This is a genomic window from Actinomadura sp. NPDC048021 (assembly GCF_040653135.1).
GTDB classification, from domain to species: Bacteria; Actinomycetota; Actinomycetes; order Streptosporangiales; family Streptosporangiaceae; genus Spirillospora; species Spirillospora verrucosospora.
Genome location: NZ_JBEZJQ010000011.1, coordinates 1 through 46763 on the forward strand (window position 1 = coordinate 1; position 46763 = coordinate 46763).

The window sequence follows — 46763 nt, forward strand, 5'->3', positions numbered from 1 at the left end:
GGCGCGCGCATACCCCCCCCGCCCCCGTACAACAGGGTTGGCGCCCGGCGGCACGGCGTCCGGAAGCGGGGGGTGGCCCCCGCCGCCCGCGGCCCCCCCCCCCCCCCCGTCGCGCCCCGCGGCCACCACGCCCCGCCGCCCCGGGGGGCGCCCGCGCGCCGCCCCCAGCCGGTGCGCGAGCCGGTCGGCCCAGGCGCGCAGGCCGGCGGCCGCGGGTCCGGCCGCGTGCGCGGCGAGCCCCTCGACGAAGGCCAGGAGCGGCGGGACGCCCTCGGCGCTGAAGGTCAGGTCCTCCAGCCTGGCCAGAACGCTCCACAGGTCGCCCGGGTCGGCGGCGAGGGCGGGGCCGGAGGGGCCGGCGACCTCCCAGTAGAGCGCGCGGATCGCGGCCGGCTCGACGGCCGCGGAGACGCGGTCGCCCAGGCTCCGCAGGAGGCCGTCGAGTTCCCGGCGCTCCTTCGGGCTGAGCAGCGGTTCGGGAAGCAGCTCCTCGACGAGGTCGCGGAGCTCCCCCATCGGCGTGCTCCCGCGGTGGAACTCCTCGACGATCTCGACCAGCGCGTGGAACGCCCCGGGATAGGGCAGGCACGCGTCCACGAGATGCCAGACATCGGTGATGTCCTTGTCGTCCCGGCTGATCGGGAGGGGATGGCCCAGCCGCCGTTCCAGAAGGGAGACGCAGAGGTCACGGGAGGTGCGCTTGCGCACGGTCTCCAGTTCCCACAGGGCCCGCACGAGGCGGGACTGGTCTTCGAAAGGCAGCGACCATGCCACGTCCGACACTCATCCCCTCCGACACCCAAACCGCACCGGGACCCCCATCGGTGGGGCATATCGTACGCGTTCAGCGAGAAATGATCCCCTGGGGCATTTCCGGCGGTGTGGAATTGTCATAAAGGTCTGTGTCGGAACCGGAGTCCGCGGGCCGGGCCGTGGAGCGGACCCGTCCCGGGACCGCGCGGGCCGCCGCCGCGCACCGGCGGAGCGGCGGCCCGACCACCTCGGCGAGCGCGCCCCTGAGCGTCTGCTGGGAGCCGATGTTCCGCCGTTTCCGCAGCGACCAGAGGCAGCAGCTGCTGACCACGGCGACGCACAGGGTGATCGCGGTGACGACCCCGGTCGCGATCCTCGTGCTCGCCACCAGCGAGAGCAGGTAGCCGGAGAACAGCGACCCCAGGGGGACGGCGCTCTGCGTGACGAGGCTGTTGATGCTGGCCACCCGCGCCAGCATGTCGTCGGGGATCCACGTCGCCTGGTAGACGGTGAGCGCCACGTTCATGTGCGCGCCGATGAAGCTGATCCCGCCCCAGGCGGCGAGCCCGGCCAGCGGGCTGTCGTAGGCCGTCACGATCGCGGTCATCGCGAACCATCCCCAGACGCAGCAGAACAGCAGCCGCATCGGCCGGTTGCCCTGGGCCAGGCGGTAGCGCCGGGAAAGGTGGGACGCCGCGACGGCGCCGAGCGTGCCCCCGAGCCCGGACGCCGCGAAGAGAATGCCGATCATCGAAGTGGAGGAGAACTCCTGGTCCGCCTGCACCACGAGCCTCAGAAAGATGATCTGGAAGGCGAAGTTCGTCACCGCGCACACGGCGATCACCATGCACAGGAATGGGTGGCCCAGGATGAAACGAATGCACTTTCCGAAATCGGTGGGTTCGGGGGCCCGTTGTTCCTCCGGTGCGAAATTCTTCTCCCGCACGCAGTGCAGCGTGAGGGCGGAGAAAAGGGAGGAGAGAGCGTCGGCGGCGAAGGGAAGCGCCCTGTCCAGGCCATACAGGAATCCGCCGAGCGGGCGGCCGAGAAGCAGCGCGATATGGCCCCTTGCCTCGTTTCTCGCCATCGCCTCGGGAAGCTGGTCGGGGCGGACGACGCGCTTGACGACGGCGACCTCGGCCAGGCTGTACAGGCCCGCGAGCGCGCCGTCCGCCGCGGCCGCGCCGACCAGGAGCAGGCCGGGGTGGTAGTGCAGAGCGAGGCCGACGGCCAGCAGTACCGACACGCCGAACCGCGTGTACTGGCAGGTCAGCATGATGCGCCGGCGGTCGAAGCGGTCCGCGAGCATGCCCGCGGGCACGTAGAGGAGGAGCCGGGGGAACGTCCCGGCCGCGGCGACCCAGCCCGCGAAGACCGGCGAGCGGGTCAGCGACAGCGCCAGCAGCGGGATCGCGATGGCCGCGTTCATGGTGCCGAGCTGGGAGGCGGCCGACCCGCTCCACAGGAAGGTGAAATCCCGTGGCATGGACGCTCGTGGTTTCACGTGGACCCGCTCGCGCCGTCGAAAGCGGCCACCTGTTGCATCCTTCCCGGAACCGATGGTGGCCGGTTCGGTCGAGGTGCGACCGGGCGCCGACCAGCGGGCGGCGGCAATGGGTGCGCCGGCCCGAATGGCTTTCCGTCCGACGGCATGAGCGGCGAAAGGAAAACGGTCGAAAAGCTCCGGGCGCGTTCATACCGAGAAGAAAGCCTGCGGCCCCGTAGTGCCGGGGTCGCAGGCAGACTCTAGTGGAGATCGCGGCGAGAAACGGGTCGATTGTCGAAAAACGACTTCCCGCGGGCGAGTCTCGTACGACTCTTGAACGACGGTATGCCGATCGTGGGGATCGGTGCGGGACGCGCTTCCCGCTTCCGCCGCCAGAGGGGCGGCACAGGACGAGCCGCCCGTGGCCCGCGCGGTGCTCCGCACCGGCGGATGCCGGACCAGGGGGTGCGCCGGTCGGCCCCGCGCCGGGAGACGCGGGGGGCCGGCGGCCGCGGGGTCAGCCGAGCTTGCTCTCGAAGCCGGCGGAGGCGATCTCTCCGCGGCTGGGGTCGAGGATCTCGCGCAGGGCCAGTTCGATGGCCGACTCGCCGAGCACGTCGTCGAGTTCGCGGAGCGAGAGTCCGGACACGTCGATCAGGTCGCCGTGGAGAGCGGGTTCCTGCTGCATGGAATCTCCTCGGGCGGGGTCACGCCGCCTGGCGGGTGGGCGGGCGCACAGTACAGGATTGTCCGTGCATGGGCGGCTGACTCCAATGATTACAGAAGAATCCTGCTTTGACCATTGCCGTTCCCGGTCGCCGGTCGACGCTTTTATAGTGCGATCGAAACAGGCGAATTAGCCGGACCGAAAAGAGGGCCCGCAGAAACGGGCGCGGTTCGGATCTGTGACGCGTGACCTATTCCCCCCCTGACTGAATTGGGATAATACGGTAGCTAAGTGCGCATGCCGGCGCAGCGATCCGGCCATGTGGTGATCGGCGGAATGCGAGGTGGACGCGTGTCGTTCCCGGAGACGGCCCCGGCGGTCTGGGGCAAGATCCCGCCGCGGAACAAGAACTTCACCGGACGCGAGGAGCTGCTCACCAAGCTGAAGGCAGGCATCTCCGGCCAGGTCACCGCCGTGCTCCCGCACGCCCTGCACGGGCTCGGCGGCGTGGGCAAGACCCAGATGGCGGTGGAGTTCGCGCACCGGTTCGCCGTGGACTACGACGTGGTGTGGTGGGTTCCGGCCGACCAGCCGTCCCTGGTGCGGCCGGCGCTGGCGTCGCTGGCGCCCAAGCTCGGCCTGACCTCCGCCACGGCCCGGGGCGTCGAGGACGCGGCCAACGACGTCCTCGAAGCGCTGCGCCGCGGGGAGCCGTACCGCCGCTGGCTCCTCATCTTCGACAACGCCGACCAGCCCGAGGACCTCCAGGACCTGCTGCCCCAGGGCCAGGGGCAGGGGCACGTCCTCGTCACCTCGCGCAACCCGCGGTGGGAGGGCGTCGGCCACACCGTCCAGGTCAACGTCTTCAGCCGCGACGAGAGCGTCGCGTTCCTCAACAAGCGCGTCCCGCGCGCGATCGGCGAGGAGGACGCGAACCGCCTCGCCCACGAGCTCGGGGACCTGCCGCTCGCCCTGGAGCAGGCCGGGGCGTTGCAGGCCGAGACGGGCATGTCCGTCACCGAGTACCTGCGGCTGCTCGACGAGTGCACCAGCCAGCTGCTGGCCGAGGGCAAGCCGACCGAGTACCCGGTGTCGATGACGGCGGCGTGGCGGCTGTCGGTGAACAGCCTGGCCGAGAAGGTGCCCGAAGCCGTCGAGCTCCTGCGCTGCTGCGCGTTCTTCGGCCCCGAGCCGATCCCGCGCGAGGTGTTCTCCCGGACCCCGCCCGGGATCAGCCAGCCGCTGGCCGGGCTGCTGCGCAACCCGATCCGCCTCGCGCGGGCCTTCGGGGAGGTCAACCGGTACGCGCTGGCGAAGATCGACGCGCCGAGCCGGACCGTCCAGGTGCACCGGCTGATCCAGGCGCTGCTGCGCGACGAGCTGAGCCCGGCGGAGCAGGCGCGCTTCCGCGGCGAGGTGCACATGCTCCTCGTGGCCGCGACGCCCCCCGAGGACGCGGAGTCGCCGGCGAGCTGGCGGCGCTACTCGGAGCTGATCGGCCACGTGGAGCCCGCCGCCGTCGCCGAGAGCACCGACCCCGAGGTCCGCAAGTTCGCCCTCAACATCGTCCGCTACCTGCGGCTGTCCGGCGACTACGCGTTCGCGCAGCACCTGATCGAACGCCTCCTCGACCAGTGGGCGGCCGACTCCGGGGAGGACGACATCGACCTCCTGGAGGGCAAGCGCCAGTTCGGCAACATCCTGCGGGACCTCGGGGAGTACGGCGCCGCCTACGAGTCGAACCTGAAGGCCATGGAGCGGACGGAGGCGCTGGTCGGCCCCAAGCACCGGATGACCCTGCAACTGCTGAACTCGCTCGGCGCCGACCTGCGGGCGCGCGGGGACTTCTCGGACGCCCGCGACCACGACATGCGCTCCCTGGAACGGCACACGGAGGCGTTCGGCGAGTCGGCGCCCGACACGCTGCGGGTGATGCACAACCTGGCGCTCGACCACGGGCTGAACAGCGACTACGTCAAGTCGAAGGAGCTCCACGAGACCGTCTGCCTGAGGTTCGGGGACGTCGCCCGGGGAACCGCGGTCAACGTCAGCAACGCGCTCGGGGGCCTGGCGCGCGCGGTGCGCCTCTGCGGCGAGTACTCCGAGGCCTGCGATCTGGGTGAGGACGCCTACGCCAAGTGCGTCGACGAACTCGGCGCCGAGCACCCGCTGACGCTGCGCGTGGCCAAGGACCTCTCGATCGCGCTGCGCCGCGCGGGCGAGCTGGACAGGGCCCTGGAGGTGGCGCAGGAGGTCAACGCGCGCTCCGTGCGCCTGTTCGGGCTGGACCACCCCGACACCCTGGCCGCGGCGATGTGCCTGGCCAACGGGCAGCGCTGCACCGGGGACCTGAAGTCGGCCCTGGAACTCGCGGCCGACACGGTCGTCCGCTATCCGAAGGCCTACGGGCCCGAGCACCCCTACAACCACGGCTGCGGCGGGAACCTGGCGCTGCTGCACCGGGTGTGCGGCGACGCGGCGTCCGCGCGGGCGTCCAACGAGAAGGCGCTGGCGGGGCTGGAGGTCAAGCTCGGACGCGACCACCACTACTCGCTCACCGTGGCCACCAACCTGGCCAGCGACCTGCTCGCGCTCGGCGAGGTGGAGTCGGCGTGCAGGCTCGGCCGGGGGACGCTGCGGCGGCTGCGCGCGGCGATCGGGGACGAGCACCCGATGACCCTGGCCTGCGCCGCGAACCTCGCGGTCTCGCTGCGGGAGTCCGGCGACGCGGACGAGGCGGACCGGCTGCACGAGGAGACGATGAACGCCTACTCCAGGACGCTAGGCCTGGAGCATCCGGACGCCGTCGTCGCGGGGGAGTGGCGCAACCTCGACTGCGACTTCGACCCGCCGCCGATCTAGGCGGCGCCGGAGGGCGAGGGATGCCCGGGGTTGCGGCGGCGCCAGGCGGTCAGGTGCCGTCCCGCGGCCTCGCCGCCGCGGCGCAGGGCCTCGGAGGGGACGGGCTCGTCCAGCCAGGCCCGGACGGTCCGGCCCATCTCGCCGACGAACACCTCGCCCTCGGCGGTGAGCCCTCCGCTGGAGGCGAGGGTGCGGATGACGAGGTCCGTGGCGGCGCGCCAGCGCGCGAAGTCGCTCTCGGCCTCAAGGGCGGCCTCGCCCGTCTCGTGCCGGCGCTGGTCCCGCCAGAACCTGGCGATGCCGAGGTGGGCGTAGGCGCCCTGGAGCAGCCCCGCGACGGGCCTCGGATCCTCCCGCCAGGGCGCGTAGTAGGTGGTGCCGTCGTCGGGGCGGGTGAGGTGGACGGCGTCCAGAAGCCCGGTGAGCTTGGTGTGCTGGACCTCGTGGGCCAGCGTGACCGCGAGGAAGCGGGCGTCGGGCGGGCTGGACAGGCCGATGCTGCCGAAAGCGTGCCTGGGCGTCGCGCTGGACTGCCCCTGTGCCGGGGCGACGAGCGGGGTCAGGACGGACACGAAGGCGGCGACGTCCTCCGCGACGCCCGGATGGTGGTCGACCAGGATGCGCCAGGCGCCGTCCAGGACCGTCTGCCAGTGGTCGAGCTCGGCGCCGCTCAGGCGGTGCTGGAGCCGCTCGGCTCCGGGCATGCGGTCCGGGTCGTGGTCGTCGAGCAGGAAGCCGGCGTGCGCGCCGCGGTGTTCGGCGGTCAGCCTCCGCAGGGCCTCCCAGCCGGGCGCGTCCCGGTGGACGTCGGCCGGCAGCCCGATCCGCAGGTTCCCGGCGACGACCTCCGCCCCGCCCGGTCCGGACCGGACGAGCGCGCTCCTCCGGCCGGGGACGAGGGCGCGTCCCAGCCCGGGAAGGACGATCGCCCCCGAGCGCGCCGGCACCTCGATCTCGCAGGGAAGTCGCGCCTTGACCGCCGCCCCGGCGGCGAGGGCGGCGAGGCCGGCCGGGGCGGCGCCGCCTTCCGCGCCGGACGGGCCGGCGAGAGCGCGCCTGGCCCATTCGCCGACGGTCGGATGCCGCAGCACGGCCTCGGCCGCCTGCGGGGCCCTCTGCTGGATGCGTCCGAGCAGGTCGTAGGCCTCCGCGGCCTGGGGGCCGCCCGCGTCGCGCACGCCCCGCAGCAGCAGGAGGCGCTTGCTGTACTGGGCTCTGTGGAGGAGTTCGACCGCGGCCGGGCCGCCCTCGCCCGCGGCGAGCGCCAGGAAGACCTTCTCGGGGATCCGGTGGACGCCCGGGCTCATCCGGTTCCCTCCTGGGACGACACCTTCCTCGTGTACGCCTCGACGTCCTGCGAGACCGCGTCCCGCACGTGGGTGACCAGGCGGAAGAGGTCGCGGCAGTAGACGGACGGGTTGGCGAAGCCGGTGCCGGAGCGGTACCGGTGGGTGTAGAGGCCGCCGCCGCAGACGCGGTGGACGGGGCAGGCCGTACACGCGTCGGCGAGTGCCCGGCGGCCGATCTGGCGCGCGGCCATCGCGGGGAGCATCAGGGCTGCGTCGAAGGTGTCCCTGCCCACGTGCAGTTCGGTGTGCGCGGCGCCCTCGTAGGCGGACTTGAGCGTGTCGACCTGCTCGATGGAGCCGTCGGTCTCCACCACGGCGACCGCGACCGGCGACAGCCCGATCGTCTCGCTGCGCGAGGGGCGGCCGAGCAGCAGCCGGATGATCTCGTCGAACAGCCGGACGCGGGTCTCCCGCACCGGGGTGCGGTACCAGCGTTCGAAGATCGCGACGAGCCAGTCGCCGTACGGTGTCGCGTCGTCGTCGCCGCGGCCCGGAGGCGGGGTGTCCCAGTTGCCGTGCGGGAGCAGGAAGTCGACGGCCGGGGGGCGGTGGGCGAGGAGCGCCTCGTAGGTGGCGACGGGGTCGTTGCGCAGGTCGATCGTGCTCAGCAGGCCGCTGAACAGCCGGCGGTACGCGGGCGTCGTCAGCCGGTGCAGCCCGGTCGTGACCTCCTCGTGGCTTCCCCTGCCGTTGGCGCGGCGGCGGTGGCGGTCGTGGCCGTCCTCGTCGCCGTCCAGGCTGACGCTCGCGTATATGTCGAGTTCGTCGAAGAGATTCAGGTAGACCGAATCGAGGAGGACGCCATTGGTCTGCAAGTGGAAACTCACCGACGTCCGGGAATCCACGGCCGAATTGACCGCCTCGACCGCGTAGCGGATGTGCTCGGGACCGGCGAGCAGCGGTTCTCCGCCGTGCAGGACGACGCCGATCCGGGACAGGTCATTGGAGCGCGCGTGCTCGGCGATGCGGGCGGCCGTGCGGTCCAGGGTGGCGCGCGACATGCGGCGCGGCTGGCGCCGCCAGCTCTGGTCCGCCATCTCGTACATGTAGCAGTAGTCGCAGGCCAGGTTGCATCTGCTGTGGACTTTCAGGACGAACTCGCGGAACGGAGTCGGCCGCCACCCCTGCTCCAGCAGGCTCTGGACGCTCAGGGTGGCCGGCCATTCGTCTTCGGTGGACGTCCGGGCGGCCCCCACGGTCACACCGATCAACTCCCAGCGGGGTTCGCGCAAGTGGATCAAGTTCCCTTTATACATTTATATACGCATTATCATGATCACGGAATCGCGGTCCGGGATTGGTCCCGGCGGCGGATCGGCGCAGGGATCAGCGCAGGGAGCGGCGGGCTATCAGGGCGGCGTTCAGGAGCTGGAGGTCGCCGGGGCGGGCCGGGTCCAGGCCGGTGAGGGCGCTGATGCGGCGAATCCGGTAGGCGACCGTGTTCGGGTGGACGTGCAGGGCCGCGCCGGTCGCGCGGCGGTCCAGGTCGAGCGCCAGGTAGCGCTCCAGCGTGCGCAGCAGGTCGGGCCTGAGGTCCAGGGGCGCCAGCAGTTCGGCGAGCGCGGCGAGCGCGCCGCTCGGACGGCTCAGCTGGTAGTCCAGCAGGACGTCGGCGAGCCGGTACAGGCCGGGCGGGCGGCCCGCCCGGCGGACCAGGTCCATGATCTCGCCGGTCTGGGCGACGGCGCCCGGGACGCCCGCCGGCCCGGTGATCTCCGCGGCGGCCGTCACCTCGATGTCGGCCGCCTTCGCCGCGCCCGCGACCAGGTCGTGCAGGGTCTCCCACCCGGCGGAGTAGGGGAGCAGGGCCGTCCCTCCCGAGGCGTCCAAAGCGGTGAGCGCGGGCTCGTCGGCGACGGCGTCCAGCGCGGTCCGGACGCGGCGGATCTTGCGGCGGGCCGCGATCCGGGCGCGCTGGCCCGACCCGGCCTCGTCCGGATGCGGGCCGAACGCCAGCGCCAGGACGGCGTAGCGGGGCGCCGGGCGGTGCCCCGCGGTGTCCCCCGCCAGCAGCGCGGTCATCAGGGCGTGCCGGCCGCCGTGCTCCTGGCTGTCGAGGATCTGCCTCACCTCCAGGTAGGCGGCGCTGACGGCGGAGGTCAGCAGCCGCTGGAAGTCCAAGAAGTAGCCGAGCGCCTCCTGGAAGGCGGGCAGGTCGTCCGGCTCGGCCCCGGCGGTCAGGTCCTCCCAGGCCATGGCCGCCCCGATCTGGTAGGCGGCGAGGATCGCGTCCAGCGGCACGCCCTCCTCGGCCCGCAGCGCCGCCGAGTCGCGCTGCCGTGCGAAGTCGGCCGCGCGGGCGGGCCGGCGCCGCTCCAGAACGTCCGCGAACTGCCGCAGGCTGTGCTGGACGATCCCGGCGACGTCCCCGGCGACCTCCTCCTGCGGCAGCTCGGCGTAGACGGGCAGCTCGGCGAGCAGCCGCGCCACGACGCGGCGGGTCAGCAGCGGCGCGCGGACCCGCAGATGGGCCGCCACCGGCCGGCCCGCCACGCGCAGCGCCGGCGTCTTGTCCCGCGTCACAACGGCTCCCGGAAGAGTCTGTTTTCGCGCCAATTGAACGGCGTGTCCAGATTCTGGACGATCACGGCGACATCGTCCATGACGCCGGGAGTCAGCTCATGAAGCGTCTGTTCAACGGCCGCCCGTCCACCCCCCGGGCCGTCAGGGGCCGGGCCGCGAGGAGCCGAGTCGCCGGGGGCGCGGTCGGCGCGCTCGTTCTGGCGGGCGCGGCGCTCGGCGGGACGGCCGTTCCCGCGGCGGCCGCCGCGGTGGAGTACGTCGCGCTCGGCGACTCGATGGCGTCCGGCCCGCTCATCCCGGACATCACCGGCCCGGTCGGCTGCGGGCGCTCCACCCGCAACTACGCGCACGTGCTGGCCTCCCGCACGGGCGCCGCCCTCCGGGACGTCACCTGCAGCGGCGCCAAGACCACCCACATGACCCAGTCGCAGAGCACCAGCGTCGGCGGCGTCGACACCGGGACCGTCCCGCCGCAGCTCGACGCGCTCACCGCGTCCACCGCGCTCGTGACCCTCACCATCGGCGGCAACGACGTCGGCCTGGTCGGCATCGCCCAGGACTGCGCCACCCTCGACCCCACCGCCACCCCGTGCAAGGGCGAGTTCGAGGACCAGGTGGCCCAGCGCACCCGCGACTTCGGCCCGAAGCTGTCCGCCCTCCTGGACGGGATCCGCGCCCGCTCCCCGAAGGCCCGGATCGTCGTCACCGGCTATGGCCTCTACGTCAGGCGGAACGGCTGCTGGCCCGTCCAGCCCGTGCTGCCCACGGACGCCAACTTCCTCCAGGGCTCCGTGAACGCCCTGAACGACGTGATCCGCCAGCAGACGACCGCGCACGGCGGGACCTACATCGACCTGGTCACGCCCAGCGCCGGCCACGACGCGTGCCAGTCGGCGTCCCAGCGCTGGGTCGAGGGCTACGTCCCCGTCCACTCCGCCGCGCCCCTGCACCCGAACGCGGCGGGCGAGGCCGCGTACGCCGCCGTCATCGGCGGCGTCCTCGGCGCCTGAGCCCGCTGATGGCCCGTCCCGGCCAGACCTCCGGGCCGGGACGGGCCGTAAGCTTCGTGGCGCCGACGGAGGGGTGATCATGAACGAGCAGATGCGCGCCAACACCGCCGCGTACGAGCAGACGATCCGCTCGACGCTTGCGCTCGCCGGGACGCTGGGCGACGACGACTGGGACCGGCCGACCGAGTGTCCCGGCTGGACGGTCAAGGACCAGTTCTCCCACCTCGCCGGCGTGGAGCGCGACCTGCTCGGCGATCCCGCCCCGCCCGTCGAGCTGCCCGAGTTCGAGCACCTCCGCAACGACTTCGCCCGCTACACCGAGCTGGCGGTGCACGCGCGGCGGCCGGTCCCCGGCCCGCAGGTCGCGGCGGAACTGGCGGACGCGCTCGAACGCCGCCTGGTGCAGCTGGCCGGCGAGGACCCCGACCGCGTCCTGATGTGCCCGGACGGCAGGGAGGGCCCCTACACGCGGTTCATGAAGTTCCGCGCCATGGACTGCTGGACCCACGAGCAGGACGTCCGCCGGGCGGTCGGCCGCCCCGGCAACCTCGACGCCCCCGCGGCGCGGTGCTTCTGGGAACTGCTGAGCCGCCCCCTGCCCCGCATCGTGGCGCGGGCGGCGAAGGGCGCGCCCGGTCGCAGCGCCGTCCTCACGATCTCCGGCCCGCCCGACTTCGAGGTCGCCGTCACGGTCGGCGACGACGGCCGCGGCGCGTGGTCCGACGTCCCGGCGTCCCCGTCGGCGAGGATCGCCATGGACTGGGAGACCTACGTCCGGCTGACCGCCGGACGCTGCGCGGCGGGCGACGTCGCCGTCCGCGCCGAGGGCGACGGGGAGCTGGCCGGCGGGATCCTCGCCACCATGGGCGTCACCCCCTGAGCCGCCGCCCCCGGTCCGCGGGCTCTCAGCGGTGCCGGACGGCGTCCGGGAAGTGGGAGGCGAGCAGGTCGGGGGACTCCTCGCGGCCGTCGAGGACGCGGTTGACGCGGGTCACGGCGCGCCAGCCGGACGGGGTGCGGCGCAGCCGCCAGTGGTTGGCGGTGGCGCGGCGCAGCACGAAGCCGTCCGGCCGCTTGACGATCATGAGGGTGTAGCCGACGGCGGTGGCCTCGTCGCCGGAGAGCGTGACGTGCGGCGGGCCGACGACGTGCGCGCAGCCGCCGGAGATCCACCGCTGGTGGTTCGCCGAGCGGACCATCGCCTCGATCTCCGGGTGCCCGGTCATCATCAGCTCGTCCACGTCGTAGACGCCGTCCGGCTCCCAGAGCCCGGCGACCTCGGCCGCGGAGCCGCTGTCGACCAGCGGCCCGTAGGACAGGATCAGCCGGGTGATCTCCCGCTCGTCCTCCAGGGCGCGCAGCCGCTCCTCGAGGGCGGCCAGCCGGGCTTCGACGCTCACCGCTCCTCCCCGAAGACCAGGCCGTAGCCGACGGCCAGCCCGCGCAGGGCGGCGAGCTGCTCGCAGTAGTGCTCCGCCGACTCCGACTCCATCCGGACGCCGGCGATCGTGGCGCCCGCCTCGCGCAGCCGGGCGAGCGCCGTCCCGGCCGCCTCCGGGGCGCCGATCGGGTCCAGCGGGCGGGACGGCGCGAGGACCACGTCGAAGCCGGGCGGCACGTCGGCGTCCGCGAGCATCTCCGCGAGCGTGCGCAGCGGCAGGCCGAACGGCACCCAGCCGTCGGCGTCCAGCGCGCGGCGCAGCGAGCGGCCCGAGCGGCCGCCGATCCACAGCGGGACGCGGTCCTGGACGGCGTGCGGCTCCACGACGAGCCCGGAGTAGGCGTAGTGCTCGCCGCGGTACTCCGGCGTGCGCCGCGACAGGGAGGCGCGCAGCGCCGCCAGCGCGTCGTCGGCGCGGGAGCCGCGGCCGGCGAACGGCGCGCCGAGCAGGTCGAACTCCTCCTCCAGGCTGCCGACGCCGAGGCCGAGCGTGAGCCGCCCGCCGCTGACCCGGTCGAGCGTGCCGTAGCGCTTGGCGATGGCGAGCGGGTGGTGGTAGCCGAGCACGAGCACCTGCGTGGCGAGCCGGATCCGGGACGTGCGGGCGGCGAGGTGCCCGAAGGTCGCGAGCGGGTCCCAGTAGACGCCGCCGCGCTGCTCGGCGGCCTCGGCCGGGACGGCGACGTGCTCGCTGCACGTCAGGTGGTGGTAGCCGAGCCGGTCGGCGGCCCCGGCGATCAGGGCGATCTCCTCGATGCCCGCGCCGCGCTCCCAGGCGGCATGGCCGGGCGGCTGCGCCACCACCGGCGTGACGATCCCGACACGCATCGCTGCTCCCCTCGTTGGTGGAAAAACGTTCTATCACGGTGGCCGGTCCGACCTGGGGCGCGGTCCCGATGCCGAAGCCTCTGGCTGACCTGGTCTTACTTCTCCTCTTCCGCTGCTAGCAAGCGGTTGCTACATTCCAGGTAACAAGAATTCATTTCAGTCATGTTCTGGGAGGTGCGATGACCGAGGCCACGATGCCGGAGGCAGCCACGCCGGAGGCCATGACCAGGCCGGGGGCCCTGACCGCGCCGGAGGTCATGTCGACCGCGCGCCGGGAGTCGCCGCCGTCGATGATCGAGCGGATGACGCTGATCCTCGACGCGTTCAACGGGCCGACCGCCCGGCTGACCCTGGAGGACGTCGCCCGCCGCACCCGGCTGCCGCGCTCCACCGCGCACCGCATCCTGGACCAGCTCGTCCGGCAGCGCTGGCTCGCGCACCACTCGTTCGGCTACGGGCTCGGCCAGCGCGCCCTCGGCCTCGGCGGGCAGGACGGCGGGCACGGCAAGATCCGCGAGGCCGCCGCGCCGCTGCTGCACGAGCTGCAGGTCACCACCGGGCTCGTCGCGCACCTGGCCGTCCTGGACGGCGCCGAGATCTTCTACCTGGACAAGCTCGGCGGGCGGCTCGCCACCTCCGTCCCCTCACGGGTCGGCGGCCGCGCCCCGGCGCACTGCACCGCCCTCGGCAAGGCGATGCTGGCGTGGCTGGAGCCCGAGCAGGTGGACGCGCTGCTCGGCTCGGGCATCAGCCGCTTCACCAGCCGCACGATCGGCGAGCTCGGCACGCTCCACCAGGAGCTGCACCGCATCCGGCAGCGCCGCGGCCTGGCGTTCGAGCGCGGCGAGTCCTACCCCGGCATCGCCTGCGTCGCCGCGGCGATCCGCGGCGCGGAGGGGCCGGTCGCGGGGATCTCCCTGGTCGGCGACATCCGCGCGCCGCTGGAGAACGTCGCGCCGCTGGTGGTCACCGCCGCCCGCGAGGCGTCGCAGATCCTGTTCCCCGGCTCGGCCCCCGGCGCCCGCGCGGGACGCCCCGGCGGGCGCACCCGGCGCGCCGTGCGGACCGGCGAGGAGACCAGCTGGTCGCCGGAGACGATGAACCGGCTGCTCGCCGTCGACGGGCGCGGCGACTGGATGTGACGGGCGGCCCGAGGTGACGTCAACCCCAGCCCCACCGGTCGCCGACGCCCCACGGGTCGGGCGCGATCGGCGCGTCGGGCTCCCCGACGCCGAACCGGCTGCGGAAGAACACCATCGGGCGCCGCCACGCGCCGTCCACCACCTCGTGCCGGTCCACCGCCAGGACCCGCCCGATCACCACCTCGTGGTCGCCGGCCTCGTGCACGTCGTGCACGACGCAGTGGACCGCGAGCAGGACGTCCGGCAGGGCGGGGGCGCCCCACCGCGACTCCTCCCAGTCCAGCCCCTCGAACTTGGCGCCCCGGCTCGACCCGAAGCGCTCGCACAGCTCGCGCTGCTCCTCGCCGAGGACGTTCACGCAGAACCGTCCCGCCGAGCGGATCCGGGGCCACGACCGCCCGCGCTTGTCCGCGCAGAACAGGATGAGCGGCGGGTCCAGCGACACGGACGCGAACGACTGGCAGGCGAAGCCGACGGGCTCGCCGCCGTCGAGGGCGGTGACCACGGTGACGCCCGTCGCGAACTCCGCCATGGCCTTGCGGAAGTCCGCCGGCTCCGGCGCGGCCGCGTCGGCGTCGTGCAGGGGCGTGAGCGCTGGCTCGGCTGGCATGTGTTCACCTCGGGGCTGCGAGCGGGCGGGCGTTCGAATCCACTATGCGACATTTCTACTAACGGGTACTCACCCGGCACCGGTCAAGGGGCCGCCGGTGAGCCCGAAGGTAGGCACGCCCCTGCGCGCCCACCCGCCCCGATCCCGATGAGTGGAAGCGGGCCGCGGGACAGGCCCGCCGAGCCGCCCTGGGACCCGCGTCCCGCTGATCGGGATCCACCGCCGGACCCCGCCGTCCCGCCGATTACGTTCCGGACAAGCCACCGTCGAAGGACTGGGAGATCATGCCTGCGGAGCTGACCTACGAGTCGACGTTGCGCGAGCTCGCCACCGACCAGGGCGTCCTGCGCTACCACGAGGCCGGTGAGGGCCCGCCGCTGCTGCTGCTGCACGGCTCCGGTCCCGGCGTCACCGGCTGGCGCAACTACCGCGGCAACCTCGCCCGGTTCGCCGAGCACTTCCGCTGCCTGGTCCTGGAGTTCCCCGGCTTCGGCGTCAGCGACCCGACCGACGAGCACCCGATGATGGCCGCCGGCGGCGCCGTCGTCCGCTTCCTGGACGGCCTCGGCCTCGGCCAGGTCGACGTCATCGGCAACTCCATGGGCGGCATCGTGGCGACGCAGGTGGCGCTGCGGCACCCCGAGCGCGTCCGGCGGCTGGTCACCATCGGCGGGATCGGCCGCAACGTCTTCAGCCCCGCGCCCGGCGAGGGGATCAGGCTGCTGGCCGAGTTCACCGACGACCCGACCCGCGAGGGCCTCGTCCGGTGGCTGAACTCGATGGTGTACGACCCGCGGATCGTCACCGAGGAGATGATCGAGGAGCGCTGGAAGCAGGCCACCGACCCCGACACCCTCGCCAGCGCGCGCCGCATGTACGGGTCGAAGGCGATGGCGGCCCGCGCGAAGGCGATGGCGGCCTCCGACGAGCCGCCGTACTGGGCGATGCTCCACAGGCTCAAGGCCGAGACCCTGATCACCTGGGGCCGCGACGACCGGGTCAGCCCCGTCGACATGGTGCTCGTGCCGATGCGCACGATCCCAAACGTGCAGGTGAACATCTTCCCGAACTGCGGGCACTGGGTGATGATCGAGCAGAAGTCCGCCTGGGAGAGCGCCGTGCTGGCGTTCCTGACCCGGAAGGACGAGCGGTGAGCGAGCGGGAGCGTCCGAGCGGCTGGGACCACGAGTACGACCTCGTCATCGTCGGCAGCGGCGGCGGGGGGATGGCCGCGGCGCTGACCGCGCACGACGCCGGGATCTCCGCGCTGATCGTGGAGAAGGGCAAGAAGTTCGGCGGCTCCACCGCGATCTCCGGCGGCGGCATCTGGATCCCCAACAACCCGACGCTGAAGGCGCGCGGCCACGACGACAGCCGCGAGTCGATCCGGCGCTACCTGGACCACCTCACCGAGGGCCGCGTCCCGGCGGCGCGGCTGGACGCGTTCGTCGACCACGGGCCCGCCGCCATGGAGCTGCTCTGCCGGAGCAGGTGGATGCGGTTCTTCTGGACGAAGGGCTACGCCGACTACCACCCCGAGTACGAGGGCGGGCGCCCGCTCGGCCGGTCCATCGAGGCCAAGCCGTTCGACACCCGCAAGCTCGGCGACGACGAGCGGTACCAGCGGCCGAACAGCATGAAGGGCCCCCTCGGCCTGTGGATCACCGCGAAGGACTACCACGACCTCGCGATGGCCAAGCGCACCTGGACGGGCCGGCGCGCGTCCCTGGTCGCGGCGTGGCGCGTGTCGTCCAACATGGTCCGCCGCCGCCACATGGCGACCGGCGGCCGGGCGCTCGCCGCGCGGATGCGGATGGCGCTGAAGGACGCCGGGATCCCGCTCTGGCTGAAGACCCCCATGACCGAGCTCGTCGTCGAGGACGGCCGCGTCACCGGCGTCGTCGTCGAGCGCGACGGCGCGGCGCTGCGCGTCCGCGGGCGCCGGGGCGTCCTGCTCGCGACGGGCGGCTTCGACCACAACCAGCAGATGCGCGACAAGTACCTCCCGAAGGGCGGCCAGGAGGACTTCGCGATGGGCGCCCGCGAGAACACCGGCGACGGCATCCGCGCCGGCGAGAGCGTCGGCGCCGCGCTCGACCTGATGGACGACGCGTGGTGGATGCCCGCCGTCCGGCACCCGGCGGGGGCGACGATCCCGCTGCTGTCGGAGCGGTGCATCCCCCGGTCGGTGATCGTGGGGCAGGACGGCAAGCGGTTCACCAACGAGTCGGCCCCGTACGTCAACTTCGTCCACGACCAGCTGGAGGGCGGGCACGTCCCCTGCTGGTTCGTGATGGACGCCAAGGCCCGCGCCCGGTACCCGTTCGCGCAGATCCTGCCGGGCGCGCCGATCCCCAAGGCGTTCTACGAGGCGGGCATCGCGTTCAAGGCGGACACGCTCGCCGAGCTGGCCGGCGAGATCGGCGTCCCGGCGGACGCGCTGGGCGAGACCGTCGAGGCGTTCAACCGGTACGCGCGCGAGGGCAAGGACCCCGAGTTCGGCCGCGGCGACTCCGCCTACGACCGCTACTACGGCGACCCGAACCTGAAGAACCCCAACCTGGACGTCATCGAGGGCGGCCCGTACCACGCGTTCCGGATGGAGGTCGGCGACCTCGGCACCAAGGGCGGCCTCGTCTCCGACGAGCACGCCCGCGTCCTGCGCGAGGACGGGTCGGTCATCGAGGGCCTGTACGTGACGGGCAACTCCTCGGCGTCGGTGATGGGCAACGAGTACGCGGGCCCGGGCGCCACCATCGGCCCGGCCATCGTGTTCGGCTACATCGCCGCCCGGCACGCCGCCGGGAGCGGAGGGTCCGCCGGGAAGGCCGCGGGACGCTCATGACGGCACTGAAGGCGCGGGTGGTGGAGGTCGTCCGGGAGACGGCCGACGCGCACTCGCTCGTCCTCGAACCCGTCGAGGGCGACCGGGAGCGGTTCGCCTACCGGCCCGGGCAGTTCCTCACCGTCCGGGTCCCGGCGGAGGGCGGCTGGGCCGCGCGCTGCTACTCGCTGTGCAGCTCGCCGCTCACCGGCGACCGCCCGAAGGTGACGGTGAAGCGGGTCGCGGGCGGTCTCGGGTCCAACTGGATCTGCGACAACGTCACGGCGGGCGACGTCCTGGAGGTGCTGCGCCCGGCGGGCACGTTCACACCGCCGTCGCTGGACGAGGACCTGCTGCTCGTCGCGGGCGGCAGCGGCATCACCCCGGTCATGTCGATCCTCAAGTCGTGCCTGGCGGCCGGCTCGGCGAGGGTGGCGCTGCTGTACGCCAACCGGGACGAGCGGTCGGTCATCTTCGCCGACGAGCTGAGGGAGCTGACCGAGCGGCACCCGGACCGGCTCACCGTCGTCCACCTGCTGGAGTCGGTGCAGGGCCTGCCGACGGCCGCCGCCGTCCGCTCCCTGGCGGGCCCCTACGCGGGCCGTCCCGCGTACGTGTGCGGCCCCGAGATCTTCATGGACCTGGTCTCCGAGACGCTCACCGGCCTCGGCGCGAAGGTGCACGCCGAGCGGTTCTTCTCGCTGGAGGGCGACCCGTTCGAGAGGCCCGACGACGCGCCGGAGCAGGCGGAGGCGGAGGACGGCGACGCCGGGGAGATCGAGGTCGAGATGGACGGCGAGACCCGCACGGTGCCGTGGCGCGCGTCCGAGCGGCTTCTCGACGCGCTGCTGCGCGCCGGCGTCGACGCCCCGTTCTCCTGCCGGGAGGGGTCCTGCTCGGCCTGCGCCTGCGTGGCGCTGGAGGGCGAGGTCACCCTGGACGCCAACACGGTCCTCGACGAGCAGGATCTCGCCGACGGCCTCATCCTCGCCTGCCAGGCGAGGCCGGTCACCGACCGGCTGAAGATCACCTACGACGGCTGACGAAACATACTGGGAGACAGGCGATGGCTGACCGCGTGCTTGACACGATCATGGAGAGGGCGGAGCAGATCCGCGAGCTCGGCCCGGCCAACGAGGCGCTCGGCAGGCTCGACGACAAGGCGGCGCAGATCCTCAAGGACGCGGGCGCGATCCGGCTGCTCCAGCCGAAGGAGCACGGCGGCCTGGAGGTCCACCCGCGCGAGTTCGCCGAGACGGTGATGGGGATCGCCTCCCTGGACGGCTCCACCGGCTGGGTCGCCGGCATCGTCGGCGTCCACCCGTGGGAGATGGCCTACGCCGACCCGAAGGTGCGCGAGGAGATCTGGGGCGAGGACCCCGACACCTGGATCGCGTCCCCGTACGCACCGATGGGCATCGCCCGGCCCGTGGACGGCGGCTACGTGTTCAACGGCCGCTGGCAGTTCTCCTCCGGCACCGACCACTGCGACTGGATCTTCCTCGGCGCGATGCTGGGCGACGAGGACGGCAAGATGGCGCAGCCGCCGCGGTCCCTGCACATGATCCTGCCGCGCGCGGACTACGAGATCGTCGAGGACTCGTGGGACGTCGCCGGGCTGAAGGGCACCGGCAGCAAGGACGTCATCGTCAGGGACGCGTTCGTCCCGGCGTACCGGACGCTGGAGTACTCCAAGGTCGTGGACGGTTCGGCGCCGCGCGAGGCGGGGCTGACCAACCCCTCCTACCTGATGCCGTTCTCCTGCGTGTTCCCGCTCGGCATCTCCTCCGCGGTCATCGGCATCGCCGAGGGCGCGCTGCACCACCACCTGGCCTACCAGCGCAACCGCGTCCAGATCACCGGCACGAAGATCAAGGACGACCCGTACGTGCTGTACGCGATCAGCGAGGCGGCCGAGGAGATCAGGACGTCCCGCACGGCGCTGCTGGACAACTGCTCGCGCATGTACGACATGGTCGCCGCCGGGCACGTGCCGACGTTCGCCGAGCGCGCCGCCGGGCGCCGCACCCAGGTCCGGGCGGCGTGGCGGGCGGTGCAGGCGATGAACGAGATCGTCGTCCGGTCGGGCGGCAACGCGATGCGGAACGACAACCCGATCCAGCGGTTCTGGCGGGACGCGCACGTCGGCCTCGCCCACGCCATCCACGTCCCCGGCTCGGTCTACCACGTCTCCGCCCTGACGGACCTGGACATCGAGCCGCCCCAGGGCCCGATGCGGTCGATGATCTGAGCCCGCCGACCCGCGGCGTGCCGGGAGCGTGGGCGCCTCCACCGCCCGGCACGCCGCGCCACACGGGGCCCTAGCCGAGCAGGCCGCGGTCGGCGACGAGCCTGGGGGTCCAGACGACCCGGCCGAGGTACTCGTCCGCGGCCGGGTCGGTGACCAGCCAGACCACGGCCGCCGCCGGCGCCTCCTCCGGCGTCGGCTCGAAGCCCTCGTCCTTCAGGCGGTCGAGGCCGCCGCGCGCCGCGCCCGCCTCGGTGACGACGAACCCGGGGTCGAGGTTGAACGCGCGGACGCCGGCGCCCCGGTACTCGGCGTTGATCGCGCCGGCGAGGCGCCCGAACGCCGCCTTGGACGCCGCGTACGCCACGCCCCAGCCGCCCTCGCCGGGCGGTCCCGGCGGGTCGGTGGTCGCCGACCCCGAGCACAGGTCGACGATCGTCCCGCCGCCGCGCGCCAGCATCGCGGGCAGGACGGCCTGGAGCAGGACGATCTGGTTCAGGTAGTTGCCCGTGACGGTCCGCGCCGCCACCTCCGGGTCGAGGTCGAGGAACCGCTCGTGGGTCCCGGCGACGTGCGCGACCGCGTTGTTGACCAGGACGTCCACGCGGCCCCACGCGTCGAGGACCGTCGCGGCGGCGGCCGTCACGCTCGCCCTGTCGAGCAGGTCCATCCGCACCGGCAGGGCCCGCGCGCCGAGCGCCTCGATCTCCGCCGTGGTGCGTTCCAGGCTCCCCGGGACGGGGATCGGCTCCGCGCGCCCGTGACGCGGCGGTATCCGGCCGCGGCCCTCCTCCACCGTGCGCGCGGTGAACGCGACGTCGTACCCGGCGGCGGCCAGCGCGAGCGCCGTCCGCCTGCCGATGCCCCGGCTCGCCCCGGTCACCATCGCGACCGGCCTGCCCGTCGTCGTCATGAGACCTCCCCCTCCAGATGAGAGCCGCCGCCGTCCGCCCGGCGCACGAAGACTCTCACTCAGCGGGAAGGGCCCGGCGGCCCGCCCCCGGATTTGGAAGGTTGAGGCTCGACGGCCGCCGCGCGGGCCGCTATCCAGAAGGGACCGAGGACAGTGACGCAGATCCGAGGGCTGGGATATCTGAAGGTCCAGACCCGGCACATCGACCGCTGGCGCGAGTTCGCCCTGGAAGGGCTCGGCTTCGCCGAGGGGAGCGGACCGGACCCTGACGGCCTCTACCTGCGCATGGACGAGCGCCGCTCGCGCCTCCGGGTGCTGCCCGGCGACACCGACCGGGTGCTGGCCGTCGGGTGGGAGGTCCGCGACCAGTACGCGCTGGCCGCCGTCCGCGAGGCCGTGGAGAAGTCCGGGACGGCCGTGACGACGCTGACGTCCAAGGAGGCGGCGGAGCGCGACGCGGAGGAGGCCATCGCGTTCACCGACCCGGGCGGGACCCCCGTCGAGGTGTTCTGGGGCCCGGTCCTGGACCACAGCCCCCTGCGCACCGGCTTCGCGCAGAAGTTCGTGACCGGCCCCATGGGCATGGGCCACGTCGTGCTGCCCACCCCCAGGTTCGTCGAGACCGTCGCGTTCTACGCCGAGGTCCTCGGGTTCCTGCCGCGCGGCGCGATGAGGGTCGGCGGCGGCGCCGCGAAGGTCAGGTTCATGGGCGTCAACCAGCGCCACCACAGCATCGCGATCTGCCCGGCGCCGTTCGACGGCGACCCGGGCCTCGTCCACCTCATGGTGGAGGTCGACACGCTCGACGCGGTCGGCATCGCGCTCGACGCCATCACGGAGAAGGGCTTCTCGATCTCCTCCACGCTGGGCCGCCACACCAACGACAAGATGGTGTCGTTCTACGTGCGCGCCCCCGGCGGCTGGGACGTCGAGTACGGCTGCGAGGGCATGCTCGTGGACGAGGCGTACTACACCGCCGAGGAGATCACCAGGGACAGCTACTGGGGCCACGACTGGTCCGGGTCCGAGCCGCTGGCCGCCTTCGTCCCGCCGCGGAAGGGCTGACGCCGATGCCGAAGCCCTCGGTGGAACCGGTCGGCGCCGCGGAGGTGGAGTTCGACCACGAGTGCGACGTGCTGGTGGTCGGGTTCGGCGCCGCGGGCGCCGCCGCCGCGTACGAGGCCGCGGCGGCGGGCGCGGACGTGCTCGTCCTGGAACGGTCGAGCGGCCCCGGCGGGACGTCCGCCCAGTCGGGCGGGGAGCTGTACCTCGGCGGCGGCACGCGGGTGCAGAAGGCGTGCGGCTTCGACGACACGCCCGACGCCATGTTCGCCTTCCTCACGGCGGCGCTCGGCCCGCACGCCGACGGGGAGAAGCTGCGGCTGTACTGCGACGGGAGCGTGGAGCACTTCGAGTGGTTCCGCGCGCGCGGCGTCCCGTTCAAGGAGAGCCTCTTCGACGCGCCGGGCTGGATGCCGTACACCGAGGACGGCCTGATGTGGCTCGGCGAGAACGCCTGGCCGTACAACGAGATCGCCCGGCCCGCGCCGCGCGGCCACCGCCCGGAGACGCCGATGTTCGCCGGCGGCGTCCTCATGGAGAAGCTGATCGCGGCCGCCGCCGAGGCGGGCGCCGTCGCCCACCAGGACACCTACGCGACGAACCTCGTCGTGGACGGCGCCGGCCGCGTCGCCGGCGTCGTGGCGCGCCGGTTCGCCGACCGGGTGGTCTACCGGGCACGCAGAGGCGTGATTCTGACCTCCGGCGGGTTCGTCGACAACGAGGAGATGCTCGCCGACCACGCCCCGGTGCTGCTCGGGCACGACAAGGTCAGCGACGGCACCAGCGACGGGTCCGGCATCCGGATGGCGACCGCGCTCGGCGCCGCGACCCGCCGCATGGCGTCGGTGGAGATCGCGCTCACCGCCAACCCCGCCGTCATCTGCCGGGGCATGCTCGTCGACGGCCTCGGCCGCCGGTTCATCAACGAGGACGTCTACCCGGGCCTGTTCAGCCACCGGGCCGTCCAGCACCAGCCCGCCCCCTACTGGGCGATCATCGACGAGGCCGGGCACGACGAGATCCCCGAGGCCGACATGTGGGGCGTCCGACCCAAGCACGCGGCGGAGACGGTCGCGGAGCTGGAGGAGTCGCTCGGCCTGCCGCCCGGTTCGCTGGAGGCGACCGTCGAGACCTACAACCGGTTCGCGGAGCGGGGCGAGGACCCCTACTTCCACAAGGACCCCAAGTGGCTGCGCCCCCTGAAGGGGCCGTTCGCGGCGATCGACCCGGCCGACGGGTTCTTCGGCGCCGGTAGGCACGGCGCCGGGACGGGCGCCGGCGGGTTCACCCTCGGCGGTCTCGACACCACCGTGGACGGCGAGGTCCGCAACAACTCCGGTGAGCCGATCCCCGGCCTGTACGCCGCCGGGCGCACCGCCTCCGGCATCCACGGCGAGGGCTACATCAGCGGGACGTCCCTCGGCGACGGCACGTTCTTCGGCCGCCGCGCCGGGCGCGCCGCCGCCGCATCCGAGAACTGAGAGGTCTGTGCATGAAGTACGCCGTCCTTCTCCCCGTGGCGGCGGGCGTGACCGCCGATCCCGCGTGGATCGGCCAGTACGCCCGGCACGCGGAGGCCTGCGGCTTCGAGTCGGTCGGCGCGGTCGAGCACGCGGTGGTGGCGAGCGGCTACTCCAGCGTCTACCCCTACGACAGCTCGGGGCGGATGGAACTGGCCGACGACCTGGACATCCCCGATCCGCTGGAACTCCTGGCGTTCCTGGCGGGGCGGACGTCGCGGATCGGGCTCGCCACCGGCGTGCTCGTCCTGCCGAACCACCACCCGGTGGTGCTGGCCAAGCGGCTCGCCACGGTCGACGCGCTGTCGGGCGGGCGGCTGCGGCTCGTCGTCGGCATGGGCTGGATGCGCGAGGAGATCGAGGCCTGCGGCGCCGACTTCGAGACCCGGGGCCGGCGGGGCGACGAGCAGCTCCGGGTGCTGCGCGAGCTGTGGGCCGACACCGCGCCCGGGGGCGCCTCCCACGACGGGGAGTTCTTCCGCTTCGAGGGCGCGATGAGCTACCCGAAGCCGGTCCAGGAGGGCGGGATCCCCATCCACATCGGCGGCCACTCCAAGGCCGCCGCGCGCCGCGCGGGCCGCTACGGCGACGGCCTCCAACCGCTCGGCGTCGCGGGGGACGAGCTGCGCGGGCTCGTGACGCTGATGCGGGAGGAGGCCGAGAAGAACGGCCGCGACCCGGACGCCCTCGAACTCACCCTCGGCCACTCGCTGGCGGCCGTGACGCCGGAGAAGGCGGAGAGGCTGGCCGCCCTCGGCGCGGACCGGCTCGTCCTGCGCGGGGCCGTGACGACGGACCTCGGCGAGGCCGAGGACGAGCTGTCCGCCTGCGCCGAGCGGCTGGGCCTGTCGGGATCATGACGCTCGACACCGCCGACCGGATCGCGCTCGGCGACCTCGTCGCCCGGTACGCGCTGCACGCCGACCGCCGCGAGGTCGACGCCATGGCCGGCCTGTTCGCCGAGGACGCCGTCCTCGTCCTGCCCGACGCCCCCGGCGAGCTGGACCCGGTGCGGACCTTCACCGGGCGCGCCGAGATCGCCGCGACGCTGTCGGCGCTGCACGGCGTCCCGGTCACGTTCCACGCGCTCGCCGGAGAGGTGTTCGGCGCGGGGCCCGAGCCCGGCACCGCCACTGGCGAGGTCGCCTGCGTCGCCCACCACCTGAGCGACCGCGAGGACGGCGCCGTGCGGGACCTCGTCTGGCACTGCCGCTACACCGACGCCTACCGGCTCGACGGCGGCGCCTGGCGGTTCGCGCGGCGCGAGCAGCGGATCGACTCGATCGAGACCCGTCCCGTCCGGAGGCGGCGCCATGGCTGAGCGGGCGCGGGTCAGCGTCGTGACCGGCGGCGCGCTCGGCATCGGGGGAGCGATCACCCGGCGCCTCGCCGCGGGCGGCGACCTGGTGGTCCTCAACGACATCGACGCGGACGCCGCCGGACGGGCCCGCGCCGCCGTCGAGGCCGCCGGGGGCCGCTGCGTCACGGTCGTCGGCGACATCACCGAGGACGCGACCGTCGCGGACATCGCGGCGGCCGCGCTCGACCACGGCGGCGCCGACGTCCTGGTCAACAACGTCGGCGACTTCCGCCCGGCCGCCGCGTCGTTCCAGGACAGCACGCCCGGCCAGTGGCAGCGCCTCTACGAGCTGAACCTCCTGCACGTCTTCGCGCTGACCCACGCGCTGCTGCCCGCGATGATCGACCGGGGCGCGGGGAGCATCGTCAACAACTCGACGGTCGAGGCGTTCCGCGGCATCCCGCAGCACCCGGTGTACTCGGCGTTCAACGCGGGCGTGTCGGCGTTCACGCGCAGCCTCGCGGTCGCGGTCGGCCGGCACGGCGTCCGCGTCAACGCGATCGCCCCCGACCTCGCCGACACCGAGCAGACCCCGGCGGCCTGGATGCGGCGCGGCTACGACGAGGGCTTGGAGCACACCTGGGTCCCGCTCGCCCGCTTCGGCGACCCCGACGACTACGCCGCCGTCGTCGCGTTCCTCGCCTCCGACGACGCCCGGTTCGTCACCGGCCACACCATCCCGGTCGACGGCGGCACGCTCGCCGCGTCCGGTTGGTTCGTCCGCGCCGACGACCAGGGCTGGACGAACCGCCCGCACCGCGCCTAGGGGCGCATCGAGACGAGAGGAGCCGTGTCGCATGCAGGACGGGAAGACCCGGAGCGCGGTGCCGAAGGAGAGCGCGGTGCTGGGGGACGACCGTCCCGCCCGCGAGACCGCGTTCGCCGACCTGGTCGCGGCCCGCGGCGGCGACGACCGGACGGGCCTGTGCTTCGAGGACCGCTCCTGGACCTGGCGGGAGGTCGTCGCGGAGTCCCTGCGGCGGGCCTCGCTCGCCCGGGACGTGCCCGGCCACGTCGGCCTGTTCCTGGAGAACGGGCCCGAGCACCTGTTCTGGCTGCTCGGCGCGGCGCTCGCCGGTGTCCCGGTCGTGGAGCTGAACCCGACGCGGCGGGGCGCCGAGCTGGCCCGCGACATCACCCACACCGACTGCGCGCTGCTGGTCACCGAGACGTCCCGCGCGCCGCTGCTCGACGGGCTCACGCGGGTCCCGGCCCTGACGGTCGACACGCCCGCGTACGCCGAACGGCTGGCCTCCGCCCGCCTCGCCGCCCCCGCCCCGGTGGACCCCGACGCGATCTTCTCGCTGGTGTTCACGTCCGGGACGACGTCCGCGCCCAAGGCGGTGATCTGCACGCAGCGCCGGCTGGGCCGGATCGCCGTGCAGCAGCGCGACCGGCGCGGCCTCACCGGCGACGACGTGTTCTACGTGGTCATGCCGATGTTCCACTCCAACGCGCTGATGGCCGGGATCGCGCCCGCCGTCGCCGCGGGAGGCCGCATCGTCCTGCGCCGCAGATTCTCGGCCTCGGGCTTCCTCCCGGACGTGCGCCGCCACGGCGTCACGTTCTTCAACTACGTCGGCAAGCCCCTCAGCTACATCCTGGCCGTCCCGGAGAAGCCGGACGACGCCGACAACACGCTCCGCATCGCGTTCGGCAACGAGGCGGCGCAGCGCGACATCGACGCGTTCGCCCGCCGGTTCGGCTGCGCCGTCATCGACTCCTACGGGTCGAGCGAGGGCGAGATCCGCCTCACCCGCGTCCCCGGCACGCCGCCCGGCTCGCTGGGCGTCGCCGAGGCGGGCACCGTCGTGATGGACCCCGCGACCCTGCGGGAATGCCCGCGCGCCGAGTTCGACGCGAACGGGGTGCTCCTCAACGCCGAGGAGGCCATCGGCGAGATCGTCGACACGATGGGCGCCGCCAAGTTCGAGGGCTACTACAACAACCCCGAGGCGACGGCGCGGCGCGTCCGCAACGGCTGGACCTGGTCGGGCGACCTCGCCTACCGCGACGCCGACGGCTACTGGTACTTCGCCGGCCGCGACGACGACTGGCTGCGCGTGGACGGCGAGAACTTCGCCGCCGCCCCCGTCGAACGCCTCCTGGCCCGCTTCGAGCCCTTCACCGACGTCGCCGTCTACGCCGTCCCGGACGACCGGGTGGGCGACCAGGTGATGGCCGCCGTCACCCTGGCCCCGGGGCACGCCTTCGACCCGTCCGCCTTCACGGCCTTCCTGGCCGCCCAGCCGGACCTCGGCACCAAGTGGACCCCGCGCTACGTCCGCCTGGTCGAGGCCCTGCCCCGCACCCCGACCAACAAGGTCATCAAGCGCGTCCTCCGCACCGAAGGCCGCGACACCGCCGACCCCGTCTACGAGCACCGCGACGGCGCCTACGTCCTGCGCGGCTCAGCCTGAGGTCCCCTCGGCGAAACACCTGACGCCCGGAGCGGGTCAGGACGGCTCCGGAAGCATGCGCTTCATCGCGGCGTGCGCCCCGGCGACGAGCTTCTCGCGGGGGAAGCCGGCGCGTTTGCGGGCCATGTCGTAGTTGCCGCCCGCGACCCAGACCGGGCCGTCCGCCAGGTGTTCGAGGCCCTCGCGGGCGACGTCGTCGGGCTCGGCGACGTTCAGGCCCGGCATGTCCATGTTGAGGCCGGCGCGTTCCATCGCCGGGGTGCGGGTCACGCCGAGCACGAGTTCCAGGACGTCCACCCCGTGCTCGCGCATCTCCAGCCACAGCCCCTCGGCGAAGACGCGGCCGAACGCCTTCACCGCCGAGTAGATGCTGATCTGCGGCTGGCCCATGTAGCCGGCGAGGGAGCCGACCAGCAGGATGCCGCCGCGTCCCCGCTCCTTCATCAGCGCGCCGAAGTGGTGCGTGAGCGCGAGCTGGGCGGTGATGTTCAGGTCGATGACGCCCTGGAAGCGGTCCAGGTCGCCGGTGACGAACTCGTGGCCGTAGCTGTTGGCGCCCGCGTTGAAGACGAGCAGCCCGACGTCCAGGCCGTCGGTCACCTCGCGGACCGCCTTGAGCGGGTCCGGGGCGACCAGGTCCAGTTCGAGGGTGCGCACCTCGACGCCCTTCGCGCGAACGGCCTCGGCCGTCTCCGCCAGCGGCCCCGGCTTGCGGGCGATCAGCACGAGGTTCAGGCCCGCGTCGGCGAGGCGGTGCGCGAAGGCCGAGCCGACGCCCTCCGAGCCGCCCGCGATCACGGCCCACGGGCCGTATCGGTCGATCATTGCTCTCCGTCCAGGTCCGGCGTCCACGCGACGCCGTTGATGTGCGAGCCGCCGTCCGCGAACAGGGTGTTCCCGGTCAGGTAGCGGGCGTCCTCGGACGCCAGGAACACCGCCACGGGGGCGATGTCGGTCTCCGGGTCGCCGAGGCGGCCCATCGGGTTGGCGCGGTCGGCGGCCGCCTCGATCTCCGGGTGCGCGGCCGCCATCCGGCGGAACGCCGCGCTCTTGGCGCCCGGGCAGACCGCGTTGACGACGACGCCGGTGGGCGCCCACTCGCGGGCGGCCGTGCGGGTCAGCGTCCGCAGGGCCTCCTTGGCCGAGTTGTACTCCAGGGTCCCCATGTGGGCGTTGACGCCGTTCAGCGAGCACATGTTGACGACGCGCCCCCACCCGCGGGCCTTCATGTGCGCGAAGGCGGCCTGCATCGCCCACAGCGGGCCGTAGTACCCCATCGCGAACCCGCGGGCGATCTGCTCGTCGGTCTTGGCCTCCACCCGGCTCACCGTCCCGGCGCCCCAGGCGTTGTTGACCAGCACGTCCACCGAGCCCCACGTCTCGACCGCCGCGTCCACCATCGCGCGGACCTGCGCCTTGTCGGTGACGTCCGTCCGGACGAACCGGGCGGCCGCCCCGATCTCCGCGGCGACCCGCTCGCCGGACTCCGGGTCGAGCTCCGCGACCAGCACGCGGGCCCCCTCCGCGGCGAAGCGGAGGGCGATGCCGCGCCCGATCCCGTCGCCCGCGCCGGTCACGACCGCGACCCGCCCGGCGAGCCGTCCGCCCGTCACTCGACCACCGTGATCGCGCCGTTCAGCGCGGCCTCCTGGATGGCCGAGCGGAGCGCCGGGCAGGTCGCGTGCGGGTCGTCCAGGCCCACGCACGCCTCCCTGGCCTCGGCGTTCCACTGGATGCTCGTCTGCTCCCAGCTCGACTTGCGCACCATCACCTCGGCGGCACAGCGGCGGCAGCGGACCGGCAGCAGCGGCCCGTCCAGGAGGCGCTCGTCCTGGCGGGTCGTCACGCCGACGCCCCTTCGGACTCCCGGCGGGCCATGTTCGCGTCGACCTCCTTCTGCCAGGACTCCACCGGCCGGGTCGTGTCGATCTCGTACTCGAACCGGTCGGTCATCTCCGGCGTGACGTCGGCGACGTCCACGTAGAACTGCTCGTACCAGCGGCGCAGCTGGTAGACGGGCCCGTCCTCCTCGCACAGCAGCGGGTTGTCGATGCGGGTCTTGTTCCGCCAGATCTCGATGTCCTGCTCGAAGCCCGTCAGGATGAAGTCCGACAGCTTCTGCGCGGTCGCCTCCGCGGCATCGGCCGGCAGCGCGTCGCTGTGCTGGACGATGATGCCCGAGTGCAGCGAGAACGAGTTCTCGTCGATCGGGTAGTGGCAGTTGATCAGGACGGAGTGCAGGTCGTACCCCTCGTAGTGGTACGTCAGCTCGTCGATCATGAAGGAGGGGCCGTGGTAGGACGCCACGGAGGTGTTGCCGAGCATCTTCGGCCCGCCGCTCCCGCCCTCCCGGCGCGCGTCCTCCCGCGTCCGGCCCTTCATGATCTGCGTGGCCACCTGGCCCTCGAAGATGTTCTTGAAGTACGTCGGGAACGACTTGTGGATGTAGAAGAAGTGCGCCATGTCCACGACGTTGTCGATGACCTCGCGCGCGTTGGTGTGGACGACCGTCTCCGTCCAGCGCCAGTCGGTCCAGTCGTCGCGGGTGGCGCCCTCGATCACCGGGATCGTCACGTCCTCCGGCGGCTTCTTGCCCTCCGGGTCGTTCCAGACGAACAGCAGCCCGTCCTGCTCCATCGTCGGCCACGCGGCCGTCCGGGCCCGCAGCGGGACGCGGCGCGCGTAGGGGATCTGCTTGCAGCGGCCGTCGCCGCCCCAGCGCCAGTCGTGGAACGGGCACGCGATCGCGTTGCCCTTGACGGTGCCCTGGGACAGGTCGCCGCCCATGTGGCGGCAGTAGGCGTCCAGGACGTTCGTCGTGCCGTCCTCACCGGTGAAGACGACGAGCTTCTGCCCGAACGCGGTCACGGTGTGGGGCTTGCCGTCCCGGAACTTCTCGGCCAGCCCGAGGCAGTGCCATCCCCGGGCGAAACGGCGGGTGATCGCCTCCGCCTCGATGGCGCGGACGGCGTCCGACTCGGTTGCGGTCACGTGGATCATCCCTTCGGCGATGGACGGGTGATTCGAACGTTAGGTCGCAGGTCACCGTCCCGACCGCCGAGTCCCATTGGCCGGGACGCCCGGTCCCGCGCCGGCACGGGACCATGGTCTCCTGCAATGGCCGTACTAGGGAAGGAGCGGGGATGAGCAACGAGGTCCTGGACGCGGTGCGCGGACTGCTGCCCGGCATCGCCGAGCGGGCCCGGTCCGTGGACGAGAAGGGACGCATCCCCGCGGAGACGATCCGGGAGCTGACCGCCGCCGGGGTGTTCCGGATGCTCCAGCCCACCCGGTACGGCGGCGCCGAGGACGACCCCGTCGCCTTCTACGAGGTGATCCGCGCGGTCTCCGGAGCCTGCGGCTCGACCGGCTGGGTCGCCGCGGTCCTCGGCGTCCACTCCTGGCACCTCGGCCTGTTCGCCGACGAGGCGCAGCGCGAGGTGTGGGGCGCGGGCCCGGACACCCTCATCGCCTCCTCCTACGCCCCGATCGGCCGCCTCACCCCCGTCGACGGCGGCTACGAGGTGACGGGGCGCTGGTCGTTCTCGTCCGGCTGCGAGTTCGCCTCCTGGGCGCTGCTCGGCGCGCTCGTCGTCGGCGCCGAGGGCCGCCCGGTCGACTTCATGACCGTCCTCGTGCCCCGGCGCGACTACGAGATCGCCGAGGTCTGGGACTCGATGGGCCTGCGCGGCACCGCCAGCGACGACATCGTCGTGGAGAAGGCGTTCGTCCCGGCCCACCGCGCGATGCGCAACTTCGAGCAGGCCCAGCTCCGCAATCCCGGCCGCAAGGTCAACACGGGCCCGCTCTACCGCATGCCCTTCGGGACGATCTTCACCAGCACCGTCGCCGCCAGCGTGATCGGCATGGCGGCCGGCTGCCACGACCTCTACGTGACCCGCATGCGCGACCGGATCCGCCTCAGCCTCGGCGGCGGCCGCTTCGTCGAGGACCAGTTCGCCCAGGTCGCCGTCGCCCGTGCCGCCTCCGAGATCGACGCCGCGGTCCTGCAGACCGACCGCAACGTCCGCGAGATCCACGAGTACGCCGTCCGCAACGAGAAGATCCCGATGGAGCTGCGCCTGCGCGCCCGCCGCGACCAGGTGCGCGGCACCGAACGCGCCATCGAGGCCATCGACATCCTCTTCAAGACGGCCGGCGGCAACTCCCTGCACCGCGGCAACGTCATCGAACGCGCCTGGCGCGACGCCCACGCCGGCAGCGTCCACGTCGCCAACGACGTCGAGCACGCCCTGTCCATGTACGGCCGGGGCGAGTTCGGTCTCAAGGTGGAGGACAACCTCGTCTGACCACCGGACCGGCTCGTCCGGCTCGATGGGTGACACGTCGACGAAGGACACCGGACAGAGAGGTGGCGGCCGCCCCCCGAACTGGTCGGGGAACAGCCGCTTTATGCGGGTGCCAGCCCACTACTCAGTGGGCTGACCTTGTTGAGTCAGCTCTGCTCCAGGTTTCCGCAGTTGCCGCAGAACCACATGGAGCCCCCCTGGTCGCCCGGCTTCGACATCTGGGCACCGCACTTGGGGCAGGTCATGGAAACCAACTCCCTTTGCTTTCCGCCGAGGTCCGAGACCTCGACGTGTTGTTTGGTGGCCGTCGGGAAGGCTTCCCTCCCAACGTTCGACAGCAATTGCTCCTGCCGACGGACAGGAACTGTACGCCATTTCGAGCGTTTGACAACTCAGTGTGCTCTAGGGCACATAAGTAGTTGGTTATTAAATGCTGATTGCGATCAGTGATCACTCGATCACATATTTGTGGTGGGTCGTAAATACGCGGTCAGGGCCGGGGGTCGCCGCCGTCCGGCGCTACAGCCTCTGTACACGGGGCGATGAGGGCGACACCGCGGGTTGTCATGATCTGCGCCACAAGATCATCGTCCTGCCGCGAATCCGGCCCGTCGGTCGTCCGCGGGCCGGTACTCTGCCGCCAGGCGGCCAGTGGCGAATGGGGATTCGCCGTGTCGAAGGCCGCCGCACGGGGATGGCAGGGATGGTGGCGAAGTGGTTCGAATGTGAGTGCCGACTGAAGTAGTGCTTCCTGCGGCGCACGGAGCCCGGCCTTTACCGCGTACCTTCGCGTACGTCGGTTTCTTCGGAGTGCCCGACAAACGATCGGGCCCGGGGGCGGTCTCGGGGTGCGCGGTAAACAAAGGCGTGGCCTTCACGCCATTTCGGCATGCCTTTGTACGAGTGCTGGGGGCGGTCGCATAATGAATGGCGCATGCCCTGGCCGCGCCTGAACGCGGTCGGCGTCGGAGGCGGGGCCCCGTAAACGTCCGGCCCGGCTCTCGGTGAGAGCCGGGCCGTTCGCGGCGGCTCCGGGCAAGGAGCGCGTGATGGCGTGGGGTCAGGAATCGGCGCGCGCCATGTGGTGGTGGCAAAGGCGCTTGAGTGCGTGCTCGAAGGCGCGGGCGTGGGCGGCCTCGTCGCCGGCGATCTCGGTGAAGAGGCGCGCGGCCTTGTAGGCGTGCTCGGCCCGGGCGGTGCGGGCGAAGCTCGGGTACATCTGCGTGGCCTCGTAGGTCTCACCGGCGATGCTCTTGCGCAGGTTCTCCTTGGTGCGGTGGACGAAGCCGGCGAGGTCGGCCTCTCCGGCGAAGTGCTCGGTCAGCTCGACCGCGGCGGTGCGCTCGAACAGCCGGGCCAGCTTCGGGCTGCGGGCCTTGGCGTGCTCGCCGTAGAGCGTGTACTTGGCGTTCGCGAACGCCTCGCCGTGCATCGCGGTCTCCAGGTTGCGGAGCGTCCTCGCCGAGTGCACCTTGGGCTTGCCCGCGACGACCTTGACGGGGTCGGGGGTGGGCCCCTCGGGGATCTCTCCGCGGTGGTGCTCGATGGCGTACAGCGCCTTCGCGAAGTAGCGGGCGTGCGTCAGCTCGTCCGCCGCGATCTCGGTGAAGAGGCGGGCGGCGTTGTCGTCCTTGTCCTCCCGCGCCTCCCTGGCGAACCGCGGGTACATCCGCGTGCCCTCCTCGATCTCGCCCTTGATGCTCTCGCGCAGGTTGGACGCGTCGTCGCGGACGAAGTGGATGAGCTGCGCCTCCTTGGTGAAGTGGTCGTGGAGCTCGGTGTCCGCGGTCTTCATGAACAGGGCGCGCACCTTGGGCAGATGCTCGTACCCGGCCTGCTCGCCGTAGAAGTGGTAGCTCGCGTGCGCCAAGGCCTCACCGTGCATCGCGGTGAGGGTGTTCTCGTAGGTCTTGTGGTGCACTACCGCCGGGGTGGCGGCCTGCGTGGGGAGCGCGGTCCCGACCACCATCGCCGCTCCGGCGAGGGCGGCGCAGGTCCTGGTGAGCCCTGACGTGGTCATTTCTTCCCTTTCGGATGCTCGGTCGCTTTATGTAGCTGATCAGTTACTACATGTAGCGATCGTGGGTCGTCGGCACCACCCGAAAGGGGCACGGAAAGGGTCAAATCGATACCACGGGTGTGGTCCCGTCCACCCGCGGACGGGACCACACGGGCCGGGTCAGCAGCTCGCGGCCGGGGTCTCGCCTCGGCGGACGGCCTGGGCGAACGCCAGCGCCGTCTCGAAGGACGCGCCGATGCCGCCCCGGTGGTCGGCGCCCTCGAACGTCCAGTACGCGATGGTTCCGTAGCGCTTGCACAGGTCGTTGACGATGTTCTGCGTCGCGGCGGGGGAGACCTCGCGGTCGGCGGTGCCCTGGGCGACCAGCGTCGGGACCTGCAGGGTCAGCCCGAGCGCCTCCTGCGAGTCGTAGTAGGCCTCGAACCGCGTCAGGTCGGCGTCCGGGCGGAACACCTTGTCCAGCGGCAGGTCCTTGCTGAGCTGCTTGAGCTGGAGAAGGCACGCGTTCGTCCGGCCCGCCCTGGCGACGGCGGCGGCGTCGTCGGTCAGCAGGTCCTCCGGGACGAACGCCGGGTCGGCCGCCTGCGCGCCGTTGAGCAGCACGAACAGGAATGGCAGCGCCACCTCGGCGCCCGGGTACTGTGCCTTCACGTACTGCGCGGTCTGGCTCATGTTCGAGCCGGGCGCGATCGCCACGGCGCCCCTGAGGCGGATGTCGCGGGGCTTCTGCTTCGCCGCCGCCGTGTAGAGCGTCGCCTGGCCGCCCTGGCTGTGGCCGGCGACGAACCAGTCGCGCCCGATGCGGGGGTCCGTCCTGCGGGCGGCCCGGACGATGTCGGTGACGGTGTTGGCCTCGCTGGCCCCGTTCATGTACGGGTGCCCGCCGGGCGTGCCGAGTCCCTCGTAGTCGGTCTGGACGACCGCGAAGCCGTTCGCGACCCACTTGTCCAGGTACGCCTCGGTGAGCGACAGGTAGTCGCGCACCGGGCCGCCCGGGGCGTCCGCGGACGGAGCGCAGGCGTCGGCGGTCCCGGTGGTGCCGTGCGCCCAGCTCAGCACCGGCCAGCCGCCGGGCGGCGGGGTGCCCTTCGGGACGGCGACGGTGCCCGTGACCGTGATCCGCTTCCCGCCCACGCCCTCGGAGGCGTAGGTGACGAACCGGTTCTTCGCCGCGCTCGGCAGCGCCGCCAGGTTCGTCAGCGGCCGGCTTTCGAGCAGCTTCCCGCGCTGCGCCGGGGCGGCCTGCGCGGGGGCCGCGCCGATCCCGGCCAGCACGGCGCATGCGGCCGCCGCGACGGCGCCCCTTCCCGTCGATCTCACGTGTGGTTCCTCCTGATGTCCTGGACGGCGCGGTAGGCGAAGGCCATGGCCGACCCGATCGGCACGCCGGGCCCCGGGTAGACGGGGCCCGTGAACGAGGCGCTGGTGTTGCCGGCGGCGTAGAGCCCGGGGACGGGACGGCCCGAGCCGTCCAGGACGCGGGCGTCGGCGTCGGTGCGCAGCCCGCCCTTCGTCCCGAGGTCGCTCAGGACGACCCGCGCGGCGAGGTAGGGCGGCCGGTCGACGGGCACGACGCACGGCCCGCCGCCGGAGAAGTACAGGTCGTAGGGGTCCTCGCCGCGGTGGAACTCCTCGTCCGCGCCCTTGGCGGCGAAGCCGTTGAACCGCTCGACCGTGGCGGCGAGCGCATCCGCCGGGAGCCCGATCACTCCGGCCAGCTCCGGCAGGGTGCCCGCCTGGACCCAGGCGCCCGAGGCGAGCTGCTCGTCCGCCCGCAGCGGCGGGACGGAGATCGCGGGCAGGCCGCCCGCCCGCGCGTCCCAGATCAGATGGAACGGTCCCTCCGCGACGGCCATCCGGCGTCCCATCCGGTCGTAGGGGAGGGACTCGTTGGCGAACCGGCGGCCCGAGCCGTCCACGATCAGCCCGCCGCGGAACCCGAGGGTGAACGCGGGCCGTCCGTCGGGGGCGAGCAGGCCGGGGCAGAACCACGCCTGGTCCAGCAGTCCGGTGGACGCGCCGATCCGGACGGCGGCCTCGATCGCGTCGCCGGTGTTCGCGTCGCCGGGGGCCATCGTCAGGCCGGCGCCGCCCGGCACGCCGCGCTCGGCCCGCAGCGCGGCGGACGACTCGAAACCGCCCGCCGCCAGCAGGACGCCGCGCCGGGCCCGCAGCCGCACCGGGCCGTCCGCGGTCATCGCCGCGACCCCGGTCACCCGGCCGTCCTCGACGACCAGGTCGGTCAGCGCGGTCCGCGTGCGGATCTCCCCGGACCCGGTCGCGGTGACCGCCAGCAGCAGCCGGCCGATCAGCGCCCGCCCCTGCGCCAGCGGCTTGGACGCCGAGTGCCCCCGGCCCGCCCGGTCCCGGTCGACCGGCGGGCGGACGAGCGCGGCGAGCTCCCCGAGCCGCTCGGCCGGAAGTTCGACCGGGACGAACGACCGCCCCATGTCCAGGCGCCCGGGCGCGTCGAAGTAGTCGGGGAACGCCTGGAAACGGAACTCGATCGCCGGGTCCCTCTCCAGGAACTCCACCAGCTCAGGGGCTGTCTCCAGGAACGCCTCGCGGCGCTCGGCCTCGGCGTCGCCGAGCAGCGCCCGCAGGTAGGTCCGCGCGCCCTCGGTCGAGTCGCCGAGCCCGGCGCGCTCCTGGACCCGCGTCCCCGGCAGCCAGATCGCCGCACCGGAGTACGCGGACGTCCCGCCGAGCAGGCCCGTCTTCTCCAGGACGGCGGTCCGCAGGCCGCCCGAGGCGGCGGCGAGCGCGCCCGCCATCGCCCCGGCCCCGGAGCCGGCGACCACCACGTCGTACTCGTCGTCCCAGCCGGCTCGTCCCATGTGGCATGCCCTCCGACCTCGGGTTCTCAGCGCGGGCACACCGTAGGGCGCGGTCCGGGCGGGGAGGGGCGGCCCGTCCCACTGACCGGTACGGACGTTCGCGGGGACGGTCCGGAGCCCGGATATTGTTCCCTGGCAGGACGGGAAGGATCGCAGGACGGAAAGGACCGGGGGAGGACCGTGGCGAGGATCGCAGCGGGCAGGCTGTCCGCCGAGCCGAGCTCGCCGGAGCAGCACGACCGGCGCGAGCGCATCCTGCGCGCCGCGTCGCGCATCGGCGCCGAGAAGTCCCTCGAACGCGTCCAGATGCACGAGGTCGCGAAGGCCGCCGGGGTCGCGATCGGCACCCTGTACCGGTACTTCCCGTCCAAGGTCCACCTGTTCACCGCGGTCATGGCCAAGCAGGTCGACCGGCTCCGCGACCAGGTCACCGAGCCCGCGCCCGGCACGAGCCCCGAGGACGCGGTCGCCGACCTGCTGGTGCAGGCCAGCCGGCACCTCATGGCGCAGCCGGTCCTGTCGACGTCGATGCTGCACGCGTCCAACACCGCCCACGTCGCGACCGTCGCCGACACCGTCCACATCGACAGCACGTTCCGGGAGATCCTGCTGCGGGCGGTGGGGATCGAGGTGCCGACCGCGCAGGACGTCACCCTCGTCCGGCTGCTGATGCAGTGCTGGTACGGCGTCCTCCAGTCGAGCCTGAACGGCCGCGCGTCGATGGCCGACGTCGAGAGCGACATCCGCCTCGCCTGCCGGCTGCTGCTCGCGCCCCGCTCGAACGCTCCGGGAGGCGGCGCCGCGCGCCCCGCGCCGAACGCCTCCCAGTGATCGGGACGGCCCCGGCGGACGTCCCGCGGCCGGGCTAGCGTGCCGCCATGAATCGCTTTGACGGCGTGAAAGTGCTGCTCACCGGGGCCGCGTCGGGCATCGGACGGGCCACCGCGATCCGCCTGGCCGCCGAGGGCGCCGCGGTGTACGCCGTGGACCTCTCGGAGGAGGGCCTCGCCGGGACGGCGGCCGCGGCGGGCGGTCCCGGCACCGTCGCCACCCGGGTGGCGGACGTCACCGACGAGGCCGCCGTGATCGCGACCGTGGCGGACGCGGCGGCGGCGCTCGGCGGCATCGACGTGCTCGTCAACGTCGCGGGCGTCCACAAGACCACCCCGATCGAGACCCTGACGGTGGACGACCTCCACCGGATGTTCTCCGTCAACCTCGTCGGCACCGCCCTGTTCTGCCGCGAGGCGCTCAGGCACCTCCCCGACCGCACCGGCGTGATCGTCAACACCGCCTCGCTGTCGGCGACGCAGGGCAACCCGTTCATGACGGCGTACTCGGCGTCCAAGGGCGCCGTGCTGGCGTTCTCGCTGAGCCTCGCCGCCGAGCTGGCCGCCCGCCGCATCCGCGTCGTGCCGATCTCCCCGGGGGCCGTCGACACCCCGCTGACCCGGGCGCCGGACATGTTCCCGGACGGCCTGGACCTCACCTACTTCTCCAAGATCCGCTCCTACTACGGCGCGGCCGAGCCCGAGCACATCGCGGCCGCGATCGCGTTCGCCGCCTCGTCCGACGCCGCCTACTTCACCGGCGCCGACCTCCGCGTGGACGGCGGCGCCCACACCTGAGAGGGACCACCATGGCACGCACCATCGCCGTCAGCGGGACGGCGTCCGGCATCGGGAAGACGCTCGCCGGGCTGCTGCGCGAGCAGGGGGACACGGTCGTCGGGGTCGACCTGCGCGACGCCGACGTGTGCGCCGACCTCGGCGGCGCCGAGGGACGGTCGCGGGCGGTCGCCGAGGTGCTGGACCTGTGCGGCGGCACCCTGGACGCCGTCGTCGCCTGCGCCGGCGTCTCCGACTTCACCGAGCTGCCCGTCAAGGTCAACTACTTCGGCGTCGTCGCGCTGATGGAGGGCCTGCGCCCCGCGCTGGCCAGGGCGGAGGCCCCGCGCGCGGCCGTCGTCGGGTCGATCGCCGGCACGCACCCGGTGGACGAGGAGACCGTGCGGGCCTGCCTGGCCGGGGACGAGCCCGCCGCGCTGGAGGCGGCGGCGAAGGTCGTCGCGGCCGGCGCGGGCAACCGGACGTACCCGTCGTCGAAGGCGGCGCTGGCGCGGTGGATGCGCCGCGCGAGCGTCACCCCCGAGTGGGCCGGCGAGGGAATCCCCCTCAACGCGATCGCGCCGGGCGTGGTCAGGACGCCGATGAGCGCGCCGCTGTTCGAGGACGAGGCGATGCTCAAGGTGATGAACGAGGCCGTCCCCATGCCGCTGAACGGCTACGCCGGTCCCGAGGTGATCGCGGAGGCCCTGCGCTGGCTGGTGTCGCCCGCCAACACCCACATGACCGGCCAGGTCATCTACGTGGACGGCGGCGCCGAGGCGACCCTGCGCGGCCCGGACGTCTTCTGAACGGCCGCCGGCCCGCCCCGCGCGTCGCGCGGGGCGGGCCGGCGTCGCGCCTCAGTGCCTGCTGGTGCCGGTGTCGTCGAGCGCGGCGACGCTGTAGGCGGCGTAGGTCCGGTGCGGCTCGCGCCCCTCGAAGTACGGGGTGATCTGCTCGCCGAGCTCCTCGACGGAGAAGACGCCGTCCGCGGCGGTGAACTTGTGCTCCACGGTCGGTGCGGCCATCAGCGCGACCATGTCGCCGTACACCACGAACACCTGCCCGCTGATCTTCTCCGCCGCCGGGGACGCGAGGTAGCCGACGAACGTCCCGACCCGCTCGGGCGCCATGGAGTCCAGCCCGCCGGGGGAGGTGCCCTCGGCGAACGTCGCCTCGGTCATCGCCGTCCGGGCGCGGGGGCAGATCGCGTTGGCGCGCACCCCGTATCGGCCGAGGCCCGCCGCCGTCGACAGCGTCAGCGCGACGATGCCGGCCTTCGCCGCCGAGTAGTTCGGCTGGCCCGCCGACCCGAACAGGAACGCCTCCGACGCGGTGTTGACCACCCGCCCGTAGACCGGGCCGCCCGCGGCCTTGCTGGCGGCCCGCCAGTGCACGGCTGCGGACCGCGACACCGCCGCGTGCCCCTTCAGGTGGACGCGGACGACGTCGTCCCAGTCCGACTCCGACAGGTTGAACAGCATCTTGTCGCGCAGCACGCCCGCGTTGTTGACCAGGACGTCCAGCGAGCCGAACGTGTCGACGGCGGCCGACACCAGCGTGTCGCCCATCGACCAGTCGCCGACGTCCCCCGTCACCGCGACGGCCTGGCCGCCCGCCTGCTTGATCTCGGCGACGACCTCCTCGGCGGCCGGTCCCATGTCGTTGACGACGACGTTGGCGCCCCGCGCGGCCAGGGCGAGGGCCTCGCAGCGGCCCAGCCCCGCGCCCGCGCCGGTGACGACGGCGGTGCGGCCCGCCAGGGAGAGGTCGGCGTTCATCTGAGCCTCCGGGTCGGTGTGGGGAACGTCCGCCGGGAGGCTAGTACGTATTCTAGTTCCGCCACCGGAGACGTCCCGCTGAGCGGGCCCGCGGCGGCCGTTCGACCGGCGCGGACCGGTGAGTGGGACAGCCGTTGCCCGCGAATGAGAATGAATTCTAGTCTCGCGCCATGACGCTGAACCTGGCGACCCTCTTCGAGGCGGTGGCCGCGGCCGTGCCCGGCCGTCCCGCCCTCGTCTGCGGCGACCGCAGGGCGACGTTCGCCGAACTGGACCGGCGGGCGGACGCCGTGGCGCACCGGCTGCGAGCGGCGGGCGTCGCCCCCGGAGAGCACGTCGGCGTCCACATGCCGAACAGCGCCGAGTACGTCGAGACGCTGCTCGGCTGCCTGAAGGCCCGCGCCGTCCCGGTCAACGTCAACTACCGGTACACCGACCGCGAACTGCGGCACATCTACACCGACGCCGAGCTGGCGGGCCTGGTCGGGGCCAGACGCGTTCTCACCGGCGAGCCCACGGCCTGACCTGCCGCCCGATGAACGCCGCCGCGTGTTCCGGGGCGGCGTACCGATCCGCTTGTTCGTAGTGAAGGAGTGTCCGTCATGCCCGAGGCCGTCATCGTCGATGCCGTCCGAACCCCGGTCGGCAAGCGGTACGGGGCCCTGTCGGGGCTCCACCCGGCGCAGTTGCTCGGGGCGGTGCAGCGCGGGCTGCTCGAACGCGCCGGCGTCGACGCCGCGACCGTGGGGCAGGTCGTCGGCGGCTGCGTGACGCAGGCGGGCGAGCAGTCCAACAACGTCACCCGCAACGCCTGGCTGTACGCGGGCCTGCCGTACCAGACGGCATGCACGACGATCGACTGCGCGTGCGGGTCGTCCCAGCAGGCCGTGCACCTCGTGGCGGGGCTGATCGCGTCCGGGGCGGTGCACACCGGGATCGGCTGCGGCGTCGAGGCGATGAGCCGGGTCTTCCTCGGCCAGGCGCTCACGCCGGAGACCGGCAGCCCGGCGCCGGACGGCTGGGAGCTGGACATGCCCGACCAGTTCACCGCGGCCGAGCGCATCGCGAAGAAGCGCGGCATCACCCGGGAGGACGCGGACGCGTTCGGGCTGGCGTCGCAGGTCAAGGCGAACGCGGCGTGGACGCGGGACCGCTTCGCGGGCCAGATCCTGGAGATCGAGGCGCCGGTCATGACCAGGGAGGGCCCCACGGGGGAGACCGCCGTCGTGACCCGCGACCAGGGTCTGCGCGACACGACCGCCGAGGCGCTCGCCGGGCTGAAGCCGGTCCTCCCGGACGGCGTCCACACCGCGGGCAACTCGTCGCAGATCAGCGACGGCGCCGCCGCGGTGCTGCTGATGGCGGTGGACCGGGCCGCCGAGCTGGGGCTGCGCCCCCGGGCCCGGATCGTCGCGTCCGGGATGGTGGGCTCCGACCCGTACTACCACCTGGACGGGCCGATCGAGGCGACGCGGCACGTGCTGGACCGGGCCCGGATGACGCTGTCCGACATCGACCTCGTGGAGATCAACGAGGCGTTCGCGTCGGTCGTGCTGTCGTGGGCCTCGGTGCACGGCGCGGACATGGACCGCGTCAACGTCAACGGCGGCGCCATCGCCCTCGGCCACGCGGTCGGCTCCACCGGCGCCCGCCTCATCACCCAGGCCGTGAACGAGCTGGAGCGGTCCGACAGGTCGACCGCCCTCGTCACGATGTGCGCGGGCGGCGCGCACTCCACGGCCACCATCATCGAACGGATCTGAGGAGCACATGACCATCGGGCTGACCGAGGAGCACCGCGACCTCCGCGACGCCGTGCGCGCGTTCACCTCCCGGCAGGTGACCCCCGCGGCCGTCCGCGCCGCCGTGGACGCCGAGCGGGAGAAGGCTCCCGCGTTCTGGGACGACCTCGCCGCGCAGGGCCTGCTCGGCCTGCACCTCCCCGAGGACGCGGGCGGCGCGGGCTACGGGATGGTCGAACTGGCCGTCGTCCTGGAGGAGCTCGGACGGGCCGTCACCCCCGGCCCCTTCCTTCCGACGGTGCTCGCGAGCGCCGTGCTGCACCGCGCGGGACATGCCGAGCACCTGCCGTCCCTCGCCGACGGGCGCGCGGTCGGCGCCGTCGGGCTCGACGCGGGAAGCCTGGCGATCTCCCGCTCGGGCGGCGAGATCACGGTGACCGGCACGTCAGGGCCCGTCCTGGGCGCCCCCCTGGCTGATCTTTTCGTCCTCCCGGCGAAGGACGGCGACGCGACGGCCTGGATCCTGCTGCCCCGGGACGCCGTGAGGGTGGACGAACTGCCCAGCCACGACCTGACCCGGCGACTGGGCAGGGTCGGACCGGAGAACCGGACCGTCCCCGAGGGGGCGGTCCTGGAGATCGGCTCGCAGGCCGTGCGGGACCTCGCGGCGGCGCTGTTCGCCGCCGAGGCGTCCGGCCTGGCGGACCGCGCGACGACCACCGCCGCCGAGTACGCCAAGGTCCGCGAGCAGTTCGGCCGCCCCATCGGGCAGTTCCAGGGGGTCAAGCACCGCTGCGCGCGGATGCTCGCGCACGCCGAACAGGCCCGCGCCTGCGCCTGGGACGCCGCCCGCGCCCACGACGAGGGGCGCGAGCGGGAGGCGTCGCTGGCGGCGGCGGTCGCCGGGGCCACCAGCGTCCAGGCCGCGTTCCAGACGGCGAAGGACTGCGTGCAGACCCTCGGCGGCATCGGCTTCACCTGGGAGCACGACGCGAGCCTCTACCTGCGCCGCGCCCAGACCCTCCGCGTCCTGCTCGGCTCCGCCGCGTCCTGGCGCCGCCGCGTCGCCCGCCTCACCCTCGACGGCGTCCGCCGCGAACTCCGCGTCGAACTCCCCCCGGAGGCCGAGCGGATCCGCGCCGAGGTCCGCGCCGAGCTGGAGCCCGCGAAGGCCCTGGACGGCAAGGATCGCCTCGCCTACCTCGCCGCCCGCGGCTACACCTCGCCCCACCTGCCCCGGCCCTGGGGCAAGGGCGCCGACGCGGTGTCCCAGCTCGTCATCGCCGAGGAGATGCGCGCCGCCGGCCTGCGCGCCCACGACATGATCATCGGCAACTGGGTGGTGCCGACGCTGATCGCGCACGGTTCGGCCGCCCAGCACGAGCGCTTCCTGCCCGCCTCGCTGCACGGCGACATCCGCTGGTGCCAGCTGTTCTCCGAGCCCGGGGCCGGCTCCGACCTCGCCGCCCTCGGCACCCGCGCGGAGAAGGTCGAGGGCGGCTGGAAGATCACCGGGCAGAAGGTGTGGACGTCCATGGCCCGCGAGGCCGACTGGGGCATCCTGCTCGCGCGCACCGACCCGTCCGTCCCGAAGCACAAGGGCCTGTCGTACTTCCTGCTCGACATGAGGTCGCCCGGCATCGACATCCGGCCGCTGCGCGAGCTGACCGGCGACACCCTGTTCAACGAGGTGTTCCTGGACGGCGTCTTCATCCCCGACGACCTCCTCGTCGCCGCGCCGGGCGACGGCTGGAAGCTCGCCCGCACGACCCTCGCCAACGAACGCGTCTCGCTCTCGAACGACTCGTCCCTCGGCAGCGGAGGCGAGGCCCTCCTCAAACTGGCGACGGACGCGGACGACGAGCGCCTGACCACGCTCGGCGGCATCCTCTGCGACGCGCAGTCGAGCAGCCTGTTCGGCCTGCGCACGACGCTGCGCTCGCTCGCGGGCGGCCAGCCCGGCGCCGAGTCGAGCATCGGCAAGCTGATCGGCGTCGAGCACATCCAGCAGGTGTGGGAGACGGCCGTGGAGTGGATCGGCCCCGAAGCCCTCTCCGGTGAGGGAGAGGGCGGGATGGGCGACCCGACCTGGATGTTCCTGAACTCCCGCAACATGTCGATCGCCGGTGGCACCACCGACGTCCAGCTGAACATCATCGGCGAGCGCCTGCTCGGCCTTCCGCGCGACCCGCAGGCGGCGTCGTGACCCTCGACCTCCAGGCCGAGCACCAGGCGACCGGCGTGGACGCGGCGGCCGCCGCGGCCCGCCGCGTCGTCGACGCGCTGGTCCGCTCCGGCGACCTCTCGGGCGCCGACATGTCCGACGTGGCCGACCGCCTGAACGCCGTGGCCGACGACCTGGAGGCGGCGGCCCCGCCGCTGCGCGACCGCCTGGTCGACATGTGGCGCGGCGACGGCAACACCCGCCACGACCCGGTCACCGGCCCCGAGAACCCGATCGCCCCGCCGCTCGCATACACCGCCGCGGACTCCCGCACCATCGAGGCCGCCACGACCTTGGGCCTGCCCTACCAGGGCCCGCCGGCCAGCGTCCACGGCGGGATCTCCGCCCTCCTCCTCGACCACACCCTCGGCGTGGCGAACGGATGGGCGGGCAAGTCGGGCATGACGGCGGAACTCACCCTCCGCTACCACCGCCTGACCCCCCTCTTCGAGCCCCTGACGATCAGCGCCCGCCAGGTCTCCGTGGACGGCCGCAAGATCCGCACGGTGGGAGCGATCCAGGCCGGGGGCGAGGACTGCGTGACCGCCGAGGGCCTCTTCATCGCCAAGTACCCGCCCCGCCCCCGCTGACCGTCACCCCGTCTGATCGAGCCGCATGGAGACGTAGTCGGTGAACCCCGCACGCCGGGCGAACCTGACGGGGCGCCGCCGGTACTCGGTGAACCCGAGCTTGGCGTAGAGGCCGAGCGCCGGGGCGTTGGTGTCCTTGATGTCGCGGAGCACGAACTCGTCGTACTCGGGAAGGGCGAGGATGTGCCGCATGAGCGCGGTCGCGACCCCGCGTCCCTGGCTGCCGGGCTCGGTCGTGACGAAGCCGATCTCTGCCAGGCCCGCCCGGGTCTCGTCCGCCGCGCCGAGAAACTGGGAGCGAAGGACGAGGTGGCTGATCGTGCCGTGCACCGCGCCCAGGTGGCGGCGGATCTCGGACCAGCGGGGCGCGAAGCACTCCTGCGCACCTGTGGTGACAGAGGCGACGGCCGCGGGTTCGCCCTCCAGGAGGGCGACGTAGAACCGGTTCAGCAGGATCATGTGCTCGAACGCATCGGCGAGCTTCTCCGGATCGGAGGAGAAGAACGCGAAGTCCTCGGCGAAGCCGTGGACCAGCACCGCGGTGATCCGCCGCCGGTAGTCCTCGCCCAGGTCATCGCCGCGCCTGACCTCGATCATCCGGACACTCCTTCCGTGAGTACCCTCAGCACGATGTGGACGTCCGGGACGGCGAGCTCGGCACCGAGGGCGAGCCGCATGGTCGTCAGACCGCCGAGGGTGGCGAAGTAGCATGCCGTGATCTCTGCCGGATCGCCGCCGCCGAACTCGCCCGCGGCCTGGCCGCGCCGCACGCACTCCGCGAAGGCGTGCCACATCGAGCGCTGCGCCCCGACGATTCGCTCGACCGTGCCGGGTGGTGTGTCGGTGGTGACCCCGTGGTTGACGACGACGACGAACTCGGCGGCGCCGTCGTCGGCCGTGACGTCGGCCAGAAAGCGGGCGGTGAACGCGCGGATCAGGTCCACCGGCCGCCCCTCTCCCGAAATCTCGGCCGTGAGCGCGACGAGGCCGGCGACAGCCTGGTCGAGCAGGGCCAGGTACAGCTCGTCCTTCGTGGCGTAGTGGCGGTAGATCGACCCGATGCTCACGTCCGCTTCTCGCGCGATGTCGCGGACGGTCGACGCCGCGAACCCTCGGCGGGCGAAGACGCGCACGGCGGCCGTCTGGATGACCTCGAGCGTTGCCGCGCGCAGCGCGGCGTTCTGCTCGGCAGTGCGCGGCATGGAACCCCGAAATGAAATGAACTTTCGTTCACTCTACGGCAACGCGGCGACCACCGCCTGCACGATCGGCAGGCCCCGCCCCCGCGTCCCGGCGTCGTGCCCCGCTTCGAGTGCCCCGATCTCGAAGGGGCCTCGGGTGACGACGTCGGGCGCGTTCTGGACGGAGCCCAGGTCGTGTTCGTCGCCGGCGGGTACCCCATTTTCCTGCTTGAGCATGTTCGTCGTAGCGGGTTCGATCGCCTTGCTGCGCCCGCCGTCGCCGACGGGGCCTTGGCCTACGTGGGGATCTCGGCCGGGGCGGCTCTCGCCGGGCCGGATCTGCGGCCGCTGCAAAGTTCCGACGATCCTGGGGCCGTGGTTTCCACCGCCGGGCTCGGCCTGGTCCCGTTCGTCGTGCTGCCGCACCGGAACCGGGGGCGGGCCGCGCGGCACGACCGGCTGACCGGCGACCCCGCCCGGACGTGGCCCGTGATCTCGATCAACGACGACCAGGCCGTCAGCGTCGTCGGCGACATCTTCGAGGTTCTGGATTCTCGGTAGGGAGCGCAGGGAGGCGCGTTCGGCTGACGGCTTCCTGCTGCGGCGGTGCTGTTGCCATGGACGGTGGTGGGTGACACCCGCGCACGAGGCGCGTGTGTCACGCAACCGAAACGTCTACACCACTCAAGGAGCACGACATGCGTCGTCTTCTCAGCCAGCGCCTTCTGACCATGCCGTCCGACCGCCGTCCCATGATCGTGGGCGGTTCGGCTCCGGTGACCGTCGTCGCCGAGGACCGTCAGGACATCCAGGTCGTCCTGGAGGGCGTCAACCTCAAGAGGATCGCCGAGCGGGCCATCCTGGAGCCCGTCGACGACAGGCACGTGATCATCAGGTGTGAGCGCCTGTGGAAGAGGGGCGGGTACCTCACGGCGGTCATCGTGCGTGTCCCGCGCGGCTCCGACTACGTCCGCGTAGACACGTGGGGCCGTATCACCGTGACCGGCCCGCTCCGGGTCGCACACCTGCACTCCGCCAAGCGCATCGAGGTCGAGGAGATTCCCTTGGACTCCTCGTTCCAGGTGAGGACCACGCGCCGCTTCGGCCAGCCCATCACGGTCGGGAGGACCAGCGGTGACCTCACGGCGTGGACCAAGGGAGGATCCGTGCAGATCATGGCGGACCACCCCCAGAGCCTCCGCATCAGCACCATCGGAGGCGACATCGATCTCCGCGGCCTCTGGGACGACGAAGCCCTGAAGATCTTCGGCGACAGGGGGCGCGTGACCTATCGGAGGGGCATCTGACCCTTCACGGGTAACGGCCACTGGCCGTCACCTGCCACAAAGGCTTCGGCGCCAGCCGAAGCCCCCCAGAAGGGCCCGGCGCGAGCCGGGCCCGTCTGTTCGCCCATCGTTGGTTGGCGACCGGACGCCCCACCGGTAACTCGGAC

Annotated in this window: 45 protein-coding genes; 24 read left to right on the forward strand and 21 right to left on the reverse strand. The window is 72.9% G+C overall.

Annotation, left to right across the window (positions count from 1 at the left end; genetic code table 11):
* The 3 genes from AB0C87_RS19480 to AB0C87_RS19490 form a co-directional block, all read right to left on the reverse strand.
* The coding region (locus AB0C87_RS19480; protein ID WP_360578772.1) for a hypothetical protein at positions 1 to 783 on the reverse strand (783 nt) is incomplete at its 3' end.
* 61 nt (positions 784 to 844) lie between these two features.
* Complete coding sequence (locus AB0C87_RS19485; RefSeq protein WP_360578774.1) at positions 845 to 2239, reverse strand: MFS transporter; 1395 nt, start codon at positions 2237 to 2239, stop codon at positions 845 to 847.
* Positions 2240 to 2756: 517 nt separating this feature from the next.
* Entirely contained in the window at positions 2757 to 2927 is a 171-nt protein-coding gene (locus AB0C87_RS19490; protein ID WP_345179226.1) for an FXSXX-COOH protein, read from the reverse strand.
* Positions 2928 to 3257: 330 nt separating this feature from the next.
* Here AB0C87_RS19490 and fxsT point away from each other — a divergent pair, with 330 nt between their 5' ends.
* Positions 3258 to 5768: an FxSxx-COOH system tetratricopeptide repeat protein gene (fxsT, locus tag AB0C87_RS19495; protein ID WP_360578776.1), complete on the forward strand. Its 2511-nt coding sequence runs from the start codon at positions 3258 to 3260 to the stop codon at positions 5766 to 5768.
* Here fxsT and AB0C87_RS19500 read toward each other — a convergent pair.
* From AB0C87_RS19500 to AB0C87_RS19510, 3 genes are all read right to left on the reverse strand, one after another.
* Positions 5765 to 7075: an HEXXH motif domain-containing protein gene (locus AB0C87_RS19500; RefSeq protein ID WP_360578778.1), complete on the reverse strand. Its 1311-nt coding sequence runs from the start codon at positions 7073 to 7075 to the stop codon at positions 5765 to 5767. The genes fxsT and AB0C87_RS19500 overlap by 4 nt on opposite strands.
* Positions 7072 to 8358, reverse strand: a complete 1287-nt coding sequence (locus tag AB0C87_RS19505) for an FxsB family cyclophane-forming radical SAM/SPASM peptide maturase (protein WP_360578780.1) — start codon at positions 8356 to 8358, stop codon at positions 7072 to 7074. The genes AB0C87_RS19500 and AB0C87_RS19505 overlap by 4 nt, the downstream gene beginning before the upstream one ends.
* Before the next feature lie 85 nt (positions 8359 to 8443).
* Positions 8444 to 9640: a helix-turn-helix domain-containing protein gene (locus tag AB0C87_RS19510; RefSeq protein ID WP_360351864.1), complete on the reverse strand. Its 1197-nt coding sequence runs from the start codon at positions 9638 to 9640 to the stop codon at positions 8444 to 8446.
* Positions 9641 to 9738: 98 nt separating this feature from the next.
* Here AB0C87_RS19510 and AB0C87_RS19515 point away from each other — a divergent pair, with 98 nt between their 5' ends.
* Together AB0C87_RS19515 and AB0C87_RS19520 are read left to right on the forward strand one after the other, a co-directional pair.
* Positions 9739 to 10650, forward strand: a complete 912-nt coding sequence (locus tag AB0C87_RS19515; protein ID WP_360578782.1) for an SGNH/GDSL hydrolase family protein — start codon at positions 9739 to 9741, stop codon at positions 10648 to 10650.
* Positions 10651 to 10729: 79 nt separating this feature from the next.
* Positions 10730 to 11530, forward strand: a complete 801-nt coding sequence (locus tag AB0C87_RS19520) for a maleylpyruvate isomerase family mycothiol-dependent enzyme (protein WP_345179239.1) — start codon at positions 10730 to 10732, stop codon at positions 11528 to 11530.
* 25 nt (positions 11531 to 11555) lie between these two features.
* On the opposite strand, the gene AB0C87_RS19525 is transcribed toward AB0C87_RS19520, so the two are convergent.
* Both AB0C87_RS19525 and AB0C87_RS19530 read right to left on the reverse strand, forming a co-directional pair.
* The gene (locus AB0C87_RS19525; RefSeq protein ID WP_345179241.1) at positions 11556 to 12050 is read right to left on the reverse strand and encodes a nuclear transport factor 2 family protein; all 495 of its coding nucleotides are present in this window, start codon (positions 12048 to 12050) and stop codon (positions 11556 to 11558) included.
* Positions 12047 to 12919, reverse strand: coding sequence for a TIGR03619 family F420-dependent LLM class oxidoreductase (locus AB0C87_RS19530; RefSeq protein ID WP_360578784.1), 873 nt, complete (start codon positions 12917 to 12919; stop codon positions 12047 to 12049). The genes AB0C87_RS19525 and AB0C87_RS19530 overlap by 4 nt, the downstream gene beginning before the upstream one ends.
* A gap of 179 nt (positions 12920 to 13098) precedes the next feature.
* Here AB0C87_RS19530 and AB0C87_RS19535 point away from each other — a divergent pair, with 179 nt between their 5' ends.
* Positions 13099 to 14061, forward strand: a complete 963-nt coding sequence (locus tag AB0C87_RS19535; protein WP_345179244.1) for an IclR family transcriptional regulator — start codon at positions 13099 to 13101, stop codon at positions 14059 to 14061.
* Between the two features lie 19 nt (positions 14062 to 14080).
* Here the strand turns inward: AB0C87_RS19535 and AB0C87_RS19540 are convergent, their stop codons facing one another.
* Complete coding sequence (locus AB0C87_RS19540; RefSeq protein WP_345179246.1) at positions 14081 to 14671, reverse strand: flavin reductase family protein; 591 nt, start codon at positions 14669 to 14671, stop codon at positions 14081 to 14083.
* 284 nt (positions 14672 to 14955) lie between these two features.
* Here AB0C87_RS19540 and AB0C87_RS19545 point away from each other — a divergent pair, with 284 nt between their 5' ends.
* From AB0C87_RS19545 to AB0C87_RS19560, 4 genes are read left to right on the forward strand one after another with little or no spacing between them, the layout of a single operon-like run.
* Positions 14956 to 15825 carry an alpha/beta fold hydrolase gene (locus AB0C87_RS19545; RefSeq protein WP_345179247.1) on the forward strand — a complete coding sequence of 290 codons (870 nt, stop codon included), beginning with the start codon at positions 14956 to 14958 and terminating at the stop codon, positions 15823 to 15825.
* Positions 15822 to 17516 carry an FAD-binding protein gene (locus AB0C87_RS19550; RefSeq protein WP_360578786.1) on the forward strand — a complete coding sequence of 565 codons (1695 nt, stop codon included), beginning with the start codon at positions 15822 to 15824 and terminating at the stop codon, positions 17514 to 17516. Before AB0C87_RS19545 ends, AB0C87_RS19550 begins: the two co-directional genes overlap by 4 nt.
* Positions 17513 to 18538: a 2Fe-2S iron-sulfur cluster-binding protein gene (locus AB0C87_RS19555; protein WP_353832220.1), complete on the forward strand. Its 1026-nt coding sequence runs from the start codon at positions 17513 to 17515 to the stop codon at positions 18536 to 18538. Before AB0C87_RS19550 ends, AB0C87_RS19555 begins: the two co-directional genes overlap by 4 nt.
* A 23-nt stretch (positions 18539 to 18561) precedes the next feature.
* On the forward strand, positions 18562 to 19746 hold the full coding sequence (locus tag AB0C87_RS19560) for an acyl-CoA dehydrogenase family protein (protein ID WP_360578788.1): 1185 nt from the start codon (positions 18562 to 18564) through the stop codon (positions 19744 to 19746).
* A gap of 70 nt (positions 19747 to 19816) precedes the next feature.
* On the opposite strand, the gene AB0C87_RS19565 is transcribed toward AB0C87_RS19560, so the two are convergent.
* Positions 19817 to 20656, reverse strand: a complete 840-nt coding sequence (locus AB0C87_RS19565) for an SDR family oxidoreductase (protein ID WP_345179254.1) — start codon at positions 20654 to 20656, stop codon at positions 19817 to 19819.
* A gap of 153 nt (positions 20657 to 20809) precedes the next feature.
* Between AB0C87_RS19565 and AB0C87_RS19570 the strand changes: the two genes are divergently transcribed.
* The 6 genes from AB0C87_RS19570 to AB0C87_RS19595 are packed head-to-tail and all read left to right on the forward strand — an operon-like array spanning position 20810 to position 27018.
* Positions 20810 to 21721, forward strand: a complete 912-nt coding sequence (locus AB0C87_RS19570) for a VOC family protein (RefSeq protein ID WP_345179257.1) — start codon at positions 20810 to 20812, stop codon at positions 21719 to 21721.
* Between the two features lie 5 nt (positions 21722 to 21726).
* A complete protein-coding gene (locus AB0C87_RS19575) occupies positions 21727 to 23199 on the forward strand; it encodes an FAD-dependent oxidoreductase (RefSeq protein WP_360578791.1) in 1473 nt (490 codons plus the stop codon).
* Positions 23200 to 23210: 11 nt separating this feature from the next.
* Complete coding sequence (locus AB0C87_RS19580; protein ID WP_360578793.1) at positions 23211 to 24098, forward strand: LLM class F420-dependent oxidoreductase; 888 nt, start codon at positions 23211 to 23213, stop codon at positions 24096 to 24098.
* Positions 24095 to 24559 carry a nuclear transport factor 2 family protein gene (locus tag AB0C87_RS19585; RefSeq protein ID WP_345179261.1) on the forward strand — a complete coding sequence of 155 codons (465 nt, stop codon included), beginning with the start codon at positions 24095 to 24097 and terminating at the stop codon, positions 24557 to 24559. The genes AB0C87_RS19580 and AB0C87_RS19585 overlap by 4 nt, the downstream gene beginning before the upstream one ends.
* Positions 24552 to 25364 carry an SDR family oxidoreductase gene (locus AB0C87_RS19590; RefSeq protein ID WP_360578795.1) on the forward strand — a complete coding sequence of 271 codons (813 nt, stop codon included), beginning with the start codon at positions 24552 to 24554 and terminating at the stop codon, positions 25362 to 25364. Before AB0C87_RS19585 ends, AB0C87_RS19590 begins: the two co-directional genes overlap by 8 nt.
* A 31-nt stretch (positions 25365 to 25395) precedes the next feature.
* Complete coding sequence (locus AB0C87_RS19595; protein WP_360578797.1) at positions 25396 to 27018, forward strand: AMP-binding protein; 1623 nt, start codon at positions 25396 to 25398, stop codon at positions 27016 to 27018.
* 36 nt (positions 27019 to 27054) lie between these two features.
* On the opposite strand, the gene AB0C87_RS19600 is transcribed toward AB0C87_RS19595, so the two are convergent.
* The 4 genes from AB0C87_RS19600 to AB0C87_RS19615 are packed head-to-tail and all read right to left on the reverse strand — an operon-like array spanning position 27055 to position 30018.
* Entirely contained in the window at positions 27055 to 27843 is a 789-nt protein-coding gene (locus tag AB0C87_RS19600) for an SDR family NAD(P)-dependent oxidoreductase (protein ID WP_345179267.1), read from the reverse strand.
* Positions 27840 to 28631 (reverse strand): glucose 1-dehydrogenase, encoded by a 792-nt coding sequence (locus AB0C87_RS19605; RefSeq protein ID WP_360578799.1) that lies wholly within the window; start codon positions 28629 to 28631, stop codon positions 27840 to 27842. The genes AB0C87_RS19600 and AB0C87_RS19605 overlap by 4 nt, the downstream gene beginning before the upstream one ends.
* Entirely contained in the window at positions 28628 to 28864 is a 237-nt protein-coding gene (locus tag AB0C87_RS19610) for a ferredoxin (protein ID WP_345179272.1), read from the reverse strand. Before AB0C87_RS19610 ends, AB0C87_RS19605 begins: the two co-directional genes overlap by 4 nt.
* Complete coding sequence (locus tag AB0C87_RS19615; RefSeq protein WP_345179273.1) at positions 28861 to 30018, reverse strand: Rieske 2Fe-2S domain-containing protein; 1158 nt, start codon at positions 30016 to 30018, stop codon at positions 28861 to 28863. Before AB0C87_RS19615 ends, AB0C87_RS19610 begins: the two co-directional genes overlap by 4 nt.
* A 143-nt stretch (positions 30019 to 30161) precedes the next feature.
* On the opposite strand from AB0C87_RS19615, the gene hsaA reads away from it, so the two are divergent.
* Entirely contained in the window at positions 30162 to 31328 is a 1167-nt protein-coding gene (hsaA, locus tag AB0C87_RS19620; RefSeq protein WP_345179275.1) for a 3-hydroxy-9,10-secoandrosta-1,3,5(10)-triene-9,17-dione monooxygenase oxygenase subunit, read from the forward strand.
* Between the two features lie 1060 nt (positions 31329 to 32388).
* Here hsaA and AB0C87_RS19625 read toward each other — a convergent pair.
* The 3 genes from AB0C87_RS19625 to AB0C87_RS19635 all read right to left on the reverse strand — a co-directional run bounded on the left by AB0C87_RS19625 (position 32389) and on the right by AB0C87_RS19635 (position 36185).
* Positions 32389 to 33348 (reverse strand): ferritin family protein, encoded by a 960-nt coding sequence (locus tag AB0C87_RS19625; protein ID WP_360578800.1) that lies wholly within the window; start codon positions 33346 to 33348, stop codon positions 32389 to 32391.
* 159 nt (positions 33349 to 33507) lie between these two features.
* Positions 33508 to 34668 carry an alpha/beta hydrolase gene (locus AB0C87_RS19630; RefSeq protein WP_360578802.1) on the reverse strand — a complete coding sequence of 387 codons (1161 nt, stop codon included), beginning with the start codon at positions 34666 to 34668 and terminating at the stop codon, positions 33508 to 33510.
* Positions 34665 to 36185 (reverse strand): FAD-dependent oxidoreductase, encoded by a 1521-nt coding sequence (locus AB0C87_RS19635; RefSeq protein ID WP_360578803.1) that lies wholly within the window; start codon positions 36183 to 36185, stop codon positions 34665 to 34667. The genes AB0C87_RS19630 and AB0C87_RS19635 overlap by 4 nt, the downstream gene beginning before the upstream one ends.
* A gap of 180 nt (positions 36186 to 36365) precedes the next feature.
* Here AB0C87_RS19635 and AB0C87_RS19640 point away from each other — a divergent pair, with 180 nt between their 5' ends.
* From AB0C87_RS19640 to AB0C87_RS19650, 3 genes are read left to right on the forward strand one after another with little or no spacing between them, the layout of a single operon-like run.
* A complete protein-coding gene (locus tag AB0C87_RS19640; protein ID WP_360578804.1) occupies positions 36366 to 37016 on the forward strand; it encodes a TetR family transcriptional regulator in 651 nt (216 codons plus the stop codon).
* Positions 37017 to 37063: 47 nt separating this feature from the next.
* Entirely contained in the window at positions 37064 to 37813 is a 750-nt protein-coding gene (locus tag AB0C87_RS19645; RefSeq protein WP_360578806.1) for an SDR family oxidoreductase, read from the forward strand.
* A gap of 11 nt (positions 37814 to 37824) precedes the next feature.
* Positions 37825 to 38601, forward strand: coding sequence for an SDR family oxidoreductase (locus tag AB0C87_RS19650; protein ID WP_345179286.1), 777 nt, complete (start codon positions 37825 to 37827; stop codon positions 38599 to 38601).
* A 51-nt stretch (positions 38602 to 38652) separates the two neighbouring features.
* Here the strand turns inward: AB0C87_RS19650 and AB0C87_RS19655 are convergent, their stop codons facing one another.
* Positions 38653 to 39573, reverse strand: coding sequence for a 3-oxoacyl-ACP reductase (locus tag AB0C87_RS19655; RefSeq protein ID WP_360578808.1), 921 nt, complete (start codon positions 39571 to 39573; stop codon positions 38653 to 38655).
* Positions 39574 to 39743: 170 nt separating this feature from the next.
* Between AB0C87_RS19655 and AB0C87_RS19660 the strand changes: the two genes are divergently transcribed.
* The 4 genes from AB0C87_RS19660 to AB0C87_RS19675 all read left to right on the forward strand — a co-directional run bounded on the left by AB0C87_RS19660 (position 39744) and on the right by AB0C87_RS19675 (position 44129).
* On the forward strand, positions 39744 to 40097 hold the full coding sequence (locus AB0C87_RS19660) for an AMP-binding protein (protein ID WP_360578809.1): 354 nt from the start codon (positions 39744 to 39746) through the stop codon (positions 40095 to 40097).
* A gap of 78 nt (positions 40098 to 40175) precedes the next feature.
* Complete coding sequence (locus tag AB0C87_RS19665; RefSeq protein WP_360578811.1) at positions 40176 to 41336, forward strand: steroid 3-ketoacyl-CoA thiolase; 1161 nt, start codon at positions 40176 to 40178, stop codon at positions 41334 to 41336.
* Between the two features lie 7 nt (positions 41337 to 41343).
* Entirely contained in the window at positions 41344 to 43521 is a 2178-nt protein-coding gene (locus AB0C87_RS19670; protein ID WP_360578813.1) for an acyl-CoA dehydrogenase, read from the forward strand.
* A complete protein-coding gene (locus AB0C87_RS19675; protein WP_345179295.1) occupies positions 43518 to 44129 on the forward strand; it encodes a PaaI family thioesterase in 612 nt (203 codons plus the stop codon). The genes AB0C87_RS19670 and AB0C87_RS19675 overlap by 4 nt, the downstream gene beginning before the upstream one ends.
* Before the next feature lie 3 nt (positions 44130 to 44132).
* Here the strand turns inward: AB0C87_RS19675 and AB0C87_RS19680 are convergent, their stop codons facing one another.
* From AB0C87_RS19680 to AB0C87_RS19690, 3 genes are read right to left on the reverse strand one after another with little or no spacing between them, the layout of a single operon-like run.
* On the reverse strand, positions 44133 to 44726 hold the full coding sequence (locus AB0C87_RS19680; protein WP_360578815.1) for a GNAT family N-acetyltransferase: 594 nt from the start codon (positions 44724 to 44726) through the stop codon (positions 44133 to 44135).
* Positions 44723 to 45331, reverse strand: a complete 609-nt coding sequence (locus AB0C87_RS19685) for a TetR/AcrR family transcriptional regulator (RefSeq protein ID WP_360578817.1) — start codon at positions 45329 to 45331, stop codon at positions 44723 to 44725. Before AB0C87_RS19685 ends, AB0C87_RS19680 begins: the two co-directional genes overlap by 4 nt.
* A gap of 33 nt (positions 45332 to 45364) precedes the next feature.
* Positions 45365 to 45547, reverse strand: coding sequence for a hypothetical protein (locus AB0C87_RS19690; protein ID WP_353832268.1), 183 nt, complete (start codon positions 45545 to 45547; stop codon positions 45365 to 45367).
* Here AB0C87_RS19690 and AB0C87_RS19695 point away from each other — a divergent pair.
* Together AB0C87_RS19695 and AB0C87_RS19700 are read left to right on the forward strand one after the other, a co-directional pair.
* Positions 45506 to 45871 (forward strand): Type 1 glutamine amidotransferase-like domain-containing protein, encoded by a 366-nt coding sequence (locus AB0C87_RS19695; protein ID WP_360578819.1) that lies wholly within the window; start codon positions 45506 to 45508, stop codon positions 45869 to 45871. The genes AB0C87_RS19690 and AB0C87_RS19695 overlap by 42 nt on opposite strands.
* A 137-nt stretch (positions 45872 to 46008) precedes the next feature.
* Positions 46009 to 46617 (forward strand): hypothetical protein, encoded by a 609-nt coding sequence (locus AB0C87_RS19700; RefSeq protein ID WP_345179300.1) that lies wholly within the window; start codon positions 46009 to 46011, stop codon positions 46615 to 46617.
* The last annotated feature ends 146 nt before the right edge of the window (positions 46618 to 46763 follow it).

Coding starts and splice junctions, on each gene's coding strand:
- AB0C87_RS19485 (WP_360578774.1), bottom strand. CDS start 2,239: ATGCCACGGGATTTCACCTTCCTGTGGAGCGGGTCGGCCGCCTCCCAG.
- AB0C87_RS19490 (WP_345179226.1), bottom strand. CDS start 2,927: ATGCAGCAGGAACCCGCTCTCCACGGCGACCTGATCGACGTGTCCGGA.
- AB0C87_RS19500 (WP_360578778.1), bottom strand. CDS start 7,075: ATGAGCCCGGGCGTCCACCGGATCCCCGAGAAGGTCTTCCTGGCGCTC.
- AB0C87_RS19515 (WP_360578782.1), top strand. CDS start 9,739: ATGAAGCGTCTGTTCAACGGCCGCCCGTCCACCCCCCGGGCCGTCAGG.
- AB0C87_RS19520 (WP_345179239.1), top strand. CDS start 10,730: ATGAACGAGCAGATGCGCGCCAACACCGCCGCGTACGAGCAGACGATC.
- AB0C87_RS19530 (WP_360578784.1), bottom strand. CDS start 12,919: ATGCGTGTCGGGATCGTCACGCCGGTGGTGGCGCAGCCGCCCGGCCAT.
- AB0C87_RS19535 (WP_345179244.1), top strand. CDS start 13,099: ATGACCGAGGCCACGATGCCGGAGGCAGCCACGCCGGAGGCCATGACC.
- AB0C87_RS19540 (WP_345179246.1), bottom strand. CDS start 14,671: ATGCCAGCCGAGCCAGCGCTCACGCCCCTGCACGACGCCGACGCGGCC.
- AB0C87_RS19545 (WP_345179247.1), top strand. CDS start 14,956: ATGCCTGCGGAGCTGACCTACGAGTCGACGTTGCGCGAGCTCGCCACC.
- AB0C87_RS19555 (WP_353832220.1), top strand. CDS start 17,513: ATGACGGCACTGAAGGCGCGGGTGGTGGAGGTCGTCCGGGAGACGGCC.
- AB0C87_RS19560 (WP_360578788.1), top strand. CDS start 18,562: ATGGCTGACCGCGTGCTTGACACGATCATGGAGAGGGCGGAGCAGATC.
- AB0C87_RS19565 (WP_345179254.1), bottom strand. CDS start 20,656: ATGACGACGACGGGCAGGCCGGTCGCGATGGTGACCGGGGCGAGCCGG.
- AB0C87_RS19575 (WP_360578791.1), top strand. CDS start 21,727: ATGCCGAAGCCCTCGGTGGAACCGGTCGGCGCCGCGGAGGTGGAGTTC.
- AB0C87_RS19580 (WP_360578793.1), top strand. CDS start 23,211: ATGAAGTACGCCGTCCTTCTCCCCGTGGCGGCGGGCGTGACCGCCGAT.
- AB0C87_RS19585 (WP_345179261.1), top strand. CDS start 24,095: ATGACGCTCGACACCGCCGACCGGATCGCGCTCGGCGACCTCGTCGCC.
- AB0C87_RS19590 (WP_360578795.1), top strand. CDS start 24,552: ATGGCTGAGCGGGCGCGGGTCAGCGTCGTGACCGGCGGCGCGCTCGGC.
- AB0C87_RS19595 (WP_360578797.1), top strand. CDS start 25,396: ATGCAGGACGGGAAGACCCGGAGCGCGGTGCCGAAGGAGAGCGCGGTG.
- AB0C87_RS19600 (WP_345179267.1), bottom strand. CDS start 27,843: ATGATCGACCGATACGGCCCGTGGGCCGTGATCGCGGGCGGCTCGGAG.
- AB0C87_RS19615 (WP_345179273.1), bottom strand. CDS start 30,018: ATGATCCACGTGACCGCAACCGAGTCGGACGCCGTCCGCGCCATCGAG.
- hsaA (WP_345179275.1), top strand. CDS start 30,162: ATGAGCAACGAGGTCCTGGACGCGGTGCGCGGACTGCTGCCCGGCATC.
- AB0C87_RS19625 (WP_360578800.1), bottom strand. CDS start 33,348: ATGACCACGTCAGGGCTCACCAGGACCTGCGCCGCCCTCGCCGGAGCG.
- AB0C87_RS19635 (WP_360578803.1), bottom strand. CDS start 36,185: ATGGGACGAGCCGGCTGGGACGACGAGTACGACGTGGTGGTCGCCGGC.
- AB0C87_RS19645 (WP_360578806.1), top strand. CDS start 37,064: ATGAATCGCTTTGACGGCGTGAAAGTGCTGCTCACCGGGGCCGCGTCG.
- AB0C87_RS19650 (WP_345179286.1), top strand. CDS start 37,825: ATGGCACGCACCATCGCCGTCAGCGGGACGGCGTCCGGCATCGGGAAG.
- AB0C87_RS19655 (WP_360578808.1), bottom strand. CDS start 39,573: ATGAACGCCGACCTCTCCCTGGCGGGCCGCACCGCCGTCGTCACCGGC.
- AB0C87_RS19660 (WP_360578809.1), top strand. CDS start 39,744: ATGACGCTGAACCTGGCGACCCTCTTCGAGGCGGTGGCCGCGGCCGTG.
- AB0C87_RS19665 (WP_360578811.1), top strand. CDS start 40,176: ATGCCCGAGGCCGTCATCGTCGATGCCGTCCGAACCCCGGTCGGCAAG.
- AB0C87_RS19670 (WP_360578813.1), top strand. CDS start 41,344: ATGACCATCGGGCTGACCGAGGAGCACCGCGACCTCCGCGACGCCGTG.
- AB0C87_RS19680 (WP_360578815.1), bottom strand. CDS start 44,726: ATGATCGAGGTCAGGCGCGGCGATGACCTGGGCGAGGACTACCGGCGG.
- AB0C87_RS19685 (WP_360578817.1), bottom strand. CDS start 45,331: ATGCCGCGCACTGCCGAGCAGAACGCCGCGCTGCGCGCGGCAACGCTC.
- AB0C87_RS19690 (WP_353832268.1), bottom strand. CDS start 45,547: ATGCTCAAGCAGGAAAATGGGGTACCCGCCGGCGACGAACACGACCTG.
- AB0C87_RS19700 (WP_345179300.1), top strand. CDS start 46,009: ATGCGTCGTCTTCTCAGCCAGCGCCTTCTGACCATGCCGTCCGACCGC.